This is a genomic window from Microcoleus sp. POL10_C6 (assembly GCF_036701585.1).
Taxonomy (GTDB): domain Bacteria; phylum Cyanobacteriota; class Cyanobacteriia; order Cyanobacteriales; family Microcoleaceae; genus Microcoleus.
In genome coordinates, this window is sequence record NZ_JAUBRB010000005.1 from 115,344 (window position 1) to 173,014 (window position 57,671).

Here is a 57,671-nt window from a genome sequence, read left to right on the forward strand (position 1 = left end):
GTCCTCGTGGTGACGGCTACGGGAGCATACAATTACAGCATGGCTTCTAACTATAACCGAGTACCCAGACCGGCAGCGGTTTTAGTGAGAAATGGGGAAGTTAACACGATTATACAGCGGGAAACTTACCAGGATTTGCTAAGGCTTGACCGCCTTCCTGAACGACTCGGAGCTCAAAAGTAAAAACTTAGAAGTTAAAAGTTAAAAGTTAAAAGAAAGATAATCCATGTTTACTTAGTGATGATTGCCTTTTCACTTTTAACTTTTGCCTTGTTCAGTCACACGATTGGATTGACACTCCCCGGTCTAAAAACACGGGGATTTTCAGCGTATTCCTTATAACAACTGTTCATGGTTCACGGGTTCGAGTGCATCACGGTTCGCGGTTCACAGGCGGTAGCGTTCGATGAACCATGAACAATCAACAATTTGGCTTTGACTTGGCCCTGGTTCAGTCCTTATTGATTCAAGGGATCGATATTGGACTGGTTTTTGCCCTTGCGTATTTGGTGCTCGTCATTGTTGGCGAGCGCAGAACGCTGTGGATGGTACGGGGATTTATTATTTTGATGCTGGCGGCGGCGGTGAGCAACTGGGCTGGATTGAGGCTGTTGCACGTTGCCCTCAACAGCTTGGTGACGGGTTCTGCTGTGGCAATGGCGGTAATATTGCAGTCGGAGTTTCGCCGATTTCTGGAACAATTGGGTCGGGGGGAATTTCGGCAACTGTTTGGACGCGATCGCCGACCCAATCCCGAACCGGACAGCGTAATAGATGAAATTGTGGACGCAGTAAAAGAACTTTCGCAAAACCGCACGGGCGCTTTACTAATTATAGAAACAGATTCTCCGATCGACGATCGAGATTTTTCTGTGCCGGGATTAAAGCTAAATGCTGAAGTTTCTAAAGAATTGTTGCAGACTATCTTTCAGCCGCAAACTTTGCTGCATGACGGAGCTGTTTTGATTCGAGGTTCGCGGATCGTGTCGGCGGGGGTAATTTTGCCTTTGTCCGATCGCACTGCGTCGCGGCAGTTGGGAACCCGCCACCGGGCGGCAATGGGGATTACGGAACGGGTGCAAGCTTGCCTGTGCGTGGTGGTGTCCGAGGAAACGGGTTCTATTTCTTTAGCCCAGATGGGACTTTTAAATCGACCTTTGACTAGCAACAAACTTAAGGAATTGCTGGAAGCAAAGCTGTTTCCGTCCGAGGGAGAAAGAGCTGTGGCTCCAATTCCGATCGGCAATCTCGGACGCCAGATAGGATTGAAGGGAGTGACGCTATTAAAACGGATACTGCGCCGTTAGTCGGGTAATCGGGAGAAACCATGAGTCAAGGAATTTGCTTGGAAAAGTTGCCGGAGGATCTGCAACAGGAACTACTGCCTAAGCACATAGCAGTGATTATGGACGGGAACGGGCGCTGGGCTCAGAAGAAGGGGTTGCCGCGGATTGCGGGGCACCGCCGAGGAGCTAGCACTCTGAAGGAACTGCTGCGCTGCTGCAAAGATTGGGGGATTCCAGCTTTAACGGCCTATGCTTTTTCGACGGAGAATTGGGGGCGGCCGGCCGGGGAAGTGGATTTTTTAATGAGTTTGTTTGAGGGTAAGCTGCGGCAAGAATTGCGGGAGATGGTGGACGAGGACGTGCAAATTCAATTTATGGGGAATTTGCAGGCTTTGCCGAAGTCTTTGCAGGCGCAAATCGAGCGTTCTGTGACGGCAACTCAGCACAATCAGGGGATTTTGTTTACTGTGGCGACGAATTACGGGGGGCGTCAGGAGATTGTACAAGCTTGTCGGGCGATCGCCACTCAGGTGCAAGAGGGCAAGTTGCAGCCGGAGGAGATTGATGAGGTTTTATTTAAACGCTATTTGTATACTGCTGATGTTTGTGACCCGGATTTACTAATCCGGACGAGTGGGGAAATGCGGTTGAGCAACTTTTTACTATGGCAAATGGCTTATTCGGAAATTTACATTACTGAGACGCTGTGGCCGGATTTTGATCGATCGGAGTTTCACCGCGCTTTGTCTGATTATCAGAAGCGCAGCCGCCGATTTGGCAAAGTGTAACGATTTTGGATTTTGGATTTTAGATTTTAGATTTTTTGGTTGATTTTTCAGTTTCCAAGTAGGTGTGGATTCTGAGGGAGCATCTCCATAAAAGTAAAAAACGTTTTTACGCCACCTGCGAGCGTCCTGCACAGCACAATAGAGCGACCGGGACGATCGCAATCCCATGTAAATGCTTGCACGGTTGATGCTTTTTACCTGGATTCCCCATCTAAAATCTCATACCAATTTCACTCATCTCCTGCTCCACATAACGATTTTAGATGTGAGATTGGAGGACAAATCTAAAATCTCAAATCTAAAATCTAAAATCTAAAATCAAATTAGGGGCCGGAGAAAACGGCCGCTTCAATGTCCTGACGTGAGAGCGAGTATTTGAATGCTCGCTGAATATCTTGGCCGTCGGCTCCAGCATCGATGTAGCGGACGGTGAGTTGGTCGATATCGAGGGAGAGTTCTGCTTTCCATGTAAGTTGCTCGATCTGCCAGCAGTGGAGTTCTCGCCGATCTTGCTGGCAGCCACGGCTTTTTAGCCACTGCTCGATTTCCGGGAGTGGATGGTTGTACAAAGGAGTGTCAGCGGAAGGAAGAGTCATGGGATTTTAGATTTGAGATTTTAGATTGGGGATTTCGGATTGAGGATTTCCGATTTGAGATTAGAGATTTGGGATTTGAGGCTTTAATTGCCACGAATTAAGCCGATCGCGATCGCCAGTACCAAACATCCGATTAAGCTAGCTCCCATGATAAACAGAGCGAACATTTCTCCGGGGGAAAGGGGTCGATCCGTGGGATCTAGGTAAGCGGAGTTGGAAGTTTTTTTGCCCGATCCCGAAACCGGAGTATTGAAGCCTGGGGGCGACTGAATCACGTTCAGACGAGAATAGCCTATTTTGAGGTCGTAGGCGAGGCGACGTTCTGGGTTGCTGAGGGTGGCGTAGGCGTTATTTAGCTGCTGAAATTTGGCTGTGGCGACGGAGGGCGGCAGCTCGGTGGTATCGGGATGGTAGAGTTTGCTCAGTTCCCGGTACGATCGCCGAATTTCGATCGGCGATGCGGAAGGATGCAGCCCTAACAAGCTGTAGTAACTAGAACCCAAGGGGGTTTTGCCGGGTATTTTCTGACTTTTGCTGTTTGCCGTTCCCTCGTTAGGAGTCACCTCAGCGCCTCTGGGCTTGTTGTTTATAATTTTTGATTATTTTAGAGCAGATTTGAGGGTAGCGCCACTGTCTGCGATGTCGAGGGGTTGAGGTTGGGCGATCGGCTCAAGGTACGATCGCCGACTTTAAACTATGAATTGGTCGAGCGCAAATTCTGCACATCCTCAACGCTAAGCCCCGTAACTTGACCGATCGTGGCATTATCTAGCTGTGAGAGTAATTGTCGGGCGATCGCCAGCTTTTCTTCTCGCTTTCTTTCCTCTCTTGCTTCCTGTATTCCTGCCTGTCTTGCTTCTTCAAAAGCTTTAATAATTGCCCCCTGTTGGTCGTGAATAAACTGTTCCCTGCGTTCCAAAACTTCTACTTCTTCCCGACTTAACCGGGCTTGATTGGCAAGATCGAATGCTTTGTGGATTTCCGGTACGCTATCGATTGTTTCGGGAACTTCTGAGAGAATTCTGGCATATTTCATGAAATATATCCATTTATCTGTCAAAGTTTCTAGTTGACTTGCTTCTTTATGGAATTTAGGTAATTCTATAAACACTAAATTCATGGCATCTTCGGGATAGTTTAAATTGCTTTTAACTTCTTTATACACAAATCTCGAAATTAAGTTAGGGCTGTTGCGAAACATTTCAAAATCTGTAATGGTTAAAGCTATTAATGGCTTGAGCATTCGATAGCCTTCTCCTCTTTGCAATTGAAATGCGTAGGTTGTGGCTGCATTGTACAACACCCGATTGCCAGAATATTGAACGTTGAGAACTAGAATTTCAATAATGACTAAGGTGCCATCGTCTAGTTTGGCTGTGACATCGAGGTAAGTATCTTTTAAACTTTCAAGTTGCCTCGGCAGATTCTGGTTGATAATTTCTAAGTCTTGGATGGTGGGATTGCCTTCATAAATTAGAGCGTTGAGAAAGCTAATTAGAATATCTTTGCTTTCTGAGGAACCGAAGATTTTTTTAAAGGCGTAATCGGTTTTCGGGTTGATAAATATCATGGTTGTCAGATTTAGCTTTAAGGCGATCGGTTTGCTGGCGAAACAACGGGATTTGAGAGCAGTCAAACTGCTGATTTTGTTTCAGGTAATGGTTTGACATTTTCCGGCAAATGTGCATTGGCGATCGCCAGCACAGGCTCATCGTCCCTGTGTTCGCCCTCGGTGGGGAGTTGGCAAGAAATCAGTTCTGTGACGATGCGATCGCCCAGAACATCTTCCCAATCTTGCAACTGTTCTCTAGCTTTGATCGGTGTATTGAGAGCCACGTCTACGCCCATTTGCTGAAGGTTGAGGCTGTGGGCTGTCGATCGGCGGTTTACCCACTCCACCAGCCAAACGCTCAATCCGACTGCTGCCATCAAAGGCAAGACAATCCGATAATCGCGGGTTAATTCAAACATCAATAGGATGGCTGTCAGCGGTGCTCTGGCGCTGCCGGCGAGGACGGCGGCCATTCCCACCATTGCGTAGGCGGCAGGGCCTGCGACTCGATCGCTCATTGCCGGCAGCATTTCCAAAAAGAGGCCGTAAGCCGAACCCAGGGAAGCTCCCAAAAACATCGCCGGAGCGAAGATTCCGCCCACTAAACCGCTGCCGAGGCTGATTGCGGTCATCGCCAGTTTGACAAACAGCAGCAGCAGCAGCAAAGGCAAGGAAAATTTAACATCTTGGAGCATTGCTTGGACTGTTTCGTAGCCGACACCCAAAATTTGAGGCAATTGTAGGGCGACTAAGCCGACACAGGCCCCGCCGATGATCGGGTGAAGCGGCCGGGGCAGTCGTCCGAGCCAAGCAAATCCTCGGACTTTTCCTTGAAAACAGCCCTCGGCTAATTGAATTGCTTCTGTGTAGGCTAGAGACACTCCGCTCGCCAAAAGTCCCAATCCCATGTACAGAGGCAGTTCTAGGGGGCTGCGGACATCGTAGACTGGCAAAGAAAAGGCTGGCTGAGAGCCCAAGCAGATTTGAGCGATGAGCGCGGAAACTACGGCGGAGAGCAAGACAACGCTGACTGACGAAGTAGCGAAGGTGCTGCCGAGCACGACTTCTAAGGCAAAGAAGACTCCGGCGATGGGAGAGTTAAACCCGGCGGATAAACCTGCAGCAGCTCCGGCGCCCAGGAGCAAGCGCTGCCGTTCTGGGGAGAGCTGTAAGACTTGAGCCAGCAGCATTCCAAAGTTGGCGCCGATTTCGACGCTGGGGGCTTCCGGGCCGAGGGAGGCGCCGGTGCCGAGGGAAACTGAGGCTGCCACCATTTTGGTGATGGGTTTGAGAGGGGAGAGTTCTTGCAGGCCGCGGGTGGCTGCAATTAAGGAAGACATATTCGGGCCAAAGTCCCGAAACCGCCACCGCATCAGCCCGATGATGACTCCGCCGAGGGTGGGAATGCAGGCTAGCGTCCAAGAGCCTTTCGACGCGATCGCCCCCATGAAGTCTTCCAGCATCAGGCTGTGGATGAAGTGGATGAGGTAGTGAAATGTGACGACGCCTGCGCCCGTAACTCCCCCGATGACTAGGGAGAGGATGAGCAGGAGGGTTTCTGGGCTGGGGTGCAGGCGGTTGAATAGCGGGCTTAGTCGGGAGGCTTGGGGAGTTGCTGCGGTTGGCCCGGGTGGCGGCAGATCCACAGGAGGGATGGCTCTCATTTAGCGGTTAATTCTTCGGTGAGAAGTTATATAATATTACAATTTATTTCTTATTTTCATTTTGAGTGATTTTAGGGGAATTGACAACTTATATTAAGGCGTATTTTAGGGTAAATTTTTTGGGCTGGCCGCTGGGGTGGAATGACTGATTCTGAGAGTCAGCAGATTTTAGGTCATTGTATACTCAGTTACAGTCAAACTTAGATACACTCTGGCGATAATGCTAATTAACTATATTTACCCTGTGGGTGGTTAGGCCGATCGCATCAGTGAACGGGTAATATCATATAACTCAGTAAAAAACAACTTTCAAATTAAAGAATTGGCGATTTGAGATTTTATCTTAAAACCACCAATCTCAAAGCTCCAATTTTAAATCCCTCCATCGCGGATAATATCACATCGGTTGTTGAGTGGGCGGGATTCTTGGTCTGGGTTTGGCGATCGACATTAGCGGATCGCCGATGGTGGCGACTTTCCAGGGTGGGGATTCTAGCTGGCGTGCTGCGATTAAAAAGGGTGCTCCTCGCTTTAGGCGATCGACCATTAATTTAGGTGGAATAAAGGCAGATAAAAAAGGTTCGTTGACGCTGCCGACATAGGCGTAAGCACCATTTTCTAGCCACATTCCGGCAACGGTGTTTGTGTCATCTGGGGCGGCTGCTGACCAACTGTGGATCATGTGGATTGCTGCGGGAAATTGGAGTTTTGGTATGTCTTTAACTGATGCGTCGCCGTTGCCGACTTGGAATGATTTTGGATAGCCCTTGGAATTCATTAATATTAAGTCAAATGTCCACGGTTTTGAGGCTAAACTCCGCCACTTTTCCAGGCTAGATTCTGGTTTCTGCACTACTTCGACATTTAAACCTATGGTTTTTAGTCCGCTAGCTGCTTCCTCCATTTCATATTTGGCCCAATTTCCTTCCTTGGGGTAACTGTCATAAAGCATGGCTGTTTCGGTATCGAGAAATATGGCACACATGGCTTGATAGATCGATCGCACTTCCGAGCCGTAAATCCAGCCGACAGCCGCCCAGCGTTCGCCGTTGGGGTGTCTTCCCAAACCGTCGGTAACAGCTAGTTGTTCGTCGGGTTTTTCAGGAGATTGATATTTGACTGCTAGTTGGCGTACAATGGTTATTGTGTCGATCGGGTCTGCGAGTTGAGAATAAAAATATCCGGTTGATTCGACGGCTTTTGTAACTGCTAGTTGCAGAGTTTTCCACTGTGTGTTATTGAGGGTATCGTTGGGTTTTCCCAAGTTGCCTTCTAGAAATACTAAAGGTTGACCGTGAGCGGCTGCTAAGGCAACTGCTGCTGAGCGTGCGGGGTCGTTTTCTGATGTGATTACTACTCCTGGGGGTTCCCAGCCGAGTTGCTTCCATTTTGCTTTTAAGGTTTGAGTATCGGTGGCATTCCAAGCTGCTGCTGCGCTGTTGAGCATTAATTGTTGGAGTTTTTGATTTTGTGGCAGTTGCTGTTTGATGCTTGGCAAACGGACTATTTCTTCGGGTTGAAAGCGCTGCAAAAACATGGGCGCATATTTTTTGTCTTCGATGAGAATAGGCCAGTTTCCTTTGAGGTTCCATTTTTGGATTGCTGCTAAGAAGGTGGCTTCGTCTGGTACTAAAACTACGCGGTTGACTGTTGGTATGTTGTCGCGGACGATGGCTGTTCGGAGGCCTGTTTGAATGGGCCAGGGTTCTTGTTTGGCTGAGGCGGGAAGTTGAAAGGGTTTTTTGAAAAGGCGATCGCATCCGACACCGATTATTGCTAAGCTTACAATAAGTGCGATCGTCAGGAATTTAAATTTTAACTTTTTTTTCATAAGGGGAAGGGGAAGGAAGGAACTAGGTTATAAATACGAACAATTATCGAAAAATTTTTAGGGGCTGCAAGCGGATGTTTCGAGGCGCGGGACAAAGGAAGATTGTAAGTGCGATCGGGCTGGCAACTTTTAGTATTATTGCCTTAGCAACTACAGGTTTAATAATTTTCGCAGCGAACCGTTCGTCAGTCAAGCATCAAGTCGGGCAATTGCTGACAGCGAGGGAATGTCAAGGTTGCAATCTTTCCGGGGCGAATTTGAGCGAAGTTTTTCTAGAAGGCGTCAATTTAGAAAAAGCCAACCTGAAAGATGCCAATTTGTGGAGCGCACATTTGGTAAACGCTAACTTGAAACAGGCAAATTTGGCTGGGGTTTACCTGATAAGCAGCAATTTGGTAGGGGCGAATTTGGAAGCAAGCAATTTAGAAAATGCGTTTTTAGAGGATGCTTATTTGGGAGGGAGTAATTTAAAAAAGGCTAACTTAAAAGGTGCTTTTATGAAAGGTAGTTTTCTGGTAAATGCTGACTTGGAGGGGGCTAATTTGGAGGGTGCTAATCTGTGGATGGCTAATCTGGAAAGTGCTAATTTGAAGGGTACTAATCTGAGAAATGCTTGGCTGTTGGATAGTAATTTAGAAGGGGCGGATTTAAAGGGTGCGGTGATGCCTGATGGTACGCGGCATGAATGAAAGTCAGTTGATAGTTGTCAGTTGATAGTTGTCAGTTGTCATTAATCAGAGCAGAGGGCGATCGCACCTGCAACCTTCATTTCTGGTTATTTGGTGAGGAGATGAAGGGGTGAGGTGCGATCGCTACTCTAATAGCGAGTGGCTATCGGGCTGATGGAGCAAATAAGGTCGTTGAGAGAGATGAGAGGTTAAAAATACAGAGTTTCGAGCATTAGCAACAACAAATTTTACCATCACGTCGGCTGCTTTCATCATCCATCTAACTCAACTTGATTTACATACGTTCTGCAAATCTTTGAACAGCTTTTGGCGCGAAAGCAGCAACTAAAAAAGCAGTTGTAATGTATTTGCCCTCAGAATCATTGCTAGTTATTGTTATTGCACCAAACACAATCGCTGCAATCAGCGCAATAAAACTCATGGCTCGCATTGTCGAGTATTTTCCATTATCCTCTTGCAAAACTTGTGCAAAATCTTTTCCGCGATCGGCATCGTTTGCTTGAGTCTCAACCATAGAAGAATTTGTCATTTGATTAACCTCATAAATATACATAGAAATGGTAAGTAACCATCGGGCAGGCAGAATGCCTACTTGTTGAATTTTTAGGTGGAAGTTCCCCCACGGAGGGGGCAACTTCTGTTTAGGCTATGGCGTTGAAATAAGACTGGGCGAACTCCGCGATGAGGTCGGCTTTGTCCAGTCGATTCACTATTTTTCGGGCGTTATAGAAATCGCGATCGGCGCCAACAATAAAATTACTCAAACCTACACCCGTAAAGCTACCATCGCGCATTCCCCGAACTATAATCATCGCAGCAATTTCAGGAAGAGCCGCTTTTTCAGGATTATCTACCAAATTAATTCCCAGTTTTTCACTCCAGCTTTCATAGTTGCGACGACCTGTAATTTGGACAAAACCTCTGCCTTTAAAGCGAGGGCCATCACCGGGTTCAGTATTTCCTAAATCTTCGCGACCTTCATAATCCGACCCATCAGCTAATTCCATCATGAACCGTCCCAAAAGGGATTCATGTTGGGCCGTTGCAAAAACATAGGCAATTTGCCCTAGATCGACAACTCCATCGTTGAGACATCGATCGAGAATAAGAGGCAAATTTTTCTTAGCAAAGGGACGAATTTCCGACGGGGATTGAGCGATATCTAAAATACGATCGACGCCAGGAAAGCCACCGGGCATATCCCACATCTTAGCTGTGCGACTAACTATTGCGATTTCTTCTGGCTTCACCTTCAGCAACTCGGCCCAGGTATTGCGATCGACTTTTCCAGTAACTTGTAGTCCGCCGGGGACAAATTGGCTTTTATTAGCAGGGCGCATCCGTTGAAATTGTTCGACTGCTGCTTTTGTGACAGACCCAAAAAGTCCGTCAATTTTGGCATCTTTGGGTAATAATCCCCAATCTTTCAAGCGCCTTTGCAGGATTTCTACCTCGTCAATCAGGTGAGGGCTATCAATAATCCCGTCATTGATTTGTAACTCGACTTTTTTAATGGTCATATTCAGTTCTCCAAGTAGTAATGATGTTTGTAGTAAGCACTTCAGTCTTTTGTTGCAGGTTTGGGAAAAACGCGGACTAAAGTCCTCACTACAAACTTTTTTTATTCAGGGGCTTTACCGGACGCAATTTTAATTGCAAACGCAGTAAGTTTTTCGGCTATTTAGAAATTCGATGCAGCCACATTGTTGCAGTAGATTCGATCGTGCTACTGTCCCAATTGTCATAAAAAGATAAAGCTTCACGCAAACTAGAGGCATTGCCCGCGGAGGATATCAATTTACCGCTGTATAACTTGTTTTCGCCCTTGTTATCTGGTGAAAATCGGGAATTTTTCCGATAGCCTGAGTGGAACCATTCTCCTGCTGGGTCATTCACAAAAAAGTCACCACTGGCGTTATAACCGCGAATAACTAGAATGTGACCTGAATTCGTCCAAAAACCGTGCAATATACAGATCTCGCCAGAATCGAGAGAGCGAGTGATGTCTGAAAGACTTCCCTTTAATGTCAACTTATCTCTCAACCCTAAACCCTCTAACAATCTTTTGATGCCATCGGGAGAACCGTGATCTATTCCCAGCCGATCGAAACGTTTTTTAACATCATCCTCGTACTGTGCAAAGGGGCCTAAATCTGCAGCTTGAAAGTATTTCAGACACATTGCCGAACTTGTAGCACCGCAAGTGCGCCAGGGTTCAATCTCGTTATCTTCTTGACTGAAATACGGAACGTTATGATTAATAGACATAATTTAACTCAAGGTAAGTGTTGTAAATGATTGATTTGGCTTCAGCTCGTTTGTTTTAGCTGATATTTATACAGTAGCGAGTTGTTATTGTACGGTCTATATAGATAACCTAAGTTGTTAAAGTTCAATACAAAAATAAAAATAATGAGGCAAGCTGAGTTTAAATAAGTAAACCTCAGTAAACTTCAGGTTATACTCAAGATCCAATTAAAATTTTTTAACCTTATGAATTTTGAAGAAGCGCTGAAACTCGCAGATACAGCCGTATTTACCAAAACAAACAGACACTTAAAAGATATAGAAGTAATAATTCTGACAGGATCTTGGAACGGTCATGAGTATCATAAGATTGCAGAGACTTACGGATATGCTGCCGAATACCTGATGCAAGATGTGGGCCCCAAGTTATGGAAGCTGCTTTCTGAAGCTTTGGGGGAAAGGGTCAGTAAAAAAAACTTTCAAGCGGCATTGGAAAGGCGATCGCTCTTGCAGTCAGAGACAGTCGCACAGCCAATTGCAGTTACAAGCACTCCTTTATGCCAAGATTGGGGTGAAGCGCCGGATGCCTCATTTTTTTTCGGTCGCAGTCTAGAACTAAACACTCTCAGTCAATGGATACTCCACGATCGCTGTCGCTTGGTGGCGCTGTTGGGTATGGGAGGTATTGGTAAAACGGCTCTGACTGCTAAACTGGGAGAACAAATTCAGGGTGGTTTTGAATACCTAATTTGGCGCAGTCTCCGCCATGCACCTCCCTTACTCACAATCTTGACTGAGTTGAATTCATTTGCAAGCAGTTCCCAAGACACGCAACTTCCAACCACTGTAGACGAGCAAATTTCTTCCCTGCTCAAGAGTTTGCGCGATCGCCGTTGTTTGCTAATCCTAGATGATTGGGAAATGATTTTGCGAAGTGGAGACATTGCTGGGTACTACCGAGACGGTTATCAAGGGTACGGTCAACTACTGCGGCGAATCGGAGAAGAGCGGCATCAAAGCTGCTTGTTACTCCTATCGCGAGAAAAACCTGTAGAGATATCCTCTTTAGCAGGCGAAACCTTACCTGTGCGTACATTACAAGTTAAAGGCTTAAAACAAACAGAGGCAAAAATGCTTTTGGCGGCCATTGGGTTTTCTGCCTCAGAAAACGGCTTAGATGAACTGATACAAATATACCGAGGTCATCCTGCTGCACTGAAATTTACTGGTACCACAATTCAAGAGTTGTTTAATGGCAATATTAGTCAATTTATCGCTCAAAGCTCCTTAGTTATTGGCGATATTTTTGGCAATCTACTTAACGAACATTTTCAGCGGTTATCAGATGTAGGAAAAGCTGTGATGTACTGGCTGGTAATTGAACAGCAGCCGATTTCCTTGAACCAATTGAAAGCAAAATTATCAGCCGACGTTTCTAGTTCAGAATTACTAACAGTATTAGAATCCTTGGTAAGACGTTCCTTAATCGAAAAAGAGCTTTCCCCTTCGAGTGCTGAATCCAAATTCACTCTCGAACCTGTGATGATGAAATATGTTACTCATAAACTTGCTGAACAAATATGTCAAAATCTTCGAGAAGCAATGCAAGCGGAATCTCTCGAACACCTAGGTTTAATCGGAAGTCATGGTTTAGATGAAAACCCGGAAATAGACGGTGCTAAAACTACTCAGCAAAACCCGATGTTCAATATAATTAGAGAGCGTTTGAACTTGACACTGGGGAGTCCTTTTCAAAAGCCGCTAGAAGAACTTTTATTAAAATTGCGTAAATCTCCTTCTCAAGCTGGTAACTACGCTGAAAAAAATATTTTAAAACTGCTGGGAGAAACAGAAAGATGACTTCAAGTAGCTTAATTTATCCAGGGTTTTTACTTCAAGGTCGCTATCAAGTGATCGATCGCATTGGCGGCGGTGGCTTTGGCGATATTTTTGAAGTAGATGATGGTGGTATTATCAAAGTATTAAAAGTTTTGAATTTGGATAACTTTAATAACCCAGATATTAAGCAAAAAGCCACCATTTTATTTCAGCGAGAAGCAGAGTTCTTAATGAGCCAAAGGCATCCTGGCATTCCTCGTGTAGAAACAGACGGCTCTTTTACTTGGCCTGAAGGTAGTAGCAAACCGTTACCATGTCTGGTAATGGAGAAAATACCAGGCCAAAATTTACAAGAGTGGATGTTAGCAAGAGCTAATCAACCAATAACTACAGAAACAGCCATTGAGTGGTTAACTCAACTAACACAAATTCTCAATTTACTGCACGACCAGCAGTATTTTCACCGAGATATTAAACCGTCCAATATCATGTTAAAACCCGATGGAGACTTGGTATTAGTAGATTTTGGTGCGGTGCGAGAAGTAACAGAAACTTACCTGCGACAGCAAAAAGAAAATTATACTGGAACTGCGATTATTTCCGCTGGTTATACGCCCAGCGAACAAGCAGAGGGTCATGCAGTACCGCAATCTGATTTCTTTGCTCTAGGACGTACTTTTGTTTATTTACTGACAGGAAAAGTGCCCATCGATTTACCTAAAAATCCTGACAATGGTGAATTGATATGGCGAGATAAAGCAACGCAAGTTTCACCGCATCTGGCAGATTCGCTCGACCGAATGATGGCGATTTTTCCCGGAAAGCGACCGCAAACTTGCCAGGAAATATTGCAAATTTTGGCAGGGGTAAACTCGCGATCGCACTTGGAAAGCTTGGCGCAACCAGTGCCAGAAATTAATTATTCGATAGAACCCAGTAAAACGCATCCTATCAAGGAGCGGCTAAATTTTAACTGGGTAAGTAAACTAGCTCTAGGTAGCTTATTTTTCCTAGGCGGTTTGTGGACGCTATCACCCCAAATAGTATTTTATTTTAACAAACAAGGTTTTTTAACTTACAAAGACAAACGTTTAAATACTGCGGAATTATATTATAAAACCGCTCTCTTATTTCAACCTAATTACGGCAAGACTAACTATAATTTAGGCGTGCTTTATGAAGACAAACACGAGTATGGAAAGGCTCGCGCTGCCTATCAAATTGCGGTAAATGCTGGATTTAATCAAGCTTTGAATAATTTGGCACGGTTAGAAATTTTAGACAAACAATATGCAAAAGCTCTACCGCTGTTAGAAAAAGCTTTGCCACTTGCTAAAGATGACAAAATTAAGTATGCCGTCTACAAAAATTTAGGTTGGGCGCAGTTGGAGTTAGGGCGATATGAAGAGGCTAACAATAATCTGAAGAAAGCGATTAATATTTCTAGCGATCGCTCTGTTGCTTACTGTCTGGAAGCTGTTCTTTTAGAACGTCAAGGAAATCAACAAAAATCTCGATTTAATTGGAAAAAATGCTATAATAATTTGTCCTCTGAATTTCCTGAAGAACAGAGATGGGTGCTGCAAGAATTTAGCAAAAATTTTGAAAATTTACAGTTATAGCGTATCCCCGATAGTCCGGCAGGGGTTTAAACCCCTGCCTCAAAGCACAAGTCCTCTAAAAGAGGACTAATAGACACTTTCACAGTCTATTCGATTGTGAAGCGGGCGCGAAAAATGACAAATAAAGGAAATATCAAACCCGGATTTTATACCAGTCCTCTTTTAGAGGACTTTGGCTAAAAGCCCCGTGGGTTTAAACCCCAGGCCGTATTTGAGGCCCGATCGATATTCCCGCTCGAGTTAACACGACGAAAGGCACTGCCTAAGTCCCTATAGGGATATATCGCTCCGGGATGTACTTGATAAATGTGGAATGTGCTGTAACTCCTGTTATAGATAATTTAGGTAATGAAAAATAATCCTCCATCCAAGTTGACACTAATCAGTCTCAAAAGCAAAACATTTACTTACTTTGTTATTTTTGGGCTAACACCTTTAATTTCGATCGCAACAGCCTCAAAGGTTTATCCTGTAATTAATAGATTGACTCCCCAAGTTTCCGATCTCTCTCAACAAGAAATGCTAGCGATCGACTGTGACGATTATACTGCCGATCCTCGCGGGCCTCTGGATGTCTTAATTCCTTATATTATCAGTCCTCGGCGCACTTTATTGCTGAACGATCGACCGAAATTGCGTTGGAATAAAGTTCCCGGTGTTAATAATTATACTGTTAGTTTAGTGAAGGGCGATCGGGCAATTTGGGAAACAAAAGTTAATGGAAATGAAGTAGTGTATCCGGGAACACCACAACTGGAACCGGGATTTGTGTATTTACTGGTGGTAAAAGCTGAGAACGGCAGGACATCGGACGAGGAAAAACTGCCCGATCGCAGCTTCCGAATGCTACCAACGACCCAAAAGCAACTGGTGAAAGGGGCGATCGAGCAAATTAACAGTCAAAAAATTGCCGAGAAAACCAAAGCTTTGCAACGTGCTTATTTTTACATCGGTTCCGATTTGAAATCTGAGGCGATCGAGACATTGGAAGCATTGGTAGCAACGGGTTTTCAAGAAGCTATTGCCTATCGCAAGCTCGGCGATTTATTCTGGGAAGAAGGGGTGACATTGCTGGCAGAGAGCAATTATCTAAAAGCACAGGAATTAGCTAGTGCAGCCAAAGACATCGGGGAGCAAGCGCAGTTAGAGGAGGCTTTGGGGGAGTTGTACGGGGCGATCGGCGAAAAGCAAGAAGCACTTCGCTGGTTGACGCAAGCCATAAACAGTCACAAAGCTTTAGGAAATACGCCAAGAGTCAAGGAAATTGAAACGCAGATTGCCAAACTCAAGGCAAGTTTGGCAAAACCGCAACGCTTTGCCGGAGGATTGGGGAGTTAATTTAGAGAAAATTTTGATTTTTTCCGGAGAACAGTTTTTAGAGTGAGTATGAAATTGGAAATCATGAGGTGAGAGGCAAGAACGAAAATGAGTAATGAAAAATCTGCGAGTCAGGTAGCTGAGGAATTAGTTTCTGTACCAAACGGGTTGAGGCCTGGTGCTGGAGAAACTATTTTAATTTCTGGTGTAGCAGCTAGCACTCCGGACACACCACCAATGAAAGATCCTCCTAGTGTCAGACCAGACCACCCAGGTAATATAGCCGCTCGTAAGCTGTTACGCATTTAAATTGGAAAATCGGGACAGGCTAGAAGCCCGTTCCACAAGAGTTTTATTGATTTTTGACACACAGTTTAAATATAGAACAGCTTACAGGTTAGGAATTTCTTGTTCTTAAGGCAAATGACCTATTGAGGTAAACTTGTTTGGGGTTAGCTAAAAGTGAGGGAATTATCTTTGATATCAACTTTTATTTTTTGCTACCTGCTTTTGCTCGGCTCCCCCCTGTTACAAAGATCGAATGCTTTAGCGCTGGAAGTGCCAGAACAAGCACAAAATGCCCAAAATACTAAAACTGAAGCAGATAGACTGTTTCAACAGGGGAACGAGCAATTAAATAGCGGCGAGCTACAAAAATCACTGGAAACCTACCAACAAGTTTTGGAGATTAGGAGAAAAATCGGCGATCGCCCAGGTGAGGGGGAAGTTCTTCACAAAATAGGCGTTGTTTACCACTATCTCAATCAATATCATCAAGCAGTAGAGTTTTATCAAAAAGCATTAGAAGTGCGTCGAAATTTAGGCGATCGTACTGGGGAAGCAGCTACTCTCCACAATCTTGGAGACGTATATGGATTATTAGGCGAATACCAAGCAGCGTTAGAAGTATTGCAGCAAGCTCTCGTTATTCGTCAAGAGTTTAACGATCGAGCAGGAGTTCGTAACACTCTCAATCATCTTGGTGCTGTTTATCAAGAAATGGGGGATTATTATCGTGCTTTAGAGTTCTATCAAAAAGCTCTTACTATTAGTAGAGAAGAGAGAGATCGAGCTGGTGAAGGACGTGCCTTAGCCAATCTTGGAATAATTTACGGAAATTTGGGAGAGTATGTTCGTGCTTTAGAGTTTTATCAGCAAGCGTTAGCGATATTTGAAATTTTAAATAATCCTACTTATAAAGCTGATATTCTCGATCGAACTGGTTCAACCTATAGCGAACTGGGTCAATACTCGGAAGCACTAAACTTATATCAACAAGCTTTAGCTACTTATCAAGCAACAAATAATAAACGAGGCATGGGAACAACTCTTCATAACATTGGTTTGGTTTATGTTAAAATGAGTCAGTATGCCCAAGCATTAAACTCCTATCAGCAAGCTTTAATTATTAGGAAAGAGATTGGCGATATTACAGGATTTGGAAAGACCCTTAACAATTTAGGCGTAGTTTACCAGCAGTTAGGTCAGTATTCTCAAGCCATAGATGTCCTCAAACAAGCATTGTCAATTTTCCAAAAGCTTGGCAATCGTAAGGATGTAGGTGATACCCTGGACAGTTTAGGTACAGTTCATCAAATAATTAGTCAATATTCCCAGGCTTTGCAATTATATCAGGAATCTTTAGCAATCCGTAAAGAAGTAGGCGATCGCCCTGGAGAAAGAATTACTCTCAGTAACATTGCTGACGTAATCTCCAAACAAAATCAACCAGAATTAGCCATAATTTTCTATAAAGAATCTGTCAACATTACCGAATCAATTCGCACCCAATTACGCTCTCTCCCCGCCGAACAACAGCGCTCTTATACAACAACTGTCGCCGATACCTACCGCCGTCTCGCCGATTTATTACTGCAACAAGACCGAGTTTTAGAAGCACAACAAGTCCTCGATTTACTCAAAATTCAAGAAATAGAAGATTATCTCCGTTCCGTTCGGGGAAACGAACAAACGGCACAAGGCATTCCCTTAACTCCTCAAGAACAGCAAATTCGCAACAGGCACAAGGAAATTTTAAATAGAGAAATTCAACTAGGCAGAAAGCTTGCTGAATTAGAAAAAATTCCCGTAGCTAACCGCACCTCCCAACAGCAACAAGAAATCGCCAATCTCAGGCAAATGCAGCAGGAAATGCGCGGCACATTCAATGAATTTATTAACTCCGCTGAAATTGTTGCTATTGTCCGACTACTCAGCCCTAATGCTAGAGTACAAACTGTGAATCTAGCTCAACTCAATACCATACGGGGAGACCTATTGCAGCGGTTAGAAAAAAAAGCCGTATTGATTCAGCCTTTAATTTTAGAAGACCGTTTAGAATTGGTAATAACAACTGCTGACTCTCCCCCATTCCGACGTACTGTAGCAGTTAAAAAACAAGAACTCAATCAAGCAATTGTGGAATTTCGCATGGCTTTGGAAGATCCCACATCCGATGCCACAATCCCAGCTAAGAAACTTTATAATTGGTTAATCAAACCCCTAGAAGACGATCTGACTGAAGCACAAGCTAAAAGCATTATTTATGCTCCTGACGGACAGTTGCGCTACATTCCTCTAGCAGCTTTATATGATGGTAAACAATGGTTGGGGCAGCGGTTTGCCATTAATAATATTACTGCTACGAGCCTCACAAAATTCAATGTAGAAACGGCTTCTCAACCTCGCATTTTAGCTGGTGCTTTTGCTGCGGGTCGTTATAATATTGAACGGGGGTCTACTCGATTTGGTTTGTCTGGTTTGCCATTTGCGGGGCTGGAAGTAGAAAATTTAGCTGCGATGATGCCAGGAACTACAAAATTAATAGATCGGGAATTCAATCGTGCCACAATGATTCCCCGCTTGCCAGATTATAACATTATTCATTTGGCAACTCATGCTATGTTTGTTACCGGACAACCAGAAGATTCGTTTATTTTGCTAGGTGATGGGGCTGTAATTACCCTGCCCGATATTCAAACTTTAAACCTACTAAATGTAGACTTGGTAGTATTGAGTGCTTGCGAGACGGGGATAGGTGGTAAACTAGGTAATGGAGAAGAAATTTTAGGTTTTGGCTACCAGATACAGGAAACAGGAGCAAAAGCTGCGATCGCTTCTTTATGGAAAGTACATGATGGCGGTACTCAAGCATTGATGATTGCTTTTTATACGGCGTTGCTGTCAGGAAATAAGAAGGCAGAAGCTTTGCAAAAAGCGCAAATTGCCTTAATTACAGGTGATGATTCGGTGTTCGGTCGATCGGCCAATTTATCAATTTTAGCTCAAACTCGCAGCGGTTTGAAACCGTCAGTGGCCAGTCGTTTGCATCATCCATACTACTGGGCACCGTTTATTCTAATTGGTAATGGTCTTTAAACAGTTGACTGTTGACTGTTGACTGTTGACAGCGAGGTTTTTAGATCGAACTTTTAATAAATGCCCGGAATTAGTTTTTTTACTCGCTGTTGGTAATCTGAATACTCTGGATATTTTTGGGTTAACCAGGTTTCTTCTCGGTTGGCTTTGATCTCGAAAAGTATTATTAATAGTGCGCTGGCTATTAAGTGGGATATGCTCATTTGAAAAAGTGTCCAGCCGAGGGCTGCTAAAATTAAGCCGCTGTATAATGGATGCCGCACTATTTCGTAAATGCCTGTTTGGACTAATTCTCCATCTTCTCTGGGATATGGTAAAGGTGTGAGGTTTTTTCCTAAGTCTATCAATCCTTTGATGATGAAAATTAATCCGGTTAAGCCGAGAATACTGGCCATAAACCAGATAATATAAAGTAAGTGGGTTGATTGAATTTTTAATCCTGGCAGTTGATAAACTGGTAAGATTACAAATCCTGTGAGCAATCCTCCTTGAAGCAAAACTAAATATTCGCCGCGGCTGTTATTGCGCCAGCCTTCGCGTGTGAAGCCCCAGTCAGTTAAGATTTTCATAGTAAGACAAAGGAAGAAGGAAGGCACGACACTGATTTTGACACGGATACACGGATTAATTATCGAAGGTGAAGAATCGGAAGAAGGCAGTGAACTGTAGGTTGGGTAGACCGAAGTAAAAACAACCTACAGTCAACAGTCAACAGTCAACAATTAACAAATTTATTCTCGCCAAGGACGAGTCATTAGTTCTAATTGATTGACTTCATCTTGGCTCAAATTCCAGCCTAATGCGCCTGCATTTTCTTGGGCTTGTTTGGCAGTTTTGGCGCCGGGAATGGGGATGACTCCGTTTTGGCATATTAACCAGTTTAGGGCAACTTGGGCGGGCGTGCGATCGCGCTTTCGGCCCATTTTCCGCAGGGTGGACATGACTAATTCGATTTTTTCGATGCCGCTTTTACTGAAGCGGGAGTCCATTTTGCGGGCTCCTGTAGGTTGTTCTTGGGCTGTGTATTTGTCGGTGAGCAATCCTTGGGCTAAGGGGCTGTACGCTAAAATTGTGACGCCCAATTCGCGGGCTGCACTCACAATTCCTTGTTTTTCTACTTGCCGCGACAGCAATGAGTAGCGGACTTGATTTGTTGCTAGGGGAACGCCTCTGGCTGCTAGTATTTTGTGGGCTTGCCGCATCTGTTCTACTGAATAGTTGCTGACTCCTACTGCTTGAATTCTGCCTTGTTTGACTTCCTCGGCTAAGGCGTTCATTAGGGTTTCTTGACTCAGTAAAAAAGTGAAGGGCCAGTGCACTTGGTAGAGGGCTATTTGTTCTACTTGCAAGCGTTTTAAGCTGGCACTCAAAGCGTCGGAAACTGATTTTCCTGTAATCCGCCAAGGTACGGGGCCGAATTTTGTGGCTATTTGCACGGGTTGGGTGGTTTTTTTGAGAAACTGCCCCAGCAATTCTTCTGACAAGCCGTTACCGTAGACTTCGGCTGTGTCGAAAAAGTTGACTCCGCTGTCTAGGGATGTTTTGAATGCTGCTTCGACTTCGGCGGCGCCGTAGTTGCTGCCGTAGTTCCAAAATAGTTTGTCGCCCCAAGCCCAAGTTCCGACGCACAGGGGAATGACGGCTGGGCCATTTTGTCCTAGGGTAATGGTTGTCACGGTTGGTAAATCCACAATTCTTTATTGTCTATTATTTTTCTATAAATAGTCGCGATCGAGCTTCTAGCCTGGGGAGGAATGGCGGCTGGTGGCGGGTATCTCAGTTACTATAAATGAGTCATGCTGTGTTTATTTGAATAGTTATGTCGATCGACCGTTTGCCAGATTCTAGATTAACAGATTCCGCGACTCCTGCTATCAAAAGAGTTACCCTCGCGACTATGTTCCGGTTGGGTTTGTTTCAGATGGGATTGGGCATGATGTCGATTTTGACGCTGGGGGTGCTCAATCGCGTCATGATTAAAGAGTTGGCGATTCCGGCTACTGTGGTGGCGGGTACCCTGGCGATGCACCAGTTTGTCGCGCCGGCTAGGGTGTGGTTTGGGCAAATGTCTGATGCTAAGCCTTTGTTTGGCCATCACCGCACGGGTTATGTGTGGGTAGGAAGCGTTTTGTTTGTGATTTCTGCTTTTTTGGCGGTACAGGTGATGTGGCGCTTGGGCAGCAGTTTGGAGGCTGTGGGGTGGACTACTCCTACTTACGGTTGGGTGGGTTTGTTGGGTTTGATTTTTGCACTTTACGGTATTGCTATTTGTTCGAGTTCGACTCCTTTTGCGGCTTTGTTGGTAGATGTTTCGGATGAGGAGGATCGATCGAAGTTGGTGGGTGTGGTGTGGTCGATGCTGATGGTTGGTATTATTATCGGGGCGATTGTTAGCAGCGGTTTGCTGAAGCAAATTGATGGGGATGTGCCGCGAGAAGTTTTGCAGGCTTCGATTAATGGTTTGTTTGTGAAGGTGCCGGCGCTGGTTTTGCTGTTGGTGGGGATTGCCACTTTTGGGGTTGAGAAAAAGTATTCGCGCTACGGGGCGCGATCGTCCGCAGTGAATCGAGAAGATAAAATTACTCTGGGAAGTGCGCTGCGGATTTTGACTGCTAGCCGCCAAACCGGTTTGTTTTTTACTTTCCTGCTGATTATGACAATTTGCTTGTTTATGCAGGATGCGGTTTTGGAACCTTACGGCGGGGAAATTTTTAAGATGCCGATTTCGGAAACTACTCGGTTGAATGCTATTTATGGTACTGGTACTCTGATCGGTTTGAGCGCCACTGGTTTTTTAATTGTGCCGCGCATTGGCAAGCAAAATACGATTAGGTTGGGCTGTTTGTCGGTGGCGGCTTGTTTTGGTTTAATTATTTTATCTGGATTTACTGGTAATCCAATTGTGTTTAAGTCGGCTTTAATGTTTTTTGGTTTTGCTTCAGGTATTACTACGACTGGTGCGCTGAGTTTGATGTTGGATTTGACTGCTGCAGAAACTGCTGGGACTTTTATTGGCGCTTGGGGTTTGTCGCAGGCGATGGCGCGAGGTGTGGCGACGATTAGTGGCGGTGCTATTTTGGATTTGGGCAGAAGTTTGTTTGGGGTGCCGATGTTGGCTTACGGGTTGGTGTTTGCGGTGCCGGCGGCGGGTATGATTCTGGCTGTTTGGTTGTTGGGTAGGGTGGATGTTCGGGAGTTTCAGGATAATGCTAAAAGTGCGATCGCCACTATTCTTGAAAATGAATTAGACTAAGGTTTTGTCAGTTGTCAGTTGGCATTTGTCAGTTGGCAGTTGGCAGTTGTTAGTTGGCAGTTGTAATAACGAATAACCAACAACGAATAATCAATAACCAATAACTAAGAACGAATAACTAATGACTAATTTTTGGGATTCTATTTTAAGTTTTGCACGGGTTACTGTCGAGAGAGTCGGACAGCAGTTGTTGCAAGATTTCGGTTCCGCGCAAGCGGATGAAAAGGATGACGGGAGTTTGGTGACGAAATCCGATAATTGGGCGGATGCAGAAATTAGAAGTGCGATCGCATCTGCTTTTCCGAGTCACGGGATTTTAAGTGAGGAGGGCGAACACGTTTTCCCCGATACTGAATGGTGCTGGGTTGTAGATCCTTTGGATGCTACCACTAATTTTGCTAGGGGAATTCCGATTTGGGGTATTTCTTTGGGTTTGTTGTATCGCGGAACCCCGGTTTTTGGCTGCGTGCATTTGCCGCCAATTAATCAGTCTTTTCACGGTTTTTATGCACCTGATTTTACGGGCGGCGTGTTTGACAATATGCCTCAAGGTGCTTTTTTAAACGGGCAGCAAATTCGGCCGACTGCTGATAAAATGAGCGGCAATCATTTTTTTAATTTGTGTTCGCGGAGTGTGGGAATCGGGCCTCATCTTCCGAGTAAAGTTCGGATGTTGGGCATGGCTAGTTACAATTTTTTGACTGTGGCTTCGGGTGTGGCTATGGGAGGGGTGGAAGCGACTCCGAAAATTTGGGATATTGCGGGGAGTTGGGTAATTGTGAAGGCTGCTGGTGCGGTTTGGTTGCCGCTGGAAGCCCCGGCTATTTTTCCGCTGGAAGTGGGGAAGAATTACGGCAGGATTTCTTATCCGACTTTGGTGATGAATCGGCAGGAGTTGGTGTCCGTGTTTTTGCCGTTTGTGGAGGCTTGGAAGAAGAAAAAAATGGGGTAATTTACGCGCGAGTGAAGCAATCCCGTAGGAAATCGAGCAATTATTAAATAAAACTGCAGGGCAGGCGTGACGGAGGAGTCTCCCACGCCTGCCCTGCTGTTTGGAAGAAATATACCGACCGATGACCGATGGTTTAAGTATGTCTACTGTTGTCTATTTCTGCCAATCTGCGATCGGGTGGTTTTATTTTACGTCGATCGGGTGATGCGGTGGTGGTACAATTTGTGGTAATGTTTTCACGAGCTATTATCTCTAGGAAATAAAATTATACCCCTTTTCAAGTAGAGGCACAAGGGTAAATAGATTTACTGCGGTGTGGGAAAAAGTAGATGAGTGGTATATTGGCTATGTCGAAGAGTTAGCCTGTGGGAATATCCAAGAATAAACCTGGGAAGAAACTCGGAAAAGTCTGCGGTTGGCGATCGCACTTGATGCAGCCAGCCAAATAACAGATACTAGGATTAGGGACACAACATTGCTGTGTCCCTACTGCAAAATGAATTTATTGCTTCAGGCGATTAATTTCGACAGCACATTAGACAACTTAGCACCGAGATTCTCAACAGCGTCCTGCTGTTTGGGATCTTTCATCGTACCGTCAGCATTAAATGCTTCAAAAGCTTGGGGAATTGCTTTCTGATCCGGGAGCACCAATACGTTAATATTCCCCAGGATCGATCGCAAATGCACTAATCCCCGCAAACCGCCAATTCCCCCTGGGGAAGCACTCATAATTACCGCTACTTTGCCAGTAAATGCCACCAATCCCGGTTCACCCGGTGCTGGGCGCGATACCCAATCGATCGCATTTTTCAACACAGGCGTAATTGAACTGTTATACTCAGGGGAAGCTATCAAAAACCCGTCATGCGCTACCATCAATTCCTTAAATTTGCGGGCATTTTCTGGCATTCCCTCTTTGGCTTCCAAATCTTCGTCAAATAGCGGCATCGGCAAATCGCGCAAATCTACATAAGTAACTTCTGCACCCGCCGCCGTAGCCCCAGCCGCCGCAACTTTTACCAGCAGTTTGTTATAGGATGCTTCGCGGGTACTTCCGGCAAATGCAAGTATTTTTGGTCTGTTTGTCATTGATTTTTTCCTGCTTATTGTTTCCGCGTATAATTGTACTATTCCGAGTGATTCCAAACAAAGTCAGCAATGGGTCTATCTGCCGACAAAACAGGATTGTCACTGGAATTGAGTAAAACCGATCGCATTTTTACATTCCCGACTCCCAAACGCCTCTCGACGCGACTGGGAATGCCGTAACCGTAAATAATGTGTCCTTTCCCCGCCAACACGACAACTTGATAGTCGGGGTTTGCTTTGACAAATTGGGCTATTTTTTCCGCCATAGTTTCGTCCCACAAAACTTGGGCTTGCAAGAATCTTTCAAAAGCCGTACTATTTCCATGTTCTGCCTTTTGGTGTTGCTGGTAAACTTCTAGCAGCAGTTGCCGATATTCGGCGTTATCGGTGCGAATTTCGGATATTGGGGGAATGTGCTTTTTTTCCTCGGCTGTGAGGCTTTCTAAACCTTGACTGGCAACTTTTCTCGTTACTTCGGATGGTGTATTTAAGGCGAGGACAGGTAGTTGATTTTCTTTGGCAAACCGCAAAATGGGGGCGTAAGATTCCCAAGGAAAACGCCATCTGCGATCGTACTCTGTTTGCTCGACTAATTGCTGTTCAGTCAGTTTACCTGCTAAGTAGTTGTCGATCGCACTTTGAAAGGGACGCTGAAACATTTCCATCGCGATCGCAATTTTCCGATTTTGCCGCTGCATTTCTCGGATAATCTTTAGTTGAGCTTGGTGGTCTTCCGCGCTATCGTGGGTTTCTCCCAGGTACACGACTTTTGCCTTCACCAACTGTTGCAGAATCTCTTGGTTAGTGTAAGTCTGCGAAGGTTGAGGGTTCGCCGTCGTTTCGGCTGTCACTACACTGCTGCACAGCAGAAAGATACTCAGCGATAAGGCGCACAGTTTGATGAGTTTGGTTGTTTTCATACAGATATTATGCCGTTTCTCGCAGCAGCAAGCACAGCCGAACTCTACTATTTTAGCTGAGCAGCTAGAAAGCTCAATGCTTAATTTAACTTCATAATTATCCGCCGTTACTTCTAAAAATGTAAAGTTTAGTTGCAGGTACTTGCGCTTCTAGAAGAAGGTGCTACATTAATAATATGAAGCGAACAAAAAGCTTCTCTGACAGATACCAAATCCAGATCTCACAGCGAAGTTCACAATAGAATCTAAGGAGTAAAAACGCTGTTTAATCTCACATCTGTCTCATTAAAAACCAATAGCAGCACCCACCAACAAAGCTGATACTTCCTCAACTAATTAGAGGGGAGCAATGCAACTGAATCCGAGGATTATTGCAACTCCACATCGAAGTTGAAAAAAGAGGAAATCACTCGGTACATATGGCTGGGTGCTGTTGTTGTTAAAAGAGATTTTCGGGTTGTGATGTTTTTTTCAGTAGAGGCAGAGCCTCTAGATATGCGTTACCGGGCAGAGCCGGGTAACGAGCATAAAAGGATAAAAACTAGAAAATTACAGGATTGTCTCGTCTTCCTTTCTCCACGCGGGATCGACAATACAAATAAATATTAGTGGCTCCATACCACAGTTGTAAATAAACTGCTTGGCGTTTGGGGGAATGTAAACTGCATCTCCGGCTTCCACGAATTGATTTTCGTCGTTGATGTGCATTTCCCCAACGCCACTGAGGATGTAGTAAACTTCAGAAGTTGTCAGGAAGTGTAGCGCAGAAGTTTGTCCCGCTGGCAAAGTGGCATGGGCTAAACTGTAACGCAAATCCACAGCTTGTTTGTCTGGATGCAGCAATTCTCGCAGTTGAGTACCGTCGCCAGCAATAAACTCGTCGCAGTCATTTAGCTTTTGAATTAGCATTCTTTCGACACTCCGGAAAATCTCTTTACCACAACTTAAGTTTAATTGAAAGAGCCAGAGATGTTAAGAAATATGTAAAGCGGTGGCCGGATTTTTTAACCGTAAGTTCCTGAATGCGATCGATAATCAGGACAGTCGATCGCATCTTCAGATAAAGCTATTGTAGGCTGAACGGGACACTTGAGGTGGTAGTCGCCGGTGAAAAATACGCAGTTAGCACAAGGGATTTGGTGCATCCGCTGAGCTCGACGCAGGGAGTCGGCGACAGTACGCCCGACACTCAAAAAAAGCAAAAAAACTAAGCCCCAGGCGGAGACAAAACACAGCGGGACTAAAATAGGCTGTATTGCCTTCAGCAGAAAGTAAACCATAGCAAGAAAATTTAGCGGTATAAGCCACACATACATTACAGTAGTGGAATTGCCGATCGATCGACCAAAAAGTTTAGAATCCTTTACAGCTCGATCGAGAAACCGGGCAATTATGGCATGATAAGGAACAGTCCTTAAATAAAATTAGAGGAAATCAGTTATGACTCTGCGATTAGGCGATACAGTTCCCAACTTTACCCAAGCTTCGTCTGAAGGCGAAATCAATTTCTACGACTGGGCTGGGGATAGCTGGGTCGTGTTGTTTTCTCACCCGAAAGACTATACTCCAGTTTGCACCACAGAACTCGGTGCAGTGGCCCGTCTAAAGTCTGAATTTGAAAAGCGCGGCGTCAAAACCATTGCCCTCAGCGTCGATGATGTGGATTCTCACATGGGCTGGATTAAAGATATTGAGGAAACTCAAAATGTCACCCTCAATTATCCGATTTTAGCAGATGGCGATCGTAAAGTCTCCGACATTTACGACATGATCCATCCCAACTCGCTGAACAACTTAACAATCCGCACAGTTTTTGTGATTGATCCGGAAAAGAAATTGCGTTTGAGCATTACTTATCCGGCGAGCACGGGTCGCAATTTTAATGAAATTTTGCGAGTAATTGATTCCTTGCAACTTACGGACAAATACAGCGTTGCGACTCCAGTTGATTGGAAAGACGGCGACGATTGCGTAATCGTACCTTCGATTACCGACCCCGCAGAATTGGCAGAGAAATTTCCCAAAGGTTATACGCCGATTAAGCCTTATTTGCGGATGACTCCTCAGCCGAATAAATAGGTTTAACATTCCTGGACGCACAACCTAAATATTTAGGGTGCGTCTAGCGCACCTTACCTCTATAATTCGCGCCTAAAAATCGTTTGTAGTCAGGACTTTAATCCTTAATCCTAATGAGGATTTTAGTCCTCACTACAAACAAATAAATTGTGCAATCTTGTGTAAACGCTTTAGATTTGAGGAAAGGCAAAATGCTGTCATCAACAATTGTGTTGCGAATCCCGCCCAAATTGCAAATGACAGACGACGAGTTTTTCGAGTTCTGTCAAATCAATAGTGAGTTACGAATTGAACGCAACAAATCCGGAGAATTGCTAATTATGCCCCCTACTGGTTCGGAGACGGGAAATCGCAGCGGTAGCGTCTTTGGAGAGTTGTATATTTGGGCCGGGCAAGATGGAACTGGTATCTGTTTTGACTCCAGTACAGGATTTAAGCTTGCAATGGGTGACAAGTCTCCAGATGCCTCGTGGATTAAACTGGAACGGTGGAATGCTTTGTCACCAGAACAAAAGCAAAAGTTTGCCCCGATTTGCCCGGATTTTGTAGTAGAACTGAGGTCTGCTTCTGACAATCTCAAACCATTGCAAGAAAAAATGCAAGAATATATGAGAGAACCCGGAGTGCAGTTAGGCTGGTTAATTGACCGCAAAAATCGCAGAGTTTATATTTACCGTCCTGGTTGGCCAGAGGAATGTTTGGAGAATCCCGCGACTGTCAGCGGCGACCCCGTTTTGCCCGGATTCATACTCAATATGAGCAAAATTTGGTAGAACTGCTAGCAATAAATATCAACTTATTGTAAAAATTAATCATAGGATACACACACGCCAAAAATATGGATATTAAAAACGGCTTTGTAGGCACAATCGGCAACACACCACTAATTCGCTTAAACAGCTTCAGCGATGAAACAGGCTGCGAAATTCTCGGCAAAGCAGAGTTTCTAAATCCCGGCGGTTCTGTAAAAGACCGGGCTGCTTTATACATCATCAAAGATGCCGAAGAAAAAGGCTTGCTAAAACCGGGCGGCACCGTTGTTGAAGGCACTGCCGGCAATACTGGCATCGGTTTGGCGCACATTTGCAACGCTAAAGGTTACAAATGTTTAATTGTGATTCCCGATAACCAATCTCAAGAAAAAATCGATGCTTTGAAAACCTTGGGCGCTGAAGTTCGGACTGTTCCCGCTGTTCCTTATAAAGACCCGAATAATTATGTCAAATTGTCGGGAAGAGTGGCTGCAGAAATGGAGAATGCTGTCTGGGCAAATCAGTTTGACAATTTAGCCAATCGCCGAGCTCATTACGAGACAACTGGCCCGGAAATTTGGGAACAAACCAACGGGAAAATTGATGCTTGGGTAACAGCTACTGGTACCGGCGGCACTTTTGCTGGCGTAGGAATGTTTTTGAAAGAAAAAAATCCTGCTGTGAGAATTGTCTTGGCAGACCCGATGGGCAGCGGACTTTACAGTTATTTCAAAACTGGGGAAATTAAGACTGAAGGTAGTTCGATTACTGAGGGAATTGGCACCACCCGCGTGACTGCAAATATGGAGAATGCCCCGGTAGACGACGCGATTCAAATTAACGATACTGAAGCTGTTCGGGTGATTTACCAACTGCTGAGGAAAGAAGGGCTGTTTATGGGGGGTTCTGTGGGGATTAATGTGGGGGCGGCTGTGGCTTTGGCGAAGCAAATTGGGCCTGGACATACGATTGTTACGGTACTCTGCGACGGCGGGGCTCGGTATCAGTCGCGTTTGTTCGATCGACAATGGTTGGCTTCCAAAGGTTTGTCACCAGATTAATCGTAGGGTGCGTTGCGGCGCACCTTAAAATTTGGGCATATATCAAATCTGGGCATATATGGCCGCACCTATTCCCATGATAAAAAAATACCATATATGTAGCAGATTGTCAAGTAAAAAAACATGAAAATCACAGAATCTTCTAGGCAAGTTCTTGTTTGTCAAAACCGCACTTGTCGCAAGCAAAATTCAGCAAAGGTACTGGCAGCTTTTCAGAAATTGTCGCCCTCAGAAGTTGAAGTTGTTGCTAGCAGTTGTTTGGGGCAGTGCGGCAACGGGCCGATGGTGTTGGTGCTGCCAGAAGAGGTTTGGTACAATGCCGTTTGCCCTGAAGAAGTTGCGGCAATAACTGAGCAACATTTGCGGGGAGGAAAGCCGGTGGAGAGGATGCTTTACCGCAAGTTTCACCGACTTTCTCATTAGTCGATCGCCCGCGTTTAAAATTCTTCCGCAAACAACCGGCGGAGAATTTCCGTGACTTCGGCGCAAAATCTGGCGTCGAGTTCGATCGCCAAGCGATCGACATTGCTGGAACCGCCTACAGCTTTTTCTGCCCGCAAAGTCATCGCTAAAGTTCTGAGTTTTGCCGGCTTTCCCGCCGCTTTCGGCCGCTCGTCAACAAACCGCACTAAAGCCACATAAACTGTTTCTAGGGTTCCCCTGATCGAGCTCAGTCCGTAACCCAATTTTGAGATAATTACTGGAGAAGTGATAAGGCTATCCATCCCCAAAGTTTTAATTGCTACGTCCACATATCGAGCGCTGTCGTGTCCCATTGCTCTGACAATGCTTTCTAGGCTGTTCCATTGAGATGCTTTCATGCGCGATCGCTGTTCGATGTGGAAGTGCCATCCTAACATGGAAATTAGCCTGGTTAAGTCATAAGCAGATACGGAATTTTTTTGTTTGGTGCTGTTTAATGCGGCATTTAAAAGCACTTGTTTTTTGGTGAGATCGAATATTTTTGGGTTGTTGAGATAAGGAATTTCGCCGTAATCGCCGCGAAAAATTAGGTCATTATTGCCAGTAGCGCTCTTCAGCCATTGCTCTAGTCCTATGCGAGTATCGAAGCGTTTGAACATCGCAGCTAAGGAGTTTGAACTTCCTATATTTGAGGCATAGTTAATCATGTCTTTTGCTACGTCGTAAAAGTAAAAATCGTGTCTGAGCCCGTTGCCATCTCTAACAACGCAGTTGTCAATGTCGCAGTCGGGATATTTGCTATTTATTTGACTGACGATATTAAGGAGTGCGATAATTTTAGTGGCACTCCACTGCTCAGCATTTATAAGTGCGTTTTTTCCCAGCCACTGCGCCTGAATTTTGCCCTCTACAAAAGTACCAATGCAAACGCAGGCTTCTTTGATGTCTGCGTGCAAAAAATTTAAAGCTTGAGAGTTAATTTGAGGGAGTTCTCCCAGGCTGGGAAACGGAGTAGGTTTGAGGGGATTATTGGGGCCGGGAATAGAGCTAATTACTTTTAAGCCGTCTGGTTTCTGTTTGAGATAATCGGGATAGTTTTTAATGTGTTGTTGGTAAGGGGATTTTTCAATGCCCCGGTCTAAAAAAGCTAGTTTGTTTATGTTAGCTTGGGCATCTATTTCCATTTGGAGGTAGTTTTTGTAGATGCGCGCTCGGTCTTTTGCGAGTTCGAGGGAGGTAAGGTTCATGATAATTGTTGGCCGCTTGTTACTAATAAGTAAAATACTATACTAGGATTTAGGCAAATAAACAGGGTTTCTCTGTAAAATTTGGGTTTGGAAAACAAAAAATTTATGAATAAACCGGGTTTTAGACAGTAACTGCGTCCAGGACTATATATGTGAGTTCGGGCCCTGCTATCAAGCTTTTTTGCCGCGTACTTGAATGCGTTTGTCGGTTTTTTGTTTCTTAATCCAAGAGAGAAATTTCTGGAGTTCAGGGTCATTTTTGAGCTTTTCCAGGGTGTTGAGCTCTTGGGCGAGGTGTTTGTTGTCAAATAGAGAGTGAATCTGGCGGTGACAAGCGGAGCAAATGTCGATGGTGGGGCTTGGATCTTCGTTTTTCCGCTTGGTGTTTTGTTTGGGGATGAGGTGATGGGCGGTTAATGCTTCCATTTGTCGATCGCACAATTCGCACTGCATAATTTTCTCAATGCTGCTGGATAAGAGAATTGCTACTTTTAGTTTAGCGCGATCGGCTGTGATATTATTTCCGGTTACACCGTCAGGTGATGTTGACTGTTGACGGTTGACTGTTGACGGTTGACAGTGAACAGCCAACAGTCAACCGTCAACCGTGAACTCGAATTTACTATTCCGATGCTAAGGGATTTGATATGAGGAGGTGAATGAAAGGCGATCGCACTCTCCAAATAATAAAAAAACCCCCAATTGGGGGTCATACAAATCTCTTGTGGCAGAGGCCCAAAAGCCTCTGAGTTCACAAAATATACAGTAACAGAAACAAAACAATCCAAATCACATCGACAAAGTGCCAGTAAATCTCAGTCGCTTCGATTCCGAAGTGGTGCTCGCTAGAATAGTGACCTTGCGCGCGCGATCGCCACACCACCCCCGCCATCAGCAGCACTCCAAACGTAACGTGCAAGCCGTGAAAAGCAGTCAAAACGTAAAAGCAACTGGCATACAAATTCGTCGTCAAGCCAAACTCTAAATGAGTGTATTCGTAAACCTGACCTGCCAAGAAAACTGCACCCATACCAATAGTTACGAGCAACCAATTCCGCATTCCGGTGGCATCATTCTTTTTGATTGCAGTATCAGCATTGTGAATCACAAAACTGCTAGCAATCAGAATTACCGTATTGATTCCCGGCAGCAATAGCTCTCGTCCCGGCGTACCTTCAGGAGGCCACACGGGGGCCATCGCCCGATAAATCAAATACGCGGCAAACATACCGAAAAATATCATGCCTTCAGCGCACAGGAACACAATTACACCTAACATTCGGTGGTCGGGATGCTCGACACCGTGTGCTTCTACTTCGCCCTCGTGGTGGTAATTTAGGGCTGTTTTTGTCGGATCGATCGCGGGAATTTGCATAATAAATTGCTAGTGGGTAATGGGATTTTGAAGGAAGAGGGAAGAGGGAAGAAGGAAGAGGGAAGAGGACATTAGTGCCAACAATTACCTGAAAATCTTTGTATCTCTCGTTTATAGCGGAGTCTCGATCCCCCTCAATCCCCCTTAAGAAGGGGGAAGAAAGAGTGTGTCCGGTTCCCCCCTTCTTAAGGGGGGCTAGGGGGGATGGAGAGCTTAATCGTCAGATAGCAGATCCGTACTACGTTAGACGTGTTTGTTGACATTAATAACTGATGACTGATGACTAATAACTACTCGCCATCTTGACTTTCATCAGCCGGAGAATCAACATTTACCTCTGATTCAGGAGCGACCAAAGTTGCAGTACCGCCAAAGAAAGTTGAAGCTTGAGCCTCCGCAATAGGAATACCTGTTTTCTGGGTATTGCGGGTGGCATTTTCCCTCAGCTTGAGCCTGAGACGTTCCCCTGTATTCTGAATTTTTTCCATGCCGTAATCGTAAGGCCCCGTTGCCAATACCGGCACTCCTTCAAAATTTTCGATGGGGGGCGGTGAAGTCGTCATCCATTCCAAACTCAAAGCTTGCCAAGGATTGTCACCTGCTTTCGGGCCGTACCTCCAGCTCCAAATCACATTAATGATAAACGGGATTGTAGACACTGCCAGCATATAAGCACCGACAGTACAAATGACATTAATTGTGGTAAATTTCGGGTCGTACATTGCCACCCGCCGGGGCATTCCTTGCATCCCCAAAGCGTGCATCGGCAGGAAAGTTACAGTAAAGCCAACATAAGTTAAAACAAAGTGAACTCTACCCCAAAATTCATTAATCATCCGCCCCGTCATTTTGGGGAACCAGTGGTAAAAAGCAGCGTAAATGCCAAACACTGAGCCGCCAAACAGCACGTAGTGTAGGTGAGCGACGACAAAATAAGTGTCGTGAACGTGAATGTCGAAAGGTACGGAAGCCACCATGATCCCGGTGATGCCGCCGAGCACAAATGTTGAGATAAAACCCATCCCAAATAGCATGGCGCTGACAAGCCGGAGTTTTCCTCCCCAAATAGTTGCCAACCAGCTAAATATTTTAATCCCTGTTGGTACGGCGATGATCATAGTCGTGATCATAAAAAACATCCGCAGCCAGCCGGGAGTGCCGCTGGTAAACATATGGTGCGCCCACACGATCAAGCCCAAAAAGCTGATTGCGAGACTGGAATATGCGATCGCCAAATAACCAAAAATTGGCTTGCGCGAATGCACCGGCAAAACTTCTGAAATCACCCCGAAAAAGGGCATAATCATAATGTAAACTGCCGGGTGCGAATAAAACCAGAATAAATGCTGGTAGACGATGGGATCGCCGTTGCCGGTTGGGTTAAAAAATGCCGTCCCGGCTAACAAGTCAAACGACAGCAAAATCAAAGCTGCGGCTAAGACTGGAGTAGCAATCAAAGTCAGCGCTGAAGTCGCAATCATCGCCCAGCAAAACAAGGGCATATCATTGAGACCCATGCTGGGAACCCGCATGGTAAAGATGGTAATGGCAAAATTCACCGCCCCCAAAATCGAAGAAGTTCCCAGAATCAAAACGCTGAGAATCCAAATTTCTTCCCCCGCTTGAGCAGTAACTAAGCTCAAAGGCGGATAGGAAGTCCAACCCGCCTGTGGAGCTCCTACCAAAAAACTGCTCAACAGCAACACGCCACCTACGGGAATCATCCAAAAGGCAACGGCATTCAGCCGGGGAAATGCCATGTCTTTTGCCCCGATCATTAAGGGGATCAAAAAGTTAGCAAATCCGGCTCCGGCGGGTACGATCCACAGGAAGATCATCACTGTCGCGTGAACAGTAAATAAACTGTTGTAGAGTTCGGGGGTGACAAAATCGGCGTCGGGGGTGGCGAGTTCTGTTCGCACCAAGGTTGCCATCACGCCGCCGATTAGATAGAAAATAAATGTTGTTACCAGGTATTGAATACCGATGACTTTGTGGTCGGTATTAAAAGTGAAGTAGTCGCGCCAATGTCTATCGGCGGGCGCTGTTCCGCGAGCTTCAGTGTTGGCACTTTCTTGGAACTGTGCTTGTGTCATAGTTATTAGTCATTAGTTATTAGTCATTAGTTATTAGCTCAGGATAAAATACCCAGTGGCCAGAACTAATGACTATTTTTAGTGATGAGTTGGGTGAAGTTGTTCTAGGGCTTCGGAATTAATTTTTATTTCCCTGACGTAGGGAGCCAAAAATTCACCGTCTGACAATTCCCCTGGATTGACTGCAACTGCTTGCTCTAAGTTTTGACTGCTAGCAACTTGCTGTTCTTGCAGCCAACCGTCGAATTCTTCGGGCGTGTGAACGACGGCTACAGCTTTCATCGCTCCGTGATAAGCGCCGCACAATTCAGCACAAACAACCCGGTATTCGCCGGTTTTAGTTGGTGTAAATCTCAGTTCGCTCGGCCGCCCAGGAATTGCATCTTGTTTGAGGCGAAATTCCGGCAGCCAAAATGCGTGCAGCACGTCTTGAGCGGAAATATTTAGCTGTACGTCGCGGTTTAGTGGCATATGCAGTTCGCCAGAACTAACGCCGCTTTCTGGATAGCTAAAAATCCAGGCGTACTGCAAACCTGTGACATTTACAACTAAGTCTGCTGGTTTGTCTTCATTTTCTGGGGAAGCGCCTACGCCTAAAGCAACAAGTTTTCTAGACGGAATTTGAGGGGCGTTTTGGGGTGTATCTGAGAGTGTGGCTGCGATCGCACTTCCCCGCATTTTAGAGTGCGCTTGCATGGTGCCGTGGTCGTGATTGCCCATCGGATCGAGGCCTCCCATTGAGTTGTAAATCTCAAAACTGTAGACTCCGATTCCTAAAATAATCACCGCCGGCACGGCTGTCCAAAGAATTTCTAAGGGAAAGTTGTCATGCCAAGGCGGCCCGTCTGTATTGTCTCCTTGACGGCGGCGATATTTAATTGCAGCAACGATGAGAATTCCCTGGACCATGATAAATAGTCCAGTGGAAATGGTCATCATTGTATTGAAAAGTGCGTCTATGTCGGATGCTTCGTCAGAGGCGGCGATCGGCATCAAACCGTGATTCTGCCCGTACCAGAGACTGATCAGAGTCACTCCGATGCCGGCGAGCATGGTGAGGATGGAACTTGGAATGTTCACGCTGGTACTTCTTAATAGCGACACTTCTTCGCTTGAAAAATGAAGGAAGCGCCTCTGGGTTATCAATTTTTAATTGTAAATGGTATTTTTAGTAAAATGTCTCTCTTAATGGTTACTTAAGGCTTAGAATTTTTGACCGATCGCCCGCGCGCCTCAAAAATACGTCTTTTGTACCTTGACAAAAATGAGTAAAAATGGTAAACAATCGCTCTGTTTGGCTGCTAAATTTGAGATGGTTTCTCAAACACCATCAAATGCTGCTGGGGTAACATATCTTTTGTCTCTTTCCATACTAAACCGACGGCGGCCATTTCTTTTTTCACCTGCTTCTGCGTCATTTTGTGCAAACCTTTAATGGGAATCAGCGGGTTTTCGCCTCGATACTCGATCGATACCGTGCGGCCTCCCGGTTTGAGTGCTTTCACAATTCCTTGCATCATTTCTCTGGGATATGCAAATTCGTGATAAGCATCGACCATCAAAACTAAATCTACACTGTTTTCGGGCAAATTCGGATTATCGATACTTCCCAAAACTGGCTCAACATTAGCGATATTTTTTTCTTGTTTATTCAATTTAATAAAATTAATCATTTCCGGCTGCACGTCAACTGCTAAAACCTTTCCTTCTGGAACTAAGGGAGCGATGCGAAAGCTAAAATATCCCGTTCCCGCTCCAATGTCTGCTACAATATCGGTTGGTTTTAAATCGAGATTGTTGACTAATCGAGCTGATTTTTCCTCCATGCCGCGAGACGGTCTTTCCAGCCAACCAGCGCCTTGATATCCCATGACTTGGGCAATTTCTCGACCCATGTAAAATTTGCCGATACCGTCGGGATTGTGGACTGTTCGCTGCTGATAAATCGAGTCGCCATTTGCGGTTTTACTTGCTGCTGCACAGGCATTGAGCGGCAACAGGCAAAGAATTGTCAAAATTATTACTGTTAAGGGTTTAATTAATTGTGCGGTTTTTTTCACGATATTTCAGATTTTGTGTTTAATTTATTTCTCGTTCCCTGGCTCTGCCTCGGTAATATCCAGAAGAGTTTAAGATTTAGCTGACAGCGGATTCTAATAATCTGATTGTACCAGAGTCAGCGTCGATTTCGACTTCTAGACCGATCGGCAAAGTGAACTGTTCCCGGATGTGTCCCACCATTGAACCGTACCACGCCGGAATCTTCAAAGGGCGAATGTGGTCGGACAATACTTGAGGTAAGGTTAGGGACTCTTGGGGTTTTTCAGCTTCGCACTTGGTACACTGTCCGAAAATAAAACCTGATATTTTATCGAGAATGCCCGCTAATTTGAGCTGCGTCAACATTCTATCGATGCGATAAACTTCTTCGCCAACTTCCTCGACAAACAAAATACTGTTTTCCCACTGCGGTAAATATGCAGAACCCACCATTGCTGCGATTACTGATAAATTGCCGCCGATTAGTTTTCCCCTAGCTGTGCCGCGCCCGATTGTTTGAACTTGCACGCTTTTGGAGTTTTGCATAGTCACAGCACCTCCGTCAAACAAAACTTTTTTGACGTAATCCACTGTAAAGGGACTCCACGTTGACGCACCTAAAGGGCCGTGAAAAGTAACTCTATTAGTTTTAGCATAAATCGCCAATAACAGCGCCGTAATATCGCTAAATCCCATAATAATTTTGGGGTTGTTGCCGATAATATTGTAATCTAGGAGCGGCAAGATCCGACCACAGCCCCAGCCGCCCATCCCGGTAAAAATAGCTCGCACTGAGTCATCGGCAAAGGCTGCGTTGACATCGGCGGCGCGATCGGCATCCTTGCCGGCTAAATAGCCGTAGCGATCGTAAAAATGCTCTCCCAATTTAACTTTTAAACCCAGCTTTTCCATAACTTTAAAAAAATCCTCGATTTCTTTTTTGTAGTTGAAAGCGGCAGGATTGATTAAAGCTACTGTATCGCCAACTTGCAGGCGGCGCGGCTTCACGATCGCACTTTTGGGAGATAGGTTGGTTTGGGTGATCCTCTTCGAGGGCTTCGCTAACGGCACAAGCTGAGTACCAATAGCAGTCAGCCCAAAAGTTGTCAGCAGAGCACGGCGGCGGAGAGTCATAGCTGTTAGGTAACTTTTGCTATAATTGTATAGGAAAATCTCTGCCATATCACTTTAAAATTGCGAGTTTCAAATGAAAACCGACACTAAAATCTCAGCTAAAAAATCCTGGGCCAAATCTTTAGCCTTTCCTGCTGCGGAGTTTCCGCTGACTCAGCTATCGGTTAAAACTGGTAAAATTCCCGAAGGATTGCGCGGCAGTCTCTACCGCAACGGGCCCGGACGTTTGGAACGCGGCGGTGTTGCTGCGGGACACTGGTTTGATGGCGACGGTGCAATTTTGGCAGTACATTTTACCGATGTCGGTGCTACGGCTGTTTATCGCTACGTGCAAACAGCGGGATATCTAGCTGAAGAAAAAGCTGATAAATTTCTCTACAGTAATTATGGCATGACAGCACCGGGCCCTGTGTGGTTGCGGTGGAGTAAAACTGTTAAAAATGCTGCCAATACTTCTGTTTTAGCTTTGCCCGATCGCCTTTTGGCATTGTGGGAAGGTGGCCCGCCTCACCGCCTCGATTTGCAAACCCTGGAAACTCAGGGAACGGACGATTTAGGCAGTTTAGATAGTAAATTTGTTTATTCTGCTCACTGCAAGCGCGACCCGATTACCGGCAATATTTTCAACTTTGGAATTACCAACGGTGCGACTACAAAGTTGAATCTGTATAAAAGCGATTTTACTGGAAAAATCGTGCAACAATCAACAGTTGCTTTAGATGGAATTTACGCGCTCCACGATTTTGTTTTTGCGGAAAAGTATCTGATATTTTTTATCCCGCCGGTGCAAGTCAATTTTTTGCCATTGTTAACGGGAATTAGCAGTTATAGCGAGTCCTTTAAGTGGAAACCGGAGTTAGGTACTCAGATATTAGTTTTTGACTCAGAAACTCTCTCTTTAGTTAGTCGCGGCGAAACAGAACCTTGGTTCCAGTGGCATTTTGCTAACGGTTTTGTGAAGGAAGATGGTTCGGTGGCGGTAGATTTTGTGCGCTTCGCTGACTTTCAAACTAATCAGCGACTGAAAGAAGTACCGACTGGTGAAACTAGCACCGATGCGGAGGGGACTCTGTGGCGGGTGCATCTCAATCCTCTGACGGCGAAAGTGACAGGAATAGAAGAATTGTTGGATAAACCTTGTGAGTTTCCGATCGTACCTGCTGCCGAAATAGGGCAAGACGCACAATATATTTATCTGGCAATGTATCGGCCTGACGTTGATATTGTAGCCGAACGTTACGGTGCGATCGCCCGTTTGGACACGCAAAGCCGCAATCTCACAATTGCCGACTTGGGCGAAAATCGCTATCCCGCAGAGCCCATCTACGTTCCAGATATTTCCTCGGAGAAAGGTTGGATTTTGACAGTTGTTTACGACGGCAATTCTGATAGCAGCGAAGTCTGGATATTTGACAGCGACGGACTTTCCCGCGAACCTGTTTGCAAGCTAGAATTGCCCGGTGTCATACCTTTGGGCTTTCACGGCACTTGGAAATCGGCAGTCTGAGAAAATTGTAAAGAAGTGTTGCGGAAGATTTATTAAAAATTGTTGCCGCTTCTCTGTCAAGTTGTTAAGGTGTGTGTAGATAGGAAATTCTCATATCTAGGAGGTGTGGAATTGATAATCTGCATTGCTCAATTATCCTGTGCCAATTCGCACGAATCCCCGGCGATTGTAAGTCGCCGCTGCACAGGATATCGTCTGCCTCTGCGGACAAAAAAAAGAGGGGTAATTAAGCCCTGGCGAATAACCAATCCCGGCGAATATTCCCGGCCAATTTATTCGCAGCTACCCAGGCAAAATCCGCCTCCACGGAGTGAAGAAAGAGGGGTTCTCCAACCCCGCTCAATGACCAATTCGCGGTGAATACCCCGGAGAATAAATTCGCGGCTACACAGGCAAAGTCCGCCTCCGCGAACTGAAGAAAAAGCGGTAATAAAGCCCGCTTGGCCATGATTTCCGACTAGGTTTGCCCATCTCAGGTTTGTCTGCTTGTATGAGGTTAAAAGACCAGATATCTGACTGATTTCTGGCAAACCCAAAGTTTAGTTCAACTCACGCGCACGTTAGCGATTCAACAGTTTTTAGTTTTGAGTTAACCCCACAAGTAAATGAGGTCTATCGAAACAAGATAGCCTTTTCAACAATTATGAATTATGAGTTGTTACCGCCAAAACATCCAACTCGTAACTAATAATTCACAACTCACAACTCATAACTCCGTGCCGCGGTGAGCATCAACCAAAAGGTTTAATCTATGCAACTTCAAGGAAAAACAGCTCTTGTTACAGGAGCTTCGCGCGGAATTGGGCGATCGATCGCCCTGGAATTAGCGAGACAAGGAGTCAAACGCTTGTTGATTGTGGCGCGCAACCGCAAGCAATTAATTGAACTGGCAGAGGAAATCGATGTTTTGGGCACAGAAGTAGTGCCGTTAGCTTTGGATTTAACTCAGTCAGTAGCGGTGAATATTGCGATCGCCCAAGCTTGGCGAGATAGCGGCCCAATTCACCTGCTAGTCAACTGTGCAGGCGTCGCGCACCAAGCATCATTCTTGCGTTCTCCGCTGCCGTTAATCGAGGAAGAAATCGCCTTAAATTTGCTCGGAACCTACACAATTACCCGCTTGATTGCGAGGCGAATGGCGACTCAAAAAGAAGGAACAATCGTCAATGTTTCGAGCTTAATGGGAAAAATAGCCGCGCCCACAATGGCAACTTATTCTGCTACCAAATTTGCAATTTTGGGATTCACCCAAGCTTTACGCAGCGAGTTAACTCAGTACAATGTTCGAGTCACAGCTTTGCTGCCATCTCTAACAGATACCGACATGGTGCGAGACTTGGAACAATTCCGGTGGGTAGTGCCCACAACTCCCGAAAAAGTTGCCCTAGCACTTGTCGCGGGATTGCAGAAAGATGCGCCGGAAATCTTAGTAGGATGGCAAAGTCATCTAGCAGTTTGGTGTCACCGAATTGCGCCTTGGTTGCTGGATTTTGTGTTGCGGATGGCGACTCCCGAACTTCCGGATAAATCGCGGGGCCGCAAATTGCGGGAGGCTTTAGCTAGCGGGCGATAAACCCTTTTCTGGGCGGGCTCTTCGGCCATTGGTGTCAACTTAAGCTGTCAGCCCGCCCACCCGTTAGTCCGCCAGTCCGCCAGGGGTTGAAACCCCTGTCTAATAGCTAAAGTCCTCTGAAGAGGACTGAGAAGATGAATTTTTGACGTTGCTGATTCACGGTAGGAATCAACTTTTCGCTTGATGTTACAAAACTCACCATACTTGTTTTATAGCAATTGGGAAATCTGAATTCCTACCATGAATCAGCAAGGCCAAGCAACACCAAAGTTTTAAACTCATTAGTCCTCTTCAGAGGACTTTAGCTATTAGACAGGGAATTCATTCCCTGTCGGACTGTCGGACTGTCGGACTGTCGGACTGTCGGACTGTCGGACTATCGGACTGTCGGACTATCGGACTGTCGGACTGTCGGAGTACCGATTTAACGTTAACTTGACACCAATGGGCATTGCCGTGTCCCTACAAGGGCTATGTACTTACTTACCAGCAAAAGTGGTGTATATCATTTCCACTCCCCTTGCAAGGTAAAAGCCGCCCAATAATAGGGAGATTTCCATTTTTCCTGCTGCATCATTTCAATCTGTGCCGCCCTCAAAGCTGCCGCCGGCGCTAACTTTTGTTGCAGCATTTTTTGATAAAACTTTTGCATTAACACAGAAGTTCCTTCATCATCCACACTCCACAAACTCACCGCCACCCGCTGCGCCCCCGCATACATAAAACCCCTAGTTAATCCCACCATTCCTTCGCCTTTAACATTCTGTCCCATTCCCGTCTGACAAGCACTTAAAACCACTAAATTTGCCGCCAGTTTCAAGTTAAAAATATCCGTGAGGCGCAAAAAACCATTGACAAGATTGCCTTTGTCATCTACCATCGACATCAGAATTCCTGACAATTCGGGCTTTTTGCTGTTGGCAAGACCGTGGGTGGCGAAGTGAACGATTTGATAATTGGCTAAACTGCCGTCGGTGGCGGTAGTGCGACTGGCAGAAAAATCAATCTTTTGACTGCTAGAATCTGAGGGTACTAAGCTTAATATTGTTTGGGCTTCTTGGCGGGTAAATGGTAGGCGTTCGGGCGGCCATCCCCGATCGGAAGCACGAAGCGATTGATTTAAACCGAGGTTGTTTGCTTCTAATTTTTCTGTTGTTGCTTGGGTGATTTTTCCTTTAATTCTTTCATCATCTGGACTGAAAACAGGATCAGCTAAAATTGCTAAAGTTCGGCTGGGCGGTTTTCTATCTCCATAATTTTGCCGGAGAATAGCGAGAGTTGAGGCGGAAGGCAGGGTAATAATTTCATGTTCGGCAATTAAGGGATCATTGGTATTTTGTCCGGCGGTTTTGGCAAGAGTTAAAGCTGGAAAAGCGGTATAGTGCAGCACGCCGTCGGGAACAATTAATAAGCGTTTGTTTCCTAATTGGGCTGCTGCGGGCTGTAAAATTAATTGACCCAGATTGGCACTTGCTTCGGCCACTTTGTGGGGAATATCTCTCTGAATTGGGCTAGTTATTGCGTCTCGAAAATTGCGGGCTGCTGTTTCAATGTCAACCTGTTTTGGTAATTCATAGCTGGTTACTCCTGTTGATGTCACAACCCACAAATAACTGCGGTATTTGCCGAGGGAATACTGCAATAAAATAGTGTTTTCATCAAGAATCTGTTTCTGAATTTCTGTCAGTGTTAAAGGTTGGGGCTGGGTGAGGGCAGCGTAGCGGGGGCTAGCGGTACGAATATTGGTTTGAATTTGCTGATATTGTTGCAAAAGTGATAGGCGCTGTTTGTCGATTTCATCGATTTTAGTTGGATGGGGGTTGGGGCTACTGATTGTTTCGATGCGCTGCTTTTCAATGGCATCGAGTTGCTGTTGCAGGCTCTTTTCTTGTTGCAGTAAATCGGGGGAAATACCTTCGCGAATGTTGGCCTTACTTTCTTGGAGAAGTTCGATGAGGCTGCGGGCCCTCGAACGTTCGCTGGCTTCTAAGGCTTTTGTATCATAACCGGATTTAGGATTAGTTTTATGCAGTTGCATTAACAAATCGATGTAGAGTTCGTAGTAGTCCTGTACTGTGGCAAAGTATGAGGTGCGGAGTTCAGGGCTGGCTATTTTGGTGCGGAGGTTTTCGATGATTTTGAGAGAGGATTCAATGTCATTGAGGGCTTCGGTAAGATTGTTTTGGTTGCGTTTGACAAAAGCTATGTTGTAAAGGATGGTAGCTTCCCCGCCGCGATCGCCTACTGCCCGAAATAGGGGAAGCGACTGGCCCAAATACTCTAGCGCTTTCTGTTTTTCTCCCAATTCTGAGTAGACACTGCCGATGTTGTTGAGGGTGCGAGCTTCCCCACTGCGAGATCCTACTGCTCGAATCAGGGGAAGCGACTGGCTGTAATACTCTAGCGCTTTCTGTTTTTCTCCCAAATCTGAGTAGGCTTGACCTATGTTGTTGAGGGTGGTAGCTTCCCCGCGGCGATCGCCTACTGCCCGTCTCAGGGGAAGCGACTGGCTGTAATACTCTAGCGCTTTCTGTTTTTCTCCCAAATCTGAGTAGACACTGCCAATGTTGTTGAGGGTGATAGCTTCCCCACGGCGATCGCCCACGGCCCGTTTCAGGGGAAGCGACTGGCTGTAATACTCTAGCGCTTTCTGTTTTTCTCCCAAATCTGAGTAGACTAAGCCGATGTTGCTGAGGGTGGCAGCTTCCCCACCGCGATCGCCCACGGCCCGTTTCAGGGGAAGGGACTGGCTGTAATACTCTAGCGCTTTCTGTTTTTCTCCCAAATCTGAGTAGACTAAGCCGATGTTGTTTAGGGTGGTAGCTTCCCCGCGGCGATCGCCCACGGCCCGAAAAAGGGGAAGGGACTGGCTGTAATACTCTAGCGCTTTCTGTTTTTCTCCCAATTCTGAGTAGACTAAGCCGATGGTGGTGAGGGTGGTAGCTTCCCCGCTGCGATCGCCGATTGCCCGTCTCAGGGGAAGGGACTGGCTGTAATACTCTAGCGCTTTCTGTTTTTCTCCCAAATCTGAGTAGACACCGCCGATGTTGTTGAGGGTGGTAGCTTCCCCGCTGCGATCGCCTGTTGCCCGACTCAGGGGAAGCGACTGGCTGTAATACTCTAGCGCCTTCTGTTGTTCTCCCAATTCTGAGTAGACATTGCCGATGTTGTTGAGGGTAATAGCTTCCCCGCCGCGATCGCCTACGGTCTGAAACAAGGGAAGGGATTGACTCAAATACTCTAAGGCTTTCTGTTTCTCTCCCAAGTCTGAGTAGATTTGGCCAAGACCAAGGAGGCTAACTGCTTGCCCTCTCTTGTCGCCTGCTTGCCGATACAGCTTTAAGGCTTCTTCAAACTTGACGATCGCACTTCTTAAAGCTTCCGCCGTTCCTTGCTGGTAAAGTTGCAGCCCTTCCTTTAATGCTTTTTCAGCAGCCTCGCTACTGTTAGTTTGTGCCGTTTGTAAGACTTTACCAACGGGCACGGCTGCTGCCACTGGCTGACTTAGCTGAACCGAAAGCGCGATCGACATACCAGCCAAAAACCATTGAGTGCGATCGAACATAGCCACCCCTTTTGTATTTTTGTCAATCTTAATCACTAGCCCGCTTAGTGTAAAGGCAGGAAGAAGTAAGGGCGATCGGCATTTTTGCTAGAGTTAACGAGTAGTGCGATTTCCTGCGCGATAGCTACGCCGCGCGTACTTTTTCCCAGCATGAACAACATCCTAACTACCCCCGATCCGGTAACAACCCACTGGGATTGCCCCGAATGCGGCGGCACCGGTACCCTCAGCCCAGAGATTTGCCCTGTTTGTCTCGGAGCAAAATACATCGATCTCGCTACAATAACGAACTGGATGCTCGATTTCATGGAATCTCGCGGCTGCGATCGAGCTGAGATCGATCGATTGCGAACCGAAAGCCCAGACCCCCTAACATTAACTTTTTGCCTCGAAGTTTGTATCGCCCTTAAATGAACAATGAAAACTTATGTTATAATCTATGGCTGTTAAAAAAATAACGCAATTTTGAACAGAGATGAGCACGATCAAAGCCGGACAAAAATATTCAAAAAACAATATCTATCAAGGCTTCACTTTTGAACAGCACAAACATTTGGGGCTATACATTAAACACCGGAGAGATGAAGCACTAAGCCTGAGTGTTGTATCTAGTTGGTGCTACCGCCAAACCTCAAAAGTTAGCAGGCTTGCTTGCAATGTTGAAAGGGCATTGTCAACGCTTAAGTCTAACCTAGATAACATCGTTTGTGGTGAAGTCCCCGACAATTACATTCTTTTCAAGAACGGCTACAACCCTGAAATTGACCCAGTAAAATGCTACTACGGGCAAACTGAGTTCGCCGAACAATGGGACAATGAGTTTATCGCGGGGTTTAGAGAAGAATTTCATCAACAATCATCACGAGGACTTTATCCACCACACAATCTACCCAGACCACGTAAGGGCTTCACGCTGGACGAACATCTCCACGTAGCTAAGATTATGTGTTGTCAGATTAGGCAGTCAGCAATCACAACCATGCTGATATGGAATGCTTATGGAAGCGATTCTAAGGCAACCAAGGCAGCTTATAAATGGTGGAAAGCGGCAACTGCCCTAGTCTCGGAACTTGATGAAGTCTCAGGTAAGATTGGTATATATGCCACAACATATCCTAGTGACGAAGCCGAGCGATTTGAGGTACAAATTGCTGCGGATCAGAGCTTTGCTGAGCCGCTGAGAATGCCATTGCAAAAATCTCTTCTTCAAAAGGCTGTGGTGGCTAATGCCGGAAAAGTCACTAACGATACGTACAACCTGGATCTCGGATTGGATTGGCTAAAAGTCAACATCACTTATCCCTAATTACCACTTTCCCAATTCCCAATATTTAGTGTCCCTTAACCGGATGTTGACCGTAATAAGGCAAAGCATCCGACCAATCAGGGCGACTTCCCATTTGCCACTCCAAATAAGCCAATTCCAACACACTAGAAACCGACCAACCCAACTCGCTACCCACTTCAATTAACTGATAAGAATTCCCCCAATTATCCAACTTTTCCTGCCAAGATTCAGGAGTCATCACCGTATCAGGAAACAACTCAGTTAAACCAGAATCTTTGTTAACTGAATAAACCGCCCCAAACAATTGTCCCCGCTGTGCAGGCATTTGCAGCGCCATATCCTGATTTGAGATAGATTTTTTACTGCTGCTGCAAGCCACAGCCGCCAAAGTTGAAATCGCAAAAACCGGAATATCCAACTGTTGAGCCAAAGTCCGCGCCGTCACCATACCCATCCGAGTCCCCGTGAAACCTCCGGGCCCCTTCGCCACTGCAATAAAAGCCAAATCCGCCCAAGTTTGCGGCCCAATAAACTCGACTAAATACTGATGCAAATGAGTTGCTAAATCGCGATCCAAATTCCAAGTTTGGCAGCGAGAATCCCCGGCAAAATTGCTGATGGCTAAACCGAGTTCGCGACTAGCTGTGTGCAGGGCTAAGCCGTATTTTTTAACTAATGTTCCGTCTTGGGGATTGCTATTCACGATTACTGATAATTTTCCTTAACAAAAAACAGGGGCAAAGCCACAACTAAGCAACCCAAAAGAATGCCAAATATTCCCGTATTTAAAATCCTGGAATTACCCATGCCCCCAGTCATCAAAAACAGCACTACTAAACTTGCAAATAAATTTTTATTTGCAAATTCTTTGTGTTGGGAAACTTGATGCTTCACCGTCATAAAACCAGACGCAACTATTAGCGCGAACCACGAGTTAAAAATGACTATTTGAGAGCCAAAGATAAACCAAACTAAGGCAAACATTAGCGCATCTACCCAAAAATCCTGAGTTTTCAACTTCGGCAGCCAAAATTCTTGGGTAGTAACAGGGGCAATTTTCTTGACTAATTGATTGTGTTGCATCCGCACGAGTTTGTTTCTCAATTTAATCTTGGGATCGATTTGCAATATTTGCTTCCACTCCGGGCGGCGAGAATTGTTGACTCTTCCCAACAGCTTCACGGCTGCGACTTTATTTAACTGCAAATCGGTGAGTCGGGTGGCAATTATTTGAGATAAGTGCGGATAGTAAACGGGGTTGTCTTCGGTTCTGTTGATGACGATATTGAGCTGTTGCTTGGCTTGACTGACTTGGATTGTAACATTGTACGGGGCGAGATCCTCTTGTAAAGCTTGCTGAATTTCGGCTTGCTGTTGGCGAGTGAAAAGCGACACACCGGGCGCGGGTGTAAGCACCCGTTCTGCGGGCGTTTCCGGCGCGTCGAGCACAGGCTCTGCGTCTAAATAGACTGGTTTGGGGTTCAAGTGCCGGATGACTGCTGATGCTGAACTGTAGCGCCGATTGGTGGCACTTTGAAGCATGGTGTCGAGGATGCGGCCGAAATCATCGCTAACAGCAGTCTTCAAATAATTTCGCCAAGCCCAAGAATCCTCTGTACTGTCGAACAAATCGAAGGGAGGAATTTCAGTCAGCAAGTGAATGCAGGTAACGCCCAAACTGTAGATATCGCTGGCAAAAACTGCTTTCCCCATCAATTGTTCTGGGGCTGTATAAGCAGCACTGCCGATGATTGTACCTGTTTGTGGCAAGCCGGTTGCTGTTACTTTCTTAGCTGCACCAAAGTCTACTAAAACAATATCTTTTTGGAAAGGAGAGGGTTGATAGGAACTTTCTAAAGCGGGTAAAGGAGTTGGAGATAGGCGGCGGCGAATGATATTTTCGGGTTTGATATCGCGGTGAATAACTTTGGATTTGTGGACGAAGTGGAGCACTGGCAATAAATCGTTGAGAATTTGCCGAATTTGAGTTTCGGTGAATGCTCCTTTTTGTTCTAATTCTCTGGCTAGGTTTTTGCCGTCTATAAATTCTTGTACTAAATACTGTCTCCCGTCTTGTTCAAAATGCGCGATTAATTCTGGAATCTGGGGATGTTTTCCCAAGGTTTCTAGCTGGGCTGCTTCTTGGTGAAATAGTTGAGCGGCTTTTTCGGCTGCGATATTTTGCTGCAAAAATTGCTTGATTACGCACTGCGAAAAAATCAGGGGTTTGGTTTCATCAACTGCTAGAAAGGTTCGGCCAAAGCCTCCTTGCCCGATCGGCTTTATGGTTCGGTAGCGAGATGCAGATGGCGTTTCTGGGTCAATAGTCAACAACAATTTTGAGCCGCAACTTTGGCACAATTCTGCATCCCCTGGGTTTTGCGGATTCTGACAAGTTGGGTTTAAGCAATAGCACATTTGATTTTAGATTTTAGATTTTAGATTTTAGATTTTTAATTGGGAAGGGGGAATTGGGCATCGGGCATCGGGAATTGGAAATTGGGAATTGGTTATTGGTTGTTATCGTTAACAACTCAAAAAAAACCTATAAAAAACAACAAATAGCAACCAACAACCAACAAATAACTAATGACTACTGACTACTGACTAATGACTTCTGCCTTAAGTCGGGACGAGTTCGCCTGGCCGCAATTTTGCCCATTTGCCGGTCTCTTGCTTGAAACTCTGACACCCGACTACATCCCATTCCATTTCAATTTCGTCTTGGCGGGGGCGAATGTTTACGTTGATGGTGGGTTCTACGGGGTCGAAATCGGGTGTTTCGGTGAGGTGAAGCTGTTCGTGCTGTTCTTCTACGGCGTGGTAGGTGAAGCAGCGGTCTACATAGTGGCAGTTAATACAAATACACATTCTTGATATCCTCTGTGCATTTCAAAAAGATTGGTGAAATTTGAGCTTTCTGTTAATCTAGCGTAGCAAGAGTTTAATTGTTTGTAAGGAAAGTAGATTTTTGTTGCGATGCCGATTAATTTGCCCTCTTCATTATCTCCTGATAGTTGGCCGTTTGATTTGGAACTGCTGACACCGCCTGCTTATCTGGTAGGGGGTGCGGTGCGGGATGCGTTGCTGGGCCGCCGATCGCACTATTTTGATTTGGATTTTGTCATGCTAACACGGGCGGTGAAGACTGCTCGAAAAATTGCCGATCGCACGAAAGGTGGATTTGTCTTGTTGGATGCGGAACGCCAAATTGCGCGGGTGGTGTTTGCGGGCGGTACGGTGGATTTGGCGCAAGCGGAAGGGGGGAGTCTGGAGGGGGATTTGCTGCGCCGGGATTTTCGGATCAATGCGATCGCCTACAATCCTTTTACAGGAGAAATCATCGATCCTTTGGAGGGTCAAACTGATTTGCGGTTGGGTGTGCTGCGGATGGTTTCGCGGTCAAATTTGGAGGACGATCCGCTGAGGTTATTAAGAGCTTACCGCCAAGCGGCGCAGTTGGGTTTTGCGATCGAACCTGAAACTCAATCGGCGATTCGGGAATTGGCGCCGCTGTTGAGTCGGGTAGCGGTGGAACGGGTGCGGACGGAATTGGGTTATTTGTTGAGCAATCCTGACGGTGTTCCTTGGATTTGTCGTGGTTGCGAAGACGGTTTGTTTTCGATTTGGTTTGAAAGTGCGATCGACCGTTTCGATATTTTGACAAAAATTGACGCATCTGCTGACAAATTAGCGACAATTTACCCGGAATTAGGGAAGGAATTCGGGCATCAGATTCGAGATACAATTAAAACGCCTTTGTTGGCTGTCGCGAAGCTGGCTATTTTGGCAGATTCTGACCCGACCATTGCTGAAACGCAGTTGCTGCGGTTGAAATACAGCAATGCGGAGATTAAAAGTGCGATCGGGCTTTTGAAATACTTGCCACAATTGCAAGCAAAACCCATCGCGGAAATGTCTTTGCGGGAACAGTATTTTTTGTTTCGGGATGTGGGAATAGTATTTCCAGTTTTAGCGGTTGTGGCCGTGGCTGCGGGAGTTGCGGTTGAGGATATTTCACTGTTAATTAATCGCTATCTGGATGCTGATGATATTATTGCTCATGCCACACAATTAGTTAGCGGTAATGATTTAATGGAATATTTGAAATTGCCCCGAAGTCCGCGCATCGGTCAAGTGTTAATGGAGATTCAATTAGCGCGGGTGGAAGGGAGAATTGCGACTCGCGAAGATGCACTCAAATTGGCGGCAGAGTTGGTTAATCAGTAAGTTTAAATTGATATATTTCAGGAATTAGAACGGGCAAGATGCCCGTTCCACAAAATTCAACTTTCCCGTGGGCCGTTGCTCCTAGCCCGCCCTAAAAACTTAGTTGACAATGCTCAAAAATCAGAATTTTAAACAACATCCCTTAATTCTTCAGGCAATTCAAACTTGCCATCTGCACCCGGTTCAAACTCAACAACTTTCAACACAGCATCAACATTCAGCGGCCCGTAAATGTGCGGGTAATTTTCACCCGCAGCCAATTCATACTTAAGTTCAGCTTGCACTTTGTCCGAGTCAATCAAAAGCAGCAGCAATCCTGTTTGTCCCACAAAAAATTTATTAGCAGATTTAAGAACTTGCGGCAGTGTCGAACAGTGGATAAATCCTTCAGTATCTAGCGTATCTCCGCGATAGGATTGAACTTGTTTTGCTTCTTCCCACTGTTGGCTGCGGGTGATGTGAAAGATAACGCTCATAGTTAGATAGATTTTAGGTTTAATTGACAATTGGCAGCAAAATTTGAGAGGGACAATTCCCGCCACAACTTACTGTCAGCGTGATAATTTTAGCATCGATCGCCCGCGCTTCACCGCCCGGCGCACCCGTTCCCTGATTCACGTCGTAAGCAGGAAAACAAGCCGCACTCAAACTCAGACGCAAGGCATTACCTTTGGCAATTTGCATACAAGTTGCTTGCAGCACAATTCTTACAGGTGTTTCACCTGAATTTACCCGGACGTAAGCTTGAGTAAAATTGTAGACGCTGCCGCTATCTTTGACCTCAGAAAGTATCGCACACAAATCAAAAGTAGGCGTATCTGCGGTACAAAATACTTCGACAATTATATCTCCAGCTAAGTCCAAATCTGCTGTTAGCGGTGCCGAAGTGTATGTTAAAATGTCGGTGCGGCAGTCAATAGTCGATCGCTCCATCGCACCTGCAGGAAATGCAGCATGACCTCCCAAGGATGGCACCGGGCGCCAAGGGTCATGTACAAATATATCATCAGTGCCAACATCCCGGCAACAATCTGTTAAAATACCCGCATCTTCTCTCATCGCGGCAAGTCCGCTACTTCCTAAAAAATAAGATTTATGATTATTATTAGGCCATTTATCAAATTTTCTCCAATCATTCCTCCCCATCTCAAATAGCGAAATCGGCCGCTCATCTAATATTCCTGTATCAACTCCTTTGAGGAAGCGATCGAACCAGCGAATTTGCAACTCATCCACAGGATTGGAAGCTGCAAAACCATAATCCAACGCTCCAACTTTTCGCCCCCAAGGTAAATGCGCCCAAGGGCCAATTATCAAATGCTGCGGACAGGAACTTCGGCTCGCCATTTCCTTGTAAAAATGGATTGTTCCCCGCAAATAAGTATCAAACCAACCGCCCAAGTGGAGCATTGGCAAGTCTAAATTTTTGATGTTTGGCGATAACTTTTCCCAATACTCGTTCTGTCGATAATTATCCAACCAATCGTGATAATATGAGTCGGGTGCCAGATTTTTAATAATCTCAGGACGCGCCGGCACACTATCGCATAGCGGGAGATTTATCGAAGCTGCATACAAGGCTTGATAGGCAGAAATATCGGCTTTTAAGCGAGCGGTTTCTGCGGCTAGCTGAATTGCCCAGCCGAGATTTGATTGCAGACAAAACGCGCCGCCTTCATAGGCCCAATCTGTGTATAAATTGCAGCCTACCATTGCCGGACAAATTGTGATTAATGCGCTCGGTTTAGCAGCCGCCGCGTAGAGTTGAGTCATGCCTTGGTAGGAAAAACCATACATTCCGACTTTGCCGTTACTTCCCGGCAAATTAGCTGCCCAATTGACGCTATCAAAACCGTCTTGTGTTTCGCTAACAAATAGGTTAAATTCGCCTTCGGAAGTGCCGCGTCCCCGCACGTCTTGGATGACAACAATGTAGCCGTGTTTGGCGTACCATGCGGGATGGGAATATACGACTGTAGAGGCGAGATCCCTTCCGTAAGGTTGCCGCATTAACAATACTGGAAATTCGCCCTCCGCATCGGGGCGGTAGATGTCAGCATCTAAACGAACCCCATCTTTAGTTAGCATTGACGCTGTTTCTTTCGGACAAAGTTTCAGCATAAATCCTAAAAAACATCAACTAAAAAAGTTCGTAGTAAGGGCTTTAGTGGTTTTTCTAAAGAATCCAGTCCTTACTACAAACCTAGGAATCAAGTTCTTACTACAAACCTAGCACGGTACGAGTACATCCGATCGCCCCAGAACTCTCATATCCTCCTCATCGAGTTCGACTGGTGTGCCGCTGCGAATTAGTTCCACAAAATCCTCATTCGGCACCATGATGCACAAAGTGTACAAACGTTCACTGCCCGTATTCTCAATTACGTGAGTGCCTGTTGGAGGCACTAACAAACTATCTCCAGGTTGAATACTAATTGTTTTGCCGTCGCAGGTTGCTTGCCCTTTTCCTTTGAGTACAAAAAACATTTCTACTGCGAATTGATGGCGGTTGGGAGGAGTTTTGCCCCCCACATCGAAAATCTCCACGCAAACTGTTAATGAAACATTCGCTATTACCGGATCGAAGACGATAGCTAATCTATTAGTATCGCCCGGACTGATGCGAAATGCTTGGTAGTCTTTCGGAGACTTTATAATAGGAATCACGCACTGGTTTGTCATTTTTTTATTGTTAGTTGTCAGTGGTTATGTTTCTGCTGTCATTAGTGAGAATCCAGAGTCATTAGTCCGCCGCTCAACCTCCAAAGTTTATTGATTTCACAGGAGAGTTCGCTGTCAGAGCAGGAAGCGAGATATAGGCTTTGCTGTGCGAGACTCTCGCACTCCTAAAAAACGCTTTTTATACTCCAGAGGGATACTCCCCTGATGACTGCTATTTAATTGCTTCTAACATAGCCTGAGAATCCGACAAAAAACCAAAACATTGTTTAACGTTATAAAGAGTAGCTTGCCAGCAATACTCCGGAGATGTCGTCGCTGTACAATCTTTGACTAAAATACAGTCGTAACCGAGGAAATTAGCATCTTGCAGGGTAGCCATGACGCACTGATCGGCGTTTACTCCTCCAAAGAAAAGTGTAGTTCTGCCGAGGTTCCGCAAGATACTATCTAAAGGAGTATCCCAAAAGCCACTCATCCGATATTTATCAACGCAAATATCCTCCGGTTTGGGTTTTAATTCATCGACAACCTGCGCCGCCCAACTCCCAGCCATCAGTACAGGTGCATTGTTTTTTGGCAGCGGATCTCCCAAACCTACGCCGTCGCCTGTGGGATTGTAAACGTGACGGGAAGCTGCACTAATATTGAGCAAATCCGGGCGGTTTCCCCAGTTGATCCAAATAATTGGTACTGCGTGCGATCGCAATTTTGGCAGCAAATTTTTTAAAGGATTAATTGGAGTTCTGGCGGGCGTTACATCTACGCCAATATGTGCTAGCCAACCGTCGGGATGACAGAAATCGTTTTGCATATCTATCACCAACATTGCTGCTTTTGCTAAGTCCAAACGCAGGGTTTTAGTTTCTGTTTCCAGGGTAACAGGTTGAGGCGCGATCGGCGATCGGGTGATATCGGCAATTTTTGCATCAACTTTCCAAGCATTCGGCGGTACGCCCAAGGTGCGGAGAGAATCAGGATTCATATTGATTTTGACTCAAAAACAATTTCAATCTTATAACTATTTGATGGTTACTAACTTGTCATATCTTAAATCTTTGCTATAATTAAGTATCCGTGGTCACTTTTTTATAAAATTTAGGATTTATTAACTTTATTAAAGTTGGGCATCGCAAATGTTAGCGCCCTGGAAGCATACAATAAAAATCAATGTAAATTTATAAAAAGGGTAAATCTATGAGTTTTACAATTCAAAATGCTTTAATTCCGGTTGATAGCGGTTATGAAACCGCAGATGTGCAAGTGGTGGATAATTGCATAAGTGCGATTGCCCTCAATTTAGAGCCTGCGGGAACAGTTATCGATGGCAAAAATAAGCTGCTGCTGCCCGGTTTTGTCAACGCCCACACTCACTCTTCAGAAATGTGGCAGCGGGGTATTATTCCCCCTTTGCCGCTGGAGTTGTGGATTGCCGAATTATACGATTTTACGCCTCTCGATCCCGAACAAGTTTATTTGAGTGCCTTGGGAACTGCGGTAGAAACATTGCTGTCGGGCGGTACAAGCGTAGTCGATCATTTAGTTTTGATTCCGGGGCAAGAATTAGAAACAATCGCCGCCGCTGTTCGCGCTTATCAAGAAATCGGCATCCGCGCTTTTATCGGGCCGTTAATTCAAGATGAATCCCTGACAGCGGGAATGCCTTCTGGCGATAGTGGCATCGAACACGCGGCTTACATTCGCTCGACCAAGGCAACTTTGGAGTTAATGGAAACAGCCATAAAACAGTTTCACAATCCCGAAAAAGGTGTTAATATATTATTGGCGCCGACGGGAATTCAACTGTGTTCCGATGCTTTGTTTGAAGGCTGCATCGATTTGAGCGATCGCTACAATCTTTGCCGCCACGCCCACCTCTTAGAAACCCCCGCTCAAAAACAGTTAGCTTACGAAAAATACGGCTGTAGCGCTGTCGAACACCTGCAAAAAATTGGTTATTTGAGTCCCAGAACTTCCTTAGCGCATTGCGTTTGGCTGGACGATTCCGACATTGCGATTATGGCAGAAACGGGAGCGACAGTCGTACACAATCCCCTCAGCAACTTGCGGTTAGGAAGTGGCATTGCACCGATTTTGAAATACCGTCAAGCGGGAGTCAACGTATCTTTTGGCTGTGACGGCGCTGCTAGCAATGACTCTCAAGATTTGCTGGAAGCGATTAAAATTGGTTCGATTTTGCACAATATCACGGATTTGGATTACCGCCAATGGATTACACCGCGCCAGTCTGTAGAAATGGCATCCCTGGGAGGAGCAAAAGGCTTGAATCTCGCCGATGAAATGGGCTCGCTGACAGTCGGTAAAAAAGCAGATTTGGTGCTGTATGATTTAACCAGTTTATCATTGCTGCCACGCACAGATCCGATCGGCTTGCTGATTTTGGGACGCCCGACTAATGCGGTAGATAGCGTTTGGGTAAACGGCAAGCAAATTGTTGCCAAAGGTAAGGTGAAAACGATCGATGTTGATGCTTTGAGGCGGGAATTATTCGATCGCAGCGAGTGGAATAGCAAGCGTCAATCGCAAACGGTGAGCGAGATTGAAGCGCACTACCGCCAAGTTATGAAACTGCAAGGTTACTCTTAAAAGCTATCCTCTCTATTCCTAAAAATAGTTAACCAACTGTTTATAGTAAGGACTTTAATCCTTACTATATTAAACTCTCAAAAACTTTAGTCCCCAGTCGCGAAACTAAAAACAAAGAGGTAAAAACGTGATACCACATCACCCAAAATATCAACCAAAGAGAACTGTTATGTCATGGAAAACCAGGCTGGCTACTGTCGCCATCATTACATTAGCAATTTTCGCAGAATTAGCGCCGTCACTGAAAATTAACCCCATCAACCTCGCAAATCCTCCTCACTCAAAAGCTGCAGCCATGACACCCCCTAACAATCCGAGCAATGTAGACGCCAGACTTGTTGCAGCTAATACCAAATTTGGCTTTAACTTGTTCAACTCCCTCACCAAACAACAGCCGAATCAAAATATCTTTATTTCCCCTACTTCTGTCGCCCTCGCACTATCAATGGCATACAACGGAGTTAGCGGAAAAACCAAACAAGAAATGACAAAAGTTCTCGAATTAACGGGAATGACTCCCCAAGAAGTCAACGAAGGAAATCAAGCTTTGCAAAATAGTTTGCAGAAAGTTGACCCCAATGTCCAAGTATCAATTGCAAACTCGCTTTGGGCGAAACAAGGCTTCTCCTTAAAACCAGAATTTCTGCAAATAAATCAACACTACTACAATGCTCATCTTACCGAACTAGACTTTATGAATCCGCAAGCTCCCAGCATCATTAACAACTGGGTGAGCCAAAAAACTCAAGGAAAAATTGATAAAATAGTCGATCGAATTAGTTCGGATCAAGTCTTGTTTTTGATTAACGCCATCTATTTCAAAGGCAACTGGAAAACCCCCTTTGATAAATCTCAAACTGCCAACAAAACTTTCTCTTTACCCGATGGCAGTTCAAAACAGCATCCGATGATGTCTCAGAAAGGCTTTTATTGGTACTACGAAACACACCAATTTCAAGCAGTCAGTTTACCTTACGGAAAAGAAGGCGCTCTGGCTATGTATATTTTCTTGCCCAACTCCAATAGCAATTTGGCCACTTTCTTGCAGCAACTAACACCAGCAAACTGGGATAAATGGAGGCAACAATTTAGCGAAAAAAAGGGTATAATTGAAATACCGCGCTTCAAGATTGATTATAAAGTTGAACTCAGCAACACACTCATACCTTTGGGAATGGCAGGAATTTTTGATATTTCAAAAGCCGACTTTTCTCCGATGACTGATGACAAAATAGCAGTAGATTCAGTACAACACAAAACATTTGTCGAAGTAAACGAAGAAGGTACAGAAGCAGCAGCCGTGACTTCCATCGGAACCCGAAGCTCGCCTTTTCAAATGAAAGTAAACCGTCCATTCTTTTGTGCCATTCGAGACAATACTACAGGAACAATATTATTTATGGGTACCATCGTTGACCCCCAATAATATCAAAAATAGTAGGTGTGTCAGGAAATGTTCGATCGACTTTTAATCAAATAACCCTAGCTGGCGCACCCTAACAAGCTAATTATACGGTAAAATATCAGTCTAAAAATAATCATACTTGCGACAAATTGATGATTAAAGTGCACAAATGGCAGCGGATACTGGCTTTAATAGTTGTTTTTACGATCGCCCTTACCTCCTCCGCGATTTTATCCCCGCGTCTCTTGGCTCAAACCCCGCCCAAAACCCCAACAACCGAATTGCGAGGCGTCTGGCTGACGAACATTGACAGCGAGGTTATGTTCTCCCGCAACAACATCATTGACGCTGTAAATCGACTCGATCGACTCAATTTTAATACCATCTATCCCACGGTTTGGCAAGGAGGCTATACGCTTTATCCGAGTGCTGCAGCCCAACGAGTATTCGGACAGTCGATCGACCCCTCGCCCGGATTGAAAGACCGAGACATCCTCAAAGAAATTATAGCACAATCCCACCAAAAAGGTATAGCAGTAATCCCCTGGTTTGAGTTTGGTTTCATGGCTCCCGCCGAATCGGAATTAGCCACACTTCACCCAGAGTGGCTGGCGCAGCGGCGCGACGGTTCAACTATTTGGAAAGAAGGCCAACACGATCGAGTTTGGCTGAATCCCTTTCATCCCGAAGTCCAGCAATTTATCTCAGATTTAATCCTAGAAATTGTCGCTAATTATGATATAGATGGTATTCAATTTGACGACCATTTCGGCTTGCCCGTAGAATTTGGCTACGAGCCGTTAACAGTGTCAATGTATCAGCAACAAATCAAAAGCCCTCCCTCCGACGACCCCCGCGAAACCTTCTGGGTGCGCTGGCGCGCTGACAAAATTAACGACTTCGTGGGGCGAGTTTCCCGCGCCATCAAATCCCGCAAAGAAAAATGTATTGTCAGCTTATCTCCGAACCCTTTTCACTTTTCTTTACCCGCCCACTTGCAGGACTGGTTTACCTGGGAAAGACGCGGCTACATCCAAGAAATTGTGTTGCAGGTTTATCGCAGCGATATCAAGCGTTTTAGTGCAGAACTGGAACGGGAAGAAGTTAAATTGGCTAAACTTAACATTCCAACTGCGATCGGCATTTTAACTGGTCTTAAAAATAATTCCGTGCCCCTAAAACAAATTCAAGAACAAGTGCAAGAAGTGCGAAAAAGAGATTTCGCTGGCGTGTCGTTCTTTTTCTACGAAAGTTTGTCTAATTGGGCTAACGAAACCCCCGAACAGCGCAATTATGCCCTGCAAGAATTCTTTCCCACAAAGATGCAGCGCCCGCCATCCGAAGGCCGAATTTGAAACCCACGGTTAAAATGAGAAAAAGCATACAGCGCTTAGGAATTGTCATCTTATCTTTGACCACTTGCCTAACAATTGGCTATCTCACTCCCAGAAAGTGGGGAAATTACTCGCAAGCAGATTGCACTCTCTCTCTATACATTTCTAACGAAGGCATCCACACCGAAATCATTGTTCCAGTTAAAAATGAATATTTTGACTGGAATCAATTTTTACCCCTAACACAAAT

General features: G+C 45.4%; 54 protein-coding genes (2 of these 54 cut by a window edge). 25 read left to right on the forward strand and 29 right to left on the reverse strand.

Features of this window, described 5'->3' with window-relative positions:
• The 3 genes from lysA to QUA34_RS04650 all read left to right on the forward strand — a co-directional run.
• Positions 1-183 carry the 3' portion of a diaminopimelate decarboxylase gene (gene lysA, locus QUA34_RS04640; protein WP_333384378.1) on the forward strand. 1,236 nt of this gene lie to the left of the window's left edge, so 183 of the gene's 1,419 nt are visible here — the last part of the coding sequence; the start codon falls outside the window, past its left edge; its stop codon occupies positions 181-183.
• A 230-nt stretch (positions 184-413) separates the two neighbouring features.
• Positions 414-1,307 carry a diadenylate cyclase CdaA gene (gene cdaA / locus QUA34_RS04645; protein ID WP_333084990.1) on the forward strand — a complete coding sequence of 298 codons (894 nt, stop codon included), beginning with the start codon at positions 414-416 and terminating at the stop codon, positions 1,305-1,307.
• Positions 1,308-1,327: 20 nt separating this feature from the next.
• Positions 1,328-2,074, forward strand: a complete 747-nt coding sequence (locus QUA34_RS04650) for an isoprenyl transferase (RefSeq protein WP_333216554.1) — start codon at positions 1,328-1,330, stop codon at positions 2,072-2,074.
• Between the two features lie 323 nt (positions 2,075-2,397).
• On the opposite strand, the gene QUA34_RS04655 is transcribed toward QUA34_RS04650, so the two are convergent.
• From QUA34_RS04655 to QUA34_RS04675, 5 genes are all read right to left on the reverse strand, one after another.
• Positions 2,398-2,670, reverse strand: coding sequence for a DUF3143 domain-containing protein (locus QUA34_RS04655; RefSeq protein ID WP_333039717.1), 273 nt, complete (start codon positions 2,668-2,670; stop codon positions 2,398-2,400).
• 83 nt (positions 2,671-2,753) lie between these two features.
• On the reverse strand, positions 2,754-3,233 hold the full coding sequence (locus QUA34_RS04660; RefSeq protein WP_333084991.1) for a J domain-containing protein: 480 nt from the start codon (positions 3,231-3,233) through the stop codon (positions 2,754-2,756).
• Positions 3,234-3,364: 131 nt separating this feature from the next.
• Complete coding sequence (locus QUA34_RS04665) at positions 3,365-4,240, reverse strand: Rpn family recombination-promoting nuclease/putative transposase (protein ID WP_333326501.1); 876 nt, start codon at positions 4,238-4,240, stop codon at positions 3,365-3,367.
• Positions 4,241-4,302: 62 nt separating this feature from the next.
• Positions 4,303-5,886: a chloride channel protein gene (locus QUA34_RS04670; protein WP_333384381.1), complete on the reverse strand. Its 1,584-nt coding sequence runs from the start codon at positions 5,884-5,886 to the stop codon at positions 4,303-4,305.
• 397 nt (positions 5,887-6,283) lie between these two features.
• Positions 6,284-7,717 (reverse strand): hypothetical protein, encoded by a 1,434-nt coding sequence (locus QUA34_RS04675; RefSeq protein WP_333384384.1) that lies wholly within the window; start codon positions 7,715-7,717, stop codon positions 6,284-6,286.
• A 74-nt stretch (positions 7,718-7,791) separates the two neighbouring features.
• On the opposite strand from QUA34_RS04675, the gene QUA34_RS04680 reads away from it, so the two are divergent.
• Entirely contained in the window at positions 7,792-8,406 is a 615-nt protein-coding gene (locus QUA34_RS04680; RefSeq protein ID WP_333384386.1) for a pentapeptide repeat-containing protein, read from the forward strand.
• A 274-nt stretch (positions 8,407-8,680) separates the two neighbouring features.
• Here QUA34_RS04680 and QUA34_RS04685 read toward each other — a convergent pair whose 3' ends face one another.
• The 3 genes from QUA34_RS04685 to QUA34_RS04695 form a co-directional block, all read right to left on the reverse strand.
• The gene (locus tag QUA34_RS04685) at positions 8,681-8,959 is read right to left on the reverse strand and encodes a hypothetical protein (protein WP_333384388.1); all 279 of its coding nucleotides are present in this window, start codon (positions 8,957-8,959) and stop codon (positions 8,681-8,683) included.
• A gap of 88 nt (positions 8,960-9,047) precedes the next feature.
• On the reverse strand, positions 9,048-9,926 hold the full coding sequence (locus QUA34_RS04690; RefSeq protein ID WP_333326352.1) for a peptidoglycan-binding protein: 879 nt from the start codon (positions 9,924-9,926) through the stop codon (positions 9,048-9,050).
• Between the two features lie 157 nt (positions 9,927-10,083).
• Positions 10,084-10,674 carry a C39 family peptidase gene (locus QUA34_RS04695; protein ID WP_333326350.1) on the reverse strand — a complete coding sequence of 197 codons (591 nt, stop codon included), beginning with the start codon at positions 10,672-10,674 and terminating at the stop codon, positions 10,084-10,086.
• A gap of 225 nt (positions 10,675-10,899) precedes the next feature.
• Here QUA34_RS04695 and QUA34_RS04700 point away from each other — a divergent pair, with 225 nt between their 5' ends.
• The 5 genes from QUA34_RS04700 to QUA34_RS04720 all read left to right on the forward strand — a co-directional run bounded on the left by QUA34_RS04700 (position 10,900) and on the right by QUA34_RS04720 (position 18,809).
• The gene (locus tag QUA34_RS04700) at positions 10,900-12,513 is read left to right on the forward strand and encodes an NB-ARC domain-containing protein (protein ID WP_333326347.1); all 1,614 of its coding nucleotides are present in this window, start codon (positions 10,900-10,902) and stop codon (positions 12,511-12,513) included.
• Positions 12,510-14,114, forward strand: coding sequence for a protein kinase domain-containing protein (locus QUA34_RS04705; protein WP_333384393.1), 1,605 nt, complete (start codon positions 12,510-12,512; stop codon positions 14,112-14,114). The genes QUA34_RS04700 and QUA34_RS04705 overlap by 4 nt, the downstream gene beginning before the upstream one ends.
• Positions 14,115-14,462: 348 nt before the next feature.
• A complete protein-coding gene (locus QUA34_RS04710; RefSeq protein ID WP_333384396.1) occupies positions 14,463-15,452 on the forward strand; it encodes a tetratricopeptide repeat protein in 990 nt (329 codons plus the stop codon).
• 87 nt (positions 15,453-15,539) lie between these two features.
• Positions 15,540-15,740, forward strand: coding sequence for a hypothetical protein (locus QUA34_RS04715; RefSeq protein WP_333326342.1), 201 nt, complete (start codon positions 15,540-15,542; stop codon positions 15,738-15,740).
• A 168-nt stretch (positions 15,741-15,908) separates the two neighbouring features.
• Positions 15,909-18,809 carry a tetratricopeptide repeat protein gene (locus QUA34_RS04720; protein WP_333384400.1) on the forward strand — a complete coding sequence of 967 codons (2,901 nt, stop codon included), beginning with the start codon at positions 15,909-15,911 and terminating at the stop codon, positions 18,807-18,809.
• 53 nt (positions 18,810-18,862) lie between these two features.
• On the opposite strand, the gene QUA34_RS04725 is transcribed toward QUA34_RS04720, so the two are convergent.
• Positions 18,863-19,378 carry an isoprenylcysteine carboxylmethyltransferase family protein gene (locus QUA34_RS04725; protein ID WP_333384402.1) on the reverse strand — a complete coding sequence of 172 codons (516 nt, stop codon included), beginning with the start codon at positions 19,376-19,378 and terminating at the stop codon, positions 18,863-18,865.
• Between the two features lie 162 nt (positions 19,379-19,540).
• Entirely contained in the window at positions 19,541-20,485 is a 945-nt protein-coding gene (locus QUA34_RS04730; RefSeq protein WP_333330269.1) for an aldo/keto reductase, read from the reverse strand.
• A gap of 143 nt (positions 20,486-20,628) precedes the next feature.
• Here QUA34_RS04730 and QUA34_RS04735 point away from each other — a divergent pair, with 143 nt between their 5' ends.
• The 3 genes from QUA34_RS04735 (at position 20,629) to QUA34_RS04745 (ending at position 23,245) form a co-directional block, all read left to right on the forward strand.
• Entirely contained in the window at positions 20,629-22,062 is a 1,434-nt protein-coding gene (locus tag QUA34_RS04735; protein WP_333330257.1) for a BCD family MFS transporter, read from the forward strand.
• Between the two features lie 121 nt (positions 22,063-22,183).
• Positions 22,184-23,014: an inositol monophosphatase family protein gene (locus QUA34_RS04740; RefSeq protein WP_333330254.1), complete on the forward strand. Its 831-nt coding sequence runs from the start codon at positions 22,184-22,186 to the stop codon at positions 23,012-23,014.
• A 66-nt stretch (positions 23,015-23,080) separates the two neighbouring features.
• A complete protein-coding gene (locus tag QUA34_RS04745) occupies positions 23,081-23,245 on the forward strand; it encodes a hypothetical protein (RefSeq protein ID WP_333330251.1) in 165 nt (54 codons plus the stop codon).
• A gap of 279 nt (positions 23,246-23,524) precedes the next feature.
• Here QUA34_RS04745 and QUA34_RS04750 read toward each other — a convergent pair whose 3' ends face one another.
• The 4 genes from QUA34_RS04750 to QUA34_RS04765 all read right to left on the reverse strand — a co-directional run bounded on the left by QUA34_RS04750 (position 23,525) and on the right by QUA34_RS04765 (position 26,306).
• Entirely contained in the window at positions 23,525-24,106 is a 582-nt protein-coding gene (locus QUA34_RS04750) for an NAD(P)H-dependent oxidoreductase (protein ID WP_333330248.1), read from the reverse strand.
• 38 nt (positions 24,107-24,144) lie between these two features.
• Complete coding sequence (locus QUA34_RS04755; protein WP_333384407.1) at positions 24,145-25,026, reverse strand: ChaN family lipoprotein; 882 nt, start codon at positions 25,024-25,026, stop codon at positions 24,145-24,147.
• Between the two features lie 549 nt (positions 25,027-25,575).
• On the reverse strand, positions 25,576-25,935 hold the full coding sequence (locus QUA34_RS04760; RefSeq protein WP_333384410.1) for a cupin domain-containing protein: 360 nt from the start codon (positions 25,933-25,935) through the stop codon (positions 25,576-25,578).
• 95 nt (positions 25,936-26,030) lie between these two features.
• On the reverse strand, positions 26,031-26,306 hold the full coding sequence (locus QUA34_RS04765; protein WP_333330239.1) for a hypothetical protein: 276 nt from the start codon (positions 26,304-26,306) through the stop codon (positions 26,031-26,033).
• Between the two features lie 160 nt (positions 26,307-26,466).
• On the opposite strand from QUA34_RS04765, the gene QUA34_RS04770 reads away from it, so the two are divergent.
• The 4 genes from QUA34_RS04770 to QUA34_RS04785 all read left to right on the forward strand — a co-directional run bounded on the left by QUA34_RS04770 (position 26,467) and on the right by QUA34_RS04785 (position 29,341).
• Positions 26,467-27,105, forward strand: coding sequence for a peroxiredoxin (locus QUA34_RS04770; RefSeq protein WP_333033773.1), 639 nt, complete (start codon positions 26,467-26,469; stop codon positions 27,103-27,105).
• Positions 27,106-27,296: 191 nt separating this feature from the next.
• The gene (locus QUA34_RS04775) at positions 27,297-27,878 is read left to right on the forward strand and encodes a Uma2 family endonuclease (protein ID WP_333384413.1); all 582 of its coding nucleotides are present in this window, start codon (positions 27,297-27,299) and stop codon (positions 27,876-27,878) included.
• Positions 27,879-27,943: 65 nt separating this feature from the next.
• Complete coding sequence (locus QUA34_RS04780) at positions 27,944-28,918, forward strand: cysteine synthase A (RefSeq protein WP_333330233.1); 975 nt, start codon at positions 27,944-27,946, stop codon at positions 28,916-28,918.
• A gap of 123 nt (positions 28,919-29,041) precedes the next feature.
• Positions 29,042-29,341: a (2Fe-2S) ferredoxin domain-containing protein gene (locus QUA34_RS04785; RefSeq protein WP_333384417.1), complete on the forward strand. Its 300-nt coding sequence runs from the start codon at positions 29,042-29,044 to the stop codon at positions 29,339-29,341.
• 14 nt (positions 29,342-29,355) lie between these two features.
• Here QUA34_RS04785 and QUA34_RS04790 read toward each other — a convergent pair whose 3' ends face one another.
• The 7 genes from QUA34_RS04790 to QUA34_RS04820 form a co-directional block, all read right to left on the reverse strand.
• On the reverse strand, positions 29,356-30,588 hold the full coding sequence (locus QUA34_RS04790; protein ID WP_333384420.1) for a hypothetical protein: 1,233 nt from the start codon (positions 30,586-30,588) through the stop codon (positions 29,356-29,358).
• A gap of 171 nt (positions 30,589-30,759) precedes the next feature.
• On the reverse strand, positions 30,760-31,179 hold the full coding sequence (locus QUA34_RS04795) for an HNH endonuclease (protein WP_333384423.1): 420 nt from the start codon (positions 31,177-31,179) through the stop codon (positions 30,760-30,762).
• A 160-nt stretch (positions 31,180-31,339) separates the two neighbouring features.
• On the reverse strand, positions 31,340-31,963 hold the full coding sequence (locus QUA34_RS04800) for a heme-copper oxidase subunit III (RefSeq protein WP_333384426.1): 624 nt from the start codon (positions 31,961-31,963) through the stop codon (positions 31,340-31,342).
• Positions 31,964-32,253: 290 nt separating this feature from the next.
• Entirely contained in the window at positions 32,254-34,059 is a 1,806-nt protein-coding gene (gene ctaD, locus QUA34_RS04805) for a cytochrome c oxidase subunit I (RefSeq protein ID WP_333330219.1), read from the reverse strand.
• Positions 34,060-34,137: 78 nt separating this feature from the next.
• A complete protein-coding gene (locus QUA34_RS04810) occupies positions 34,138-35,139 on the reverse strand; it encodes a cytochrome c oxidase subunit II (protein ID WP_333384429.1) in 1,002 nt (333 codons plus the stop codon).
• Positions 35,140-35,360: 221 nt separating this feature from the next.
• The gene (locus QUA34_RS04815) at positions 35,361-36,119 is read right to left on the reverse strand and encodes a class I SAM-dependent methyltransferase (RefSeq protein WP_333384431.1); all 759 of its coding nucleotides are present in this window, start codon (positions 36,117-36,119) and stop codon (positions 35,361-35,363) included.
• A gap of 76 nt (positions 36,120-36,195) precedes the next feature.
• Positions 36,196-37,233: an LD-carboxypeptidase gene (locus QUA34_RS04820; RefSeq protein WP_333384505.1), complete on the reverse strand. Its 1,038-nt coding sequence runs from the start codon at positions 37,231-37,233 to the stop codon at positions 36,196-36,198.
• Between the two features lie 73 nt (positions 37,234-37,306).
• Between QUA34_RS04820 and QUA34_RS04825 the strand changes: the two genes are divergently transcribed.
• Positions 37,307-38,740 (forward strand): carotenoid oxygenase family protein, encoded by a 1,434-nt coding sequence (locus QUA34_RS04825; protein WP_333384434.1) that lies wholly within the window; start codon positions 37,307-37,309, stop codon positions 38,738-38,740.
• A 751-nt stretch (positions 38,741-39,491) separates the two neighbouring features.
• Positions 39,492-40,313, forward strand: coding sequence for an SDR family NAD(P)-dependent oxidoreductase (locus tag QUA34_RS04830; RefSeq protein ID WP_333384437.1), 822 nt, complete (start codon positions 39,492-39,494; stop codon positions 40,311-40,313).
• A 505-nt stretch (positions 40,314-40,818) separates the two neighbouring features.
• Here the strand turns inward: QUA34_RS04830 and QUA34_RS04835 are convergent.
• A complete protein-coding gene (locus tag QUA34_RS04835; protein WP_445242798.1) occupies positions 40,819-43,878 on the reverse strand; it encodes a CHAT domain-containing protein in 3,060 nt (1,019 codons plus the stop codon).
• A gap of 150 nt (positions 43,879-44,028) precedes the next feature.
• Between QUA34_RS04835 and QUA34_RS04840 the strand changes: the two genes are divergently transcribed.
• Positions 44,029-44,292, forward strand: coding sequence for a hypothetical protein (locus QUA34_RS04840; RefSeq protein ID WP_333028109.1), 264 nt, complete (start codon positions 44,029-44,031; stop codon positions 44,290-44,292).
• A gap of 61 nt (positions 44,293-44,353) precedes the next feature.
• The gene (locus QUA34_RS04845) at positions 44,354-45,184 is read left to right on the forward strand and encodes a hypothetical protein (protein ID WP_333102338.1); all 831 of its coding nucleotides are present in this window, start codon (positions 44,354-44,356) and stop codon (positions 45,182-45,184) included.
• 25 nt (positions 45,185-45,209) lie between these two features.
• On the opposite strand, the gene tsaB is transcribed toward QUA34_RS04845, so the two are convergent.
• The 3 genes from tsaB to QUA34_RS04860 all read right to left on the reverse strand — a co-directional run bounded on the left by tsaB (position 45,210) and on the right by QUA34_RS04860 (position 48,037).
• The gene (tsaB, locus tag QUA34_RS04850; protein WP_333384443.1) at positions 45,210-45,869 is read right to left on the reverse strand and encodes a tRNA (adenosine(37)-N6)-threonylcarbamoyltransferase complex dimerization subunit type 1 TsaB; all 660 of its coding nucleotides are present in this window, start codon (positions 45,867-45,869) and stop codon (positions 45,210-45,212) included.
• 2 nt (positions 45,870-45,871) lie between these two features.
• Positions 45,872-47,584, reverse strand: coding sequence for a serine/threonine-protein kinase (locus QUA34_RS04855; protein ID WP_333384446.1), 1,713 nt, complete (start codon positions 47,582-47,584; stop codon positions 45,872-45,874).
• A 204-nt stretch (positions 47,585-47,788) separates the two neighbouring features.
• A complete protein-coding gene (locus tag QUA34_RS04860) occupies positions 47,789-48,037 on the reverse strand; it encodes a Ycf34 family protein (protein ID WP_006632635.1) in 249 nt (82 codons plus the stop codon).
• 108 nt (positions 48,038-48,145) lie between these two features.
• Here QUA34_RS04860 and QUA34_RS04865 point away from each other — a divergent pair, with 108 nt between their 5' ends.
• Positions 48,146-49,396 (forward strand): CCA tRNA nucleotidyltransferase, encoded by a 1,251-nt coding sequence (locus tag QUA34_RS04865; protein ID WP_333384449.1) that lies wholly within the window; start codon positions 48,146-48,148, stop codon positions 49,394-49,396.
• Between the two features lie 128 nt (positions 49,397-49,524).
• Here the strand turns inward: QUA34_RS04865 and QUA34_RS04870 are convergent, their stop codons facing one another.
• The 4 genes from QUA34_RS04870 to QUA34_RS04885 form a co-directional block, all read right to left on the reverse strand.
• Positions 49,525-49,872, reverse strand: coding sequence for a DUF952 domain-containing protein (locus QUA34_RS04870; RefSeq protein ID WP_333330187.1), 348 nt, complete (start codon positions 49,870-49,872; stop codon positions 49,525-49,527).
• A gap of 19 nt (positions 49,873-49,891) precedes the next feature.
• Positions 49,892-51,484, reverse strand: a complete 1,593-nt coding sequence (locus QUA34_RS04875; protein ID WP_333384452.1) for a CocE/NonD family hydrolase — start codon at positions 51,482-51,484, stop codon at positions 49,892-49,894.
• 141 nt (positions 51,485-51,625) lie between these two features.
• On the reverse strand, positions 51,626-52,078 hold the full coding sequence (locus tag QUA34_RS04880) for a cupin domain-containing protein (protein ID WP_333330181.1): 453 nt from the start codon (positions 52,076-52,078) through the stop codon (positions 51,626-51,628).
• A gap of 211 nt (positions 52,079-52,289) precedes the next feature.
• The gene (locus tag QUA34_RS04885; protein ID WP_333225831.1) at positions 52,290-53,060 is read right to left on the reverse strand and encodes a cysteine hydrolase family protein; all 771 of its coding nucleotides are present in this window, start codon (positions 53,058-53,060) and stop codon (positions 52,290-52,292) included.
• A gap of 212 nt (positions 53,061-53,272) precedes the next feature.
• On the opposite strand from QUA34_RS04885, the gene QUA34_RS04890 reads away from it, so the two are divergent.
• The 4 genes from QUA34_RS04890 to QUA34_RS04905 all read left to right on the forward strand — a co-directional run.
• Positions 53,273-54,682: an amidohydrolase gene (locus tag QUA34_RS04890; protein ID WP_333384455.1), complete on the forward strand. Its 1,410-nt coding sequence runs from the start codon at positions 53,273-53,275 to the stop codon at positions 54,680-54,682.
• 169 nt (positions 54,683-54,851) lie between these two features.
• Complete coding sequence (locus tag QUA34_RS04895; RefSeq protein WP_333384458.1) at positions 54,852-56,108, forward strand: serpin family protein; 1,257 nt, start codon at positions 54,852-54,854, stop codon at positions 56,106-56,108.
• Between the two features lie 131 nt (positions 56,109-56,239).
• Positions 56,240-57,442, forward strand: a complete 1,203-nt coding sequence (locus QUA34_RS04900) for a glycoside hydrolase family 10 protein (protein WP_333384460.1) — start codon at positions 56,240-56,242, stop codon at positions 57,440-57,442.
• A 14-nt stretch (positions 57,443-57,456) separates the two neighbouring features.
• Positions 57,457-57,671: the beginning of a TIGR02117 family protein gene (locus tag QUA34_RS04905; protein WP_333384464.1), read on the forward strand. Its footprint extends 463 nt past the window's final position; the window shows 215 of its 678 coding nt (coding positions 1-215); it begins with the start codon at positions 57,457-57,459; its stop codon lies off the right edge, out of view.

What these genes read in the sequence shown, in the direction of transcription:
- QUA34_RS04890 (WP_333384455.1), top strand. Translation starts at nt 53,273, where the DNA reads ATGAGTTTTACAATTCAAAATGCTTTAATTCCGGTTGATAGCGGTTAT.
- QUA34_RS04715 (WP_333326342.1), top strand. Translation starts at nt 15,540, where the DNA reads ATGAGTAATGAAAAATCTGCGAGTCAGGTAGCTGAGGAATTAGTTTCT.
- QUA34_RS04895 (WP_333384458.1), top strand. Translation starts at nt 54,852, where the DNA reads ATGTCATGGAAAACCAGGCTGGCTACTGTCGCCATCATTACATTAGCA.
- QUA34_RS04760 (WP_333384410.1), bottom strand. Translation starts at nt 25,935, where the DNA reads ATGCTAATTCAAAAGCTAAATGACTGCGACGAGTTTATTGCTGGCGAC.
- cdaA (WP_333084990.1), top strand. Translation starts at nt 414, where the DNA reads ATGAACAATCAACAATTTGGCTTTGACTTGGCCCTGGTTCAGTCCTTA.
- QUA34_RS04665 (WP_333326501.1), bottom strand. Translation starts at nt 4,240, where the DNA reads ATGATATTTATCAACCCGAAAACCGATTACGCCTTTAAAAAAATCTTC.
- QUA34_RS04725 (WP_333384402.1), bottom strand. Translation starts at nt 19,378, where the DNA reads ATGAAAATCTTAACTGACTGGGGCTTCACACGCGAAGGCTGGCGCAAT.
- QUA34_RS04740 (WP_333330254.1), top strand. Translation starts at nt 22,184, where the DNA reads ATGACTAATTTTTGGGATTCTATTTTAAGTTTTGCACGGGTTACTGTC.
- QUA34_RS04825 (WP_333384434.1), top strand. Translation starts at nt 37,307, where the DNA reads ATGAAAACCGACACTAAAATCTCAGCTAAAAAATCCTGGGCCAAATCT.
- QUA34_RS04875 (WP_333384452.1), bottom strand. Translation starts at nt 51,484, where the DNA reads ATGCTAACTAAAGATGGGGTTCGTTTAGATGCTGACATCTACCGCCCC.
- QUA34_RS04705 (WP_333384393.1), top strand. Translation starts at nt 12,510, where the DNA reads ATGACTTCAAGTAGCTTAATTTATCCAGGGTTTTTACTTCAAGGTCGC.
- QUA34_RS04800 (WP_333384426.1), bottom strand. Translation starts at nt 31,963, where the DNA reads ATGCAAATTCCCGCGATCGATCCGACAAAAACAGCCCTAAATTACCAC.
- QUA34_RS04900 (WP_333384460.1), top strand. Translation starts at nt 56,240, where the DNA reads ATGATTAAAGTGCACAAATGGCAGCGGATACTGGCTTTAATAGTTGTT.
- QUA34_RS04860 (WP_006632635.1), bottom strand. Translation starts at nt 48,037, where the DNA reads ATGTGTATTTGTATTAACTGCCACTATGTAGACCGCTGCTTCACCTAC.
- QUA34_RS04700 (WP_333326347.1), top strand. Translation starts at nt 10,900, where the DNA reads ATGAATTTTGAAGAAGCGCTGAAACTCGCAGATACAGCCGTATTTACC.
- QUA34_RS04845 (WP_333102338.1), top strand. Translation starts at nt 44,354, where the DNA reads ATGAGCACGATCAAAGCCGGACAAAAATATTCAAAAAACAATATCTAT.
- QUA34_RS04870 (WP_333330187.1), bottom strand. Translation starts at nt 49,872, where the DNA reads ATGAGCGTTATCTTTCACATCACCCGCAGCCAACAGTGGGAAGAAGCA.
- QUA34_RS04770 (WP_333033773.1), top strand. Translation starts at nt 26,467, where the DNA reads ATGACTCTGCGATTAGGCGATACAGTTCCCAACTTTACCCAAGCTTCG.
- QUA34_RS04835 (WP_445242798.1), bottom strand. Translation starts at nt 43,878, where the DNA reads ATGTTCGATCGCACTCAATGGTTTTTGGCTGGTATGTCGATCGCGCTT.
- QUA34_RS04775 (WP_333384413.1), top strand. Translation starts at nt 27,297, where the DNA reads ATGCTGTCATCAACAATTGTGTTGCGAATCCCGCCCAAATTGCAAATG.
- QUA34_RS04695 (WP_333326350.1), bottom strand. Translation starts at nt 10,674, where the DNA reads ATGTCTATTAATCATAACGTTCCGTATTTCAGTCAAGAAGATAACGAG.
- QUA34_RS04765 (WP_333330239.1), bottom strand. Translation starts at nt 26,306, where the DNA reads ATGGTTTACTTTCTGCTGAAGGCAATACAGCCTATTTTAGTCCCGCTG.
- QUA34_RS04830 (WP_333384437.1), top strand. Translation starts at nt 39,492, where the DNA reads ATGCAACTTCAAGGAAAAACAGCTCTTGTTACAGGAGCTTCGCGCGGA.
- QUA34_RS04655 (WP_333039717.1), bottom strand. Translation starts at nt 2,670, where the DNA reads ATGACTCTTCCTTCCGCTGACACTCCTTTGTACAACCATCCACTCCCG.
- ctaD (WP_333330219.1), bottom strand. Translation starts at nt 34,059, where the DNA reads ATGACACAAGCACAGTTCCAAGAAAGTGCCAACACTGAAGCTCGCGGA.
- QUA34_RS04780 (WP_333330233.1), top strand. Translation starts at nt 27,944, where the DNA reads ATGGATATTAAAAACGGCTTTGTAGGCACAATCGGCAACACACCACTA.
- QUA34_RS04855 (WP_333384446.1), bottom strand. Translation starts at nt 47,584, where the DNA reads ATGTGCTATTGCTTAAACCCAACTTGTCAGAATCCGCAAAACCCAGGG.
- QUA34_RS04685 (WP_333384388.1), bottom strand. Translation starts at nt 8,959, where the DNA reads ATGTATATTTATGAGGTTAATCAAATGACAAATTCTTCTATGGTTGAG.
- QUA34_RS04735 (WP_333330257.1), top strand. Translation starts at nt 20,629, where the DNA reads ATGTCGATCGACCGTTTGCCAGATTCTAGATTAACAGATTCCGCGACT.
- QUA34_RS04785 (WP_333384417.1), top strand. Translation starts at nt 29,042, where the DNA reads ATGAAAATCACAGAATCTTCTAGGCAAGTTCTTGTTTGTCAAAACCGC.
- QUA34_RS04650 (WP_333216554.1), top strand. Translation starts at nt 1,328, where the DNA reads ATGAGTCAAGGAATTTGCTTGGAAAAGTTGCCGGAGGATCTGCAACAG.
- QUA34_RS04865 (WP_333384449.1), top strand. Translation starts at nt 48,146, where the DNA reads ATGCCGATTAATTTGCCCTCTTCATTATCTCCTGATAGTTGGCCGTTT.
- QUA34_RS04710 (WP_333384396.1), top strand. Translation starts at nt 14,463, where the DNA reads ATGAAAAATAATCCTCCATCCAAGTTGACACTAATCAGTCTCAAAAGC.
- QUA34_RS04790 (WP_333384420.1), bottom strand. Translation starts at nt 30,588, where the DNA reads ATGAACCTTACCTCCCTCGAACTCGCAAAAGACCGAGCGCGCATCTAC.
- QUA34_RS04680 (WP_333384386.1), top strand. Translation starts at nt 7,792, where the DNA reads ATGTTTCGAGGCGCGGGACAAAGGAAGATTGTAAGTGCGATCGGGCTG.
- QUA34_RS04840 (WP_333028109.1), top strand. Translation starts at nt 44,029, where the DNA reads ATGAACAACATCCTAACTACCCCCGATCCGGTAACAACCCACTGGGAT.
- QUA34_RS04755 (WP_333384407.1), bottom strand. Translation starts at nt 25,026, where the DNA reads ATGAAAACAACCAAACTCATCAAACTGTGCGCCTTATCGCTGAGTATC.
- QUA34_RS04885 (WP_333225831.1), bottom strand. Translation starts at nt 53,060, where the DNA reads ATGAATCCTGATTCTCTCCGCACCTTGGGCGTACCGCCGAATGCTTGG.
- QUA34_RS04820 (WP_333384505.1), bottom strand. Translation starts at nt 37,233, where the DNA reads ATGACTCTCCGCCGCCGTGCTCTGCTGACAACTTTTGGGCTGACTGCT.
- QUA34_RS04880 (WP_333330181.1), bottom strand. Translation starts at nt 52,078, where the DNA reads ATGACAAACCAGTGCGTGATTCCTATTATAAAGTCTCCGAAAGACTAC.
- QUA34_RS04670 (WP_333384381.1), bottom strand. Translation starts at nt 5,886, where the DNA reads ATGAGAGCCATCCCTCCTGTGGATCTGCCGCCACCCGGGCCAACCGCA.
- QUA34_RS04675 (WP_333384384.1), bottom strand. Translation starts at nt 7,717, where the DNA reads ATGAAAAAAAAGTTAAAATTTAAATTCCTGACGATCGCACTTATTGTA.
- QUA34_RS04690 (WP_333326352.1), bottom strand. Translation starts at nt 9,926, where the DNA reads ATGACCATTAAAAAAGTCGAGTTACAAATCAATGACGGGATTATTGAT.
- QUA34_RS04750 (WP_333330248.1), bottom strand. Translation starts at nt 24,106, where the DNA reads ATGACAAACAGACCAAAAATACTTGCATTTGCCGGAAGTACCCGCGAA.